Source organism: Stenotrophomonas sp. 1L-E-5-B-C3 (assembly GCF_057292075.1).
Window position 1 is genome coordinate 105,798 of the sequence record NZ_JBXAWS010000002.1, and the last position, 56,776, is coordinate 162,573.

Genomic DNA, 56,776 nt, shown 5'->3' on the forward strand with positions numbered 1-56,776 from the left:
GCGGCGAGTTCGAGTTCCATGAGATCAAGGCCTGGGGCCACTTCGCGTACAACATCGGCACCCCGGCCTTCTGCGCCAGCACCGCGGCGAAGCGGCTCAACGCTGGCGAGCGCCAGGCTGCATGCACCGAGATGTGGAAGTGGCGGTACGTCACGATCGGCGGCGCCAAGCGTGACTGCGCGCTGCCGCAGTGGAGCTCGAAGTGCGGCGGCATCATCGATCGCCGGCAGTGGGAAATGGCCACCTGCCAAGGCCGCCTGCAGTGATCACCAGGTCGGCGATCAGTGCCTGGTGGGCTGCCTGGAAGTGGGTTGCCATCCTGGCCGGCCTGCTGAGCGTGTCGCTCTGGCTCAACGTCAGGCAGTACGGCGATCGCCGTGAGGCTGCAGCTGCAGCCCGGGCCGCCGCCCTCGAAGACACGCTGGAGGTGACGGCGGGGATCGCGCGCCAGGCTCAGACCGACAGCGCCGAGCTGCTGCAGCGGCTCGAGGCGATCGCTGCACGCGGCGAGCGAACCAGAACCATCTACCGAGCAGCAGCTGCAGCGCAGCCGCTGCCAGCTAACTGCGCCCCGGGTCAGGCCCGGGTCGACGCAATCAACCAGGCCCTCGGGCCCACCAGCAGGATCGCGAAGTGACCCAGAACCCATCGATCGGGCGGATCGTCCACTACACCCTGAGCGATACCGACGCGCTCCGCATCAATGCGCGCCGGACCGACGGTCCGTCCATCCAGGAGCGGCTGCTCGACAACACCTGGCCGGTGGGTGCACAGGCGCACGTCGGCAACAGGGCCGCGGCCGGCGACGTGCTGCCTGCCCTGGTTGTGGCTGTCCAACCGAACGGCCAGGTCAACGCCCAGGTGTTCCTGGACGGCAATGACGTGCTGTGGGTCACCAGCCGCGACGAGGCCAGCGAAGAATCTGGCAGCCACCCCGGCCGCTGGCACTGGCCGCAGCGCTGACGCCATGAGGCTGCGCCAGACTCTCCCGATCGCGGCACTGATGCTGCTGGCCGGCTGCACGCAGCACCTGCAGCGTGTGCCGGCCCAATGCGACGCGATGTGCTTCCGCCCGTGCGTTGACGTCGGCGAAGACACCGGCGTGCGCGTGACGGCCGACCCCGCCGCCGCGGACGCCTGGGACAACATCGGCGGGAAGGTGGTCGGCCAGCTGGCCGACAAGCTCCGCACCTGCGACGTGCGACGGAAGGCCTGCGAGCAGTGCCTGCGCCGGCTCGACGCCAAGAACGTAATAGAGCTTTGAGCGCCATCCCGGCGCCATAGGAGAGCAACATGCAGAACCAGCAGGCCGGCACAACCCCACTGGCGGAGCCGCAGACCCCGATCGAAGCCGCCGTGAATGACCTGACGCGGGTTCAGCAGGATCTGCACATCGCTGCAGAGCAGCTGGCGAGGCGTCTTGCGCCAGTGCTGGTGGCGAGCAAACCGGACGCGGCACAGTCGACGGGCCGGCAACTCGGTGCCTCGCCGTTGCTCGAAGACCTCTTCCAGCGGCGGGACGCAGCGGCGGCCACCCTGGACATCATCAACGAACTGCACGCTCAGCTGCACCTGTGAGCCGGACGCCCGCCAGCTTCAGCCTCACGGTCGTGCGTGGCGCGACGTGGGAGGACGACTTCACCTACACCAACCCGGATGGGAGCCCTTTCGATCTGACCGGCTACCAGGCGCGGATGCAGGTGCGGACGCTGGCGGGCCAGTTCGGGCTGACCGAGGCCGACACCCTGGTCATGGAGCTCAGTACCGCGGACGGTTCGCTGGTCATCGCCGATCCGTTGGACGGGATGGTCTCGATCACCGTGCCAGCGGTGGACACCGAGGTGCTGAACCCGGCGAACGCACGCAAGGTGAAGCACTGCTACAGCCTGGAGCTGTTCAAGCCGGCAGGCGCGGATCCGGAGTACGTGATCCCGCTGGTGGCCGGCAAGGTCACTGTCCAGGGCGAGACGACACGCTGATGCCTGTAATTCGAGCAAGCGAGGGCGCGGCCCGCGTGATCGTGGTCGAGCGCCGAGGTGCCGTCGCCATCCGCGATCCCCGCACGCCGATCGTCGCGACGGCCCGGTCGACACAGGTCGAGGCAATCCAGGCAGACACGCGGACGGTCGAGGTTGCAGCGCGCGGCGCGCAGGGCCCGGCCGGTCCGGCCGGTCCGGCCGGCACCTCGCCAGAAGCGACGTATCCAGTTGGCCAGCCAATCCATGGCCACCGCGTGGTTCGCCTGGACAACGGCAAGGCCTACCACCCCGACACGGCGGTGCTGGAGCACGCGCAGGCCTGCATCGGCATCGCCCTGCAGTCGGCCAACACCGGAGAAGTCGCCGTGCGCCTGGCCGGCACGATCGAGGAAGCCAGCTGGACCTGGCGCGACGGCGGGGTGTGGTGCGGCGCCGACGGCGCACTGACCCAGGCCCCAGGCACAGCCGGGTGGTTGTTGTGCGTCGGCCGGGCGCTCAACGCCACGACCCTGATGATCGACTTCGACTCACCCATTGCGCGGATCTGAACCCATGGCAGACAAGACCCTGCAGCTCAAGAACAACATCACCACCGAGGTCGAAGGTGTCACCGCGTCAGCTGGCGCCGCCGACGCCGGCAAGATCGCGGCCCTCGGCCCGGATGGCCGCTTCGACGACTCGCTGCTGCCGGCTGGCATTGGCGCCGACACCAAGATCTACCCGGCCAGCGAGGTGCTGGCCGCCGGCGACTACGTGAACATCTGGGACGACGCCGGCACGGCCAAAGTGCGCAAGGCCGATGCCAGCGCTGCGAACGCAGGCAAGCGCGCCCATGGTTTCGTGCGCGCCGGAGTCGGCGCCATCGGCAGCGACGCGACCGTGTACTTCGAAGGGCCGAACAGCTCGCTTTCCGGTCTGTCGCCCGGGGCGACCTACGTGCTGAGCCACACCACGCCGGGTGGTGTTGTGCCGCTGGCATCGGGCACCACCGCCGCCGGCCACATCCTGCAGATCCTGGGCGTGGCCACCGACGTGGGCGAGATCAACGCCGAGATCGGCAATCCGGTGGTCCGGGCCTGACATGGCAGCGCGCCGTCCGCTTGTCCTCGATGAGAGTAACCGCACCAGGGAGCTGCCCGCCGGTGACATGTTGGTCGGTGTTCCGCTGCAAGTCGCGGTCGGGCTCCGGGCTGGCGGGGTGTTCAACATCGCGCTGACCTCGACGTACGCGATGACGATCGGCCTGCGGGCGGGCGGCGTGTTCAACGTGCAGGCGATCACCTGATGGCTGCCCGCACTCCATTGATCCTCAACCAGAGCACCGCTCGCGTCGAAGAGCTGGCCGCTGCCGATACGATCCCCGGCGCGATGATCGAAGGGCTGATCGGTCGAAATGCGCTGATCAACGGCGATTTCCGCGTGTGGCAGCGCGGTACGAATTTTCCAGCCGCGACAGGCCAGCGATACACGGCTGACAGATGGCAGGTCAACGCCATTGGGTCGACGATTTGGATTCAGCGAGTCGACATTCCTCCGGGCGGTGGGGCTGTGCCCATGCTCCAGAAGTCGAAGTACATGCTGCAAGCGATTGTAAGCAGCGTTGCAGGGGCTGGGAACTTCGCATTGTTCCAGCAGCGTATCGAGGGCGTGAGGCAGCTATCAGGCAAGACCGTAACGGTCAGTTTCAAGGCCAAAGCCAGCATCGCCAATTTCAAAGTAGGCGTTGAATTTCAGCAGTCGTTCGGCAACACCGGCTCCGCCGGAGTTGATAGTCTGAACGCCTCCGTGACGCTCGGTACTGACTGGCAGGAGTACGCAGTACAAATTGCATTGCCGTCGGTGGTAGGGAAAACGATCGTCGACAACGACTACCTTCAACTCAGCTTCTGGCTGGACGCGGGCGCGAATTTCGCAGGGCGCTCCCTCAGCGCCGGCCAAAAAAGCGGGACTGTTAGCGTTACAGAAGTGCAGGTTGAAGACAGTAATGTTGCAACTGCTTTTGAGTATAGGCCCGACGCGCACGAGCGGATGCTTTGCGATCGGTACTGCCAACTGCTCGACTTCGGCAACGGTAATGGCTTCACACTGGTCATGATCAACGGCGTCAACAGCGTGTTGGGGTTTCTTCCGCTCCAGTCACCTATGCGAGCTGTGCCAACTGCGACCAGACGCGGCGATTTCCCTACTTACACGGGTCCCGGCTCGGGTTCGGGATCCACGCTCACTGGCCTGACCATCATCCCCACTGGTGTTGCCCGGCTGGCGCTTGTCGGGACCATCAGCGTTTCTGGCACCGTGAATCAAGTCGGATACCTGGGCTCAACGAGCACCAACGGTTTCCAGATACTTCTAGATGCAGAGCTGTGACATGTACCGACTGAGCCAATTTCCCGGCTACGTTGATGAGATCGCGACCGGCACCTGTATTCCGGTTGCCAGCGACTGCTGGCAGGCCGTGGCCTATCGAGCATGGCTTCAGATGGGCAACAAGCCCAGCCCTGCGCCATCACCCTATGAGCCCAACACGCCGGCTCATCACCGTGCAATCCGCGATGCGGCGTGGGGGTGGATGACCGACGTGGTCAAGGAGCGCCAGTACGACAGCATCGAGAGCTGCGTCGGCTACTACAACAGCGGCGTGGAGCGATACCGGCTGGAGGCCCGGGCAATGGTGGCCTGGCGCGACGCGGTGAACGAGAAACTGGTTGCTTTGGTACTCGATCCGCCGCCGGGCGTCGTGACATGGGAGCAGGTTCGACCTCTGCTGCCCCAACCGTCCCAGTTCAACTGGCCGTCCAGCTTGGAGCTCCCGCTCGGAGTAGGTGACGGCCCCGCAGTTCAACTTTGATCCAATCTGAGAGGAAGCCAGCCAGTGGCCGGAAAGATTGACCCGGCGACGGGGCTGCAGGACCAGCAACGGCGGTTCGCGGACGAGTACCTGGTCGATTTCAATGGCACCGCGGCCTACATGCGCGCCGGCTACAAGGCCACCGGTGCCGCGGCCAGCGCCGCCGCGGCGAGGCTGCTGGCCAACCCCAAGGTGCAGGCCTACCTGGCCAGCAGGAAGGAAGAGCTGCTGCTGTCGCAGCGGGTCGATCAAGAAGCGGTCCTTGCCCGGCTGGCCTTCATGGCACTGGGTGACATCCGCACCCTGTTCGATCAGCACGGCAACCTGAAGCCGATGAGCGAGCTCACGGCGGAAGAGGCCAGCCTGGTCCAGGGTGTGGAGGTGTTCGAAGAGTGGGAGGGGCGGGGCGACGAACGGCGCGCCGTCGGCCTGACCAAGAAGATCAAGCTGGTCAGCCGCCTCGATGCGGTCAAGACCTTGGGGGCGCACTTCGGCATGTTCGCAAAGAAGGTCGAGCACACCGGCAAGAACGGTGGTCCGATCGAGAGCCAGACGCGGATCCTGGGCGACGTGATGGATCTCATCGACGGGTCCGACACCGGCCCCGGGCCTGCGACCTCGCGGAGCAAGTAAGCCGTGGAGGAACTGAGCGACCAGGACGCCAGCCGAATCATCGAGAAGCTGGGTGATCGGTGGTGGCGGCTGAACAACCTGTACTACATCACAGACAAGTTCGGTCGACGGGTGCAGTTCAAGCTGAATGAGGTGCAGGCCGATCTCGACGACAACCTGCACACGTTGAACCTGGCGCTGAAGTCACGCCAGCATGGCATCACGACCTGGGCCTGCATCCGGGCCCTGGACATGGCGCTGTTCAAGAAGAACACCAAGGCCGGTGTGGTCGCCCATACCGCCGGCGATGCCGCCAAGTTCTTCCGCAGCAAGGTGCTCTACGCCTACGACAACCTGCCGGACTGGCTGAAGAAGATCCGGCCGGCAGTCCGGCGCGACATGCGCGACGGCGTCCTGGAGCTGGCCAATGGCTCCAGCATCGAGGTCTCGGTTTCCCACCGCGGCGGCACGCTGACGTTCCTGCATATCTCCGAGTACGGCCCGATGTGCGCCATGTACCCGGAGCGGGCGGGGGAAGTGGCCTCCGGCGCGCTCAACGCGATCGCCTCCGGCAACATCGTGGTGATCGAGTCGACCGCCTATGGCGCCGCCGGCGACTTCTACGAGCGCTGCCAGACGGCGATCGAACTGGACAGGCAGATCCGCGCCGGCACGGCCAAGCTGACGGCGATGGACTACCGCTTCCACTTCTATCCGTGGTTCCGGGACCCGATCAACGAGCTCGACCCGGACGGCGTCACGCTCACCGCCGAGGACGAGGCCTACTTCGCCAAGGTCGAGGCGGAGATGAACTACACGCTGCGGCCCGAGCAGAAGGCCTGGTACGTCAAGAAGGCGGCCGAGCAGCGCGACAAGATGAAGCGGGAGCACCCCAGCACGCCGGAAGAGGCCTTCCAGGCGAGCACTGAAGGTGCTTACTACGGCAAGGAAATGGCCGCCGCCGACAGCAGCGGGCGGATCACGGATCTCCCGATCAACCCGCAGGTGCCCGTCCACACCTTCTGGGACATCGGGCGCAGCGATGCGACGAGCATCTGGTTCATGCAGGAGAACGGCCCCTGGCTGGACTTCGTCGACTTCTACGAGAACTCGGGCTTCGGCGTGGCGCACTACGCCAAGGTGCTGAAGGAGCGCGGCTACCTGTACGGCAAGCACTACTGGCCGCACGACGGTGCCAATGAGGACTGGTCCGCCAACGAGAACAGGGTGCAGGTGGCCGGCAAGCTGGGGGTCAAGCCGATCGTGGTGGTGCCTCGGATCAATGACATCACCGAGGGCATCGACATGGTGCGCAACATGCTGCCGCGCTGCCGGTTCGACAGGGTCCGGTGCGGCCCACCCAAGGCAGGCGAGGGCCGCGGAGGGCTGGAAGCCCTGCGGCGCTACACCAAGGTCTGGAACGAGAAGACCGAAACGTATTCCGACCTCCCATTCCACAACTGGGCCAGCAATCCTGCCGACGCGTTCCGGCAGGCGGCCCAGGGCTATGTCAGCAGTAGCGGCCGTCGCGTCGGCGAGTCGCGCGGCACGGCCAACGACAACTGGAGAACTGCATGAGCGTTTCCCCCCGCGAGCGGAACCAACCAACCACGGTCGAGCTGGTCGACCTGCTGTCGATGTTGGTGGCCGCCGCTGATGAAGGGCAACTGGTAAGCGTCGCTTTCATGTTGCGGTCGCCGGAGGGCGACACGATGGTGGACTATCGCGGCAGCCACGAGCTGAGCGAGCTCACCGCTCGCACTGTCCTGCAGCGCATTGCCCAGGACGTCGCCGGCACCCATCCGGCGATCGCCGCGCAGATCACCTCCGACCTGGCCAGGAAGGCGAACTGACGTGGAAGACCGTGACGTCGAGCAGCTGGCCATCCACCTGCAGCAGGCCCGCGCCTACGCGCGGTACCTGCGAGGGGGCGAGAACCACGGCAGCCTGGTTGAGGACCACGTCCTGTCGCCGGACCAGGCCGCCGCGGCGGTAGTGGAAGAGCTGGACGCAGCCCTGGAGCTGCTGGGAGCAGAAGCATGAGCGCCGAGGTCGAGCTCGCCCCTGAGGGCTTCGTATGGTGTGGCAAGAAGGGGGACCTCAACCTCTACCTGACCCACATCGTGCGCGATGGCGACGACGACGCGGCCCTGTATATCCGGAACGAAAACCGCCGCGTCGAGGGTGTGAACCCCGTGACCGGGATGATCGCCTATGGCAGCCCGGCCTACCTGGTGCCGTTCCGCGACTTCTGGATATTCCGCCCGGAGGACAGGGATCGGGGCCGGCACCACCACATCGGCGACATGGTCGCTCGCCTGCAGAACGCCTCGGTTGCCCTCTACGGCCTGGACGTCCCCGCCTACCGGCACCGCATCCACGACGCCATCCTCGAATTCTGCGATGACGTGAAGAACTTGCGGCCGCCGGCGGAGCAGACCCGGGAGCAGTGGCTCGCCGAGATGGCCCGGATGGGGATCCAGATCAAGATCAACGGGCAGAAGGTGAACTGATGCAGACGATCGAGAACTTGCGGAGCGAGCCGGCCTACGACCCCGGCGCCGCCGACGTGGCCACCGCAGCGCCTCCAGATGTTGAGGGCCACCCGCTGGACAGCCTGGAGAACCGGCGCCTCCACGCGAAGCTGCTGGACTACTGGTACACCGCCCTCGATGCGTTCTACGACAACCGCATCGAGCAGATGCTGGACTACGACTTCTACGACCACATCCAGTGGTCGGAAGAAGACCGCGCTGTCCTGGCTGCCCGGCACCAGGCGCCGCTGACCTACAACAAGATCAAGATGGCCATCGACTGGGTCATCGGCACGGAGCGACGCACCCGCATCGATGGCGTGGTGCACCCCCGCGCGGAGGACGATGTCGACATTGCTGCGGTGAAGTCGGAGCTGATGAAGTACCTCAGCGACACCAACCGGGTGCCGTGGGCGCGCAGCCAGGCCTTCAAGGACGCAGCGATCGCCGGATGCGGCTGGACCGAGGAATCGATCCGGACCGATCGAGCGGACGAGCCGGTGATGGTGGGCCACATTCCGTGGCGGCAGATGCGGCGGGATCCGGTCAGCCGCGCATTGGACCTGAGCGACTGCCGCTTTCTGCTGCGGGAGAAGTTCGCCGACCTGGACTATTCCGAAGCGATGTTCCCCGATCGCATCGAGCTGGTGAACCGGGCGGCTCAGGACCACTACGACGGCGACAACGGTGCCTTCGACGAAGAGCTGGACCTGCCCCAGGTCTTCCGCCGCTACGACAGCCGCGGCCATACCGTGACCGGCCGTCGCATCACCGGCCGGGCCTCCCTGGATAGCCGGTGTCGGCTTCGGGTCCGTCTGATCGAGTGCTGGTTCAAACGCCCAGTCGCGCACAAGCGGCTGTGGGGTGGCGAATTCCGGGGCGATCGCTTCGACCCGAACAACCCCGACCACCAGGCGGCGCTGGCAGCAATGAAGGGCCAGGCCTCGCCGGTCTACTCGCTCTCCGACGCCGTGGTCGAGGAAATGTGGTGCGCGATTTTCACCGAGGGCGGCCTGCTGCAGCTCAAACGCAGCCCGTTCCGGCACGGCCGGTTCCCCTACACCCCGTACTGGTGCTATCGCCGCAACCGCGATGGCATGGAGTACGGCTTGGTCCGTGGCGTACGCGACTCGCAGGAAGACCTGAACAAGCGCATGAGCAAGCTGCTCTGGGCCCTGAGTACCAATCAGCTGTTCTACGAAGAAGGCGCTATCGACGAGGACCGCGTCGACGAGGTGAAGCGGGAGATCGCCAAGCCCAACGGCGCCATTCCCCTGAAGAATGGCGGTCTGGCCAGGATCAAGGTGGAGCGCAACCTCGATGTGGCCGAGGCGCAGATCAAGCTGCTTGAGCTGGACGCGGCGCACATCCATGACGGCTCCGGTGTGAACCGTGAGCTCCTGGGCCGCGAGACCAACGCGGCCAGCGGCCGGGCGATTCTGGCCAAGCAACAGGAAGGCGCCGTGAGCACCGCGGAGCTGTTCGACAACTACCGCCTGGGCATCCAGCTCAGCGGTGAAAAGCAGTTGTCGCTCACCGAGCAGTTCATGACCGAGGAACGGCAGTTCCGCATCGTAGGCGAGCGCAAGGGCCTGGACTGGCGGGTCATCAATCAGCTGCGCCTGGACACGCTCAACAACGTCTGGGTGGTGGACAACGACATCAGTCGCAACCAGGCCGATTTCATCGTCGACCAGCAGGACTTCCGCGAGTCGATGCGCCAGGCCTTCGCCGAGCAGTTCTTCGACATGCTGGGCAAGCTGCCTCCGGAGATGTCCATCCAGCTGCTGGACCTGGCCTTCGACATGATCGATATGCCGGGCAAGGACGAGGTGGTGCAGCGCATCCGCAAGATCACCGGCCAGTCGGACAACGACCAGGACGTCGACAGTCCCGAGGCGCAGGCCCGCCAGCAGCAGGAAGCACAGGACCGAGAGGTCGCCCTGCGCGAGCGCATGGCCAAGGTCGGACTGGACGAGGCCAAGCGCGAAGAGATCATGGCCAAGGCCAAGGCTTTGCAGATCAAGACCAAGGGTGACGCGCTCAACGTTGCCGAGCTGATCGAGATCCTGCTCCCCCTCGCTCCGGCGGCCGACCGCCTCCTGAGCACCCAACAGACCCCCGAGGAAACCGCTCATGCAGCAGCCTGACAACGCGGGCCAGCAGTCGCTGGCCGCGAACGAACTGGAAATGACCGAGGGCGAGCGTGCGGCGTTGGCCAGTGCTGACGGTGCCGCCGCCGGTGATGCCCCCGCGGCAACCGCCACCAGCGATGCGCCGGCAACCGCCACCGCGACCGCCACGCCGGCGGCCGAAGGCTCAGCTGCCCCAGCAGCGGCCGCTGCAGCGGGCGGTGCGGCTCAGCCTGATGCCGCGGCCACTCCTGCTGCGGCAGTCGCTGCGGACGTGGCGACCCCTGCAGCGCCGGCGGCGCCCGAGCCGCCGCCCGCCACGCCGTTCGTGCCAACCTATGCCGCCGACGAGCGTGACTATGGCAAGGAAATCGGCGAGATCAACGGCAGGCTCCAGGCCCTGAAGGAGAAGTACAAGGCCGGGGATGTCGAGGATGAGGTGTATGAGCAGCAGTACGAGGATCTGCGCGACGAGCGCAGCCGCGTCGAGCGCGCCCAGGACATCGCCGCCCTGCAGCAGCAGCTCAGCCAGCAGAATGCCGACCAGTCCTGGGCGTACCTGCAGCGCCAGTTCCTCTCCCGACCGGAGAATGCCGCGATCGCCGCGAGCCCGATCCGCTTCGCCGCGTGGGAGCAGGCGATGCAGTCGGTGGTCAACGATGCCGCAGCTTCTGGCCGCCAGCTCACCGACTGGGACATCCTGGCCGGTGCGCGCGATCTGCTGGTGAACGAGGGCCTGCTGCAGGCTTCCGCTGCCGCAACCGCCCCGCCGGTGGCGCAGGCGCCGGCAAAGCCGGATCGCAGCGCGCCGCTGGCCGATGTGCCGGCTACGCTGAGCACCGTGCCCGCGGCGGCTGACCCGACCTCCCGATCGACCGCGGACGCTGCGGCTGGCATGGACAACATCGAGGAAATCGAGTCGTTCCTGGCCGGGAAGTCGGAGAGCGAGCGTGATCGCATCCTGCGTGATGTGCCGGGCTCCTTCGTGGCGGACAACTGAGCCCCATGCCCAAGCTGCACACCACCCTGGAGCCTGGCGACGTGGTCCTGATCCCATCGGGGTCAGGCGCGTCGATCACCTTCACCGAGAAGAGCGGTAAGCGCTCGCGCGTGATCATCGAATCCAACACCCCGGTGACCATCACCCGAGCCGGTGAGCAGCAACCTACTGGCGGCGCCCTACAGCGCGTGGCGCGCCGGCCAACGCCCACTAAGGGCTGAACATCCTCAAAACCTGCGCAGTAGTGCGGGTCAACGACAGAGGCGCAGAAGTGCCGTGATCTCCCTGGAGAAGCAACATGGCACAGACGATCGTGGGTCTGAACGACCCCAAGGCCCGGAAGCTGTGGTCTGCGGACCTCATGGTTTCGGTATCCAAACAGTCCTACTGGACGCGCAAGATGATGGGCAAGGGGTCGGAGACCTCGATGCCGGTCATGCTGCAGACCGACCTGGAACAGGAAGCGGGCGACACCATCAGCTACGACCTGTCCGTGCAGCTGTCCGGTGGCGTCATCGAAGGCGACCAGAAGGCCGAGGGCAAGGGCGAGAAGCTCGACTTCTTCACCGACAAGGTCTTCATCGACCAGGCCCGTAAGCCGGTCAGCTGCGGTGGCCGTATGAGCCGCAAGCGCACCGTCCACGACCTGCGCAAGGTCGGCCGCAACCGCCTGACCGAATTCTGGGCGCGCTTCTACGACGAGCTCTTCTTCATGTACGGCTCGGGCGCCCGCGGCATCAACGAGGACTACAACGTCCCGCTGAACTACGCCGGTCGCGCAGGCAACCCGTTCGAGACGCCGGACAGCTCGCACATCCTGTTCGGCGACGGCGCCAGCAAGGCATCGCTGACCGCGGCCGGCAAGATGAGCCGTGTCCTGATCGAGCGCGCCAACACCAAGGCCGCTTCGCAGGGCGGCGGTTCGACCCAGGTGGCGGAGATCCAGCCGATCACCATTGCCGGCGGCGAGCACTTCGTCACCGTCATGCACCCGTTCCAGGCGCATGACCTGAAGACCTCCACGGATCCGGGCAACTGGCTGGACATCCAGAAGGCGGCCGCGGCTGCTGAAGGTGCCAGCAACCCGATCTTCAAGGACAACCTGGGCATGATCGGCAACACGATCCTGCACAAGCACAAGTCCGTGGTGCGCTTCGGGGACTACGGCGCCGGTGGGAACGTTGCGGCGGCTCGCGCGCTCTACCTGGGCCGTCAGGCCCTGGTGCTGGCCTTCGGTTCGCCGGGCAACGGCCTGCGCTTCGACTGGTCCGAGGTCCCGCTCGACCACGGCAACGACATCGAGATCTGCGCCGGCGCCATCTTCGGCATCAAGAAGACGCGCTTCAACGGCAAGGACTTCGGCACGATCGCCCTGGATACCGCCGCGGCCGATCCGAACCCGCAGTAAGCCTCACACCAAGAGCCCCGGCATGCCGGGGCTCTTGCGTTCAGAACTCACATCCTTCGCAGGAGAAATCCATGTCCACGAAACTCGCAATTGGCCGCAACAGCGGCGCATCGTCGCCGGCCGCCGGCCTGCTGGTGGTCAACGACTACAGCTGGCCGGTTGAAGCCGGTGCGGATGGTGATCTCGTGTTGATCGGCGAGCTGCCGGCCAACCACAAGCTGCACAGCCAGGGCTCGGGCCTGTTCGCCAAGCTGGACGCCGGCGGCAAGCTGGCCGCGCAGAACGTCACCGTCTTCATCCCCGACGCGATCGACGGCGCCTCTGCGGCCGGCAATACCGTCATTGCGCCGACCGCAGTGGTTGCCGATACCGCGGCCTTCGTCCCGATGTCACTGCATCTGATCGCCGAGGCCCTGGGCTCCAAGCCGGTGAACCGCCCGGTCTACGTGAAGCTCAATACCGCCCCCGGTGCTCAGCAGGGCGAGCTGATCCTGCGCCTGGCTGCCTTCCCGGCCTGAGCCCCCAACCGTAGCGGGGCTGCGGCTGCAGCCCCGCCTACCAGGAGCATCCCATGCTGATTGCATGCAAGTTCAAGCGCCCGAAGGCGCCCGTTGAGCTGGACGGCAACGTGTACTTCTTCGTGCCGATCGATCCCGCCAATGCCGATTCGGAGCACGTCGCCGACGTCGAGAACTCCGACCACATCCAGCGGTTGCTGGGCATCCCGGAGGCCTACTACATCGCCCGGGCCCAGAGCCTGCAGACCGCCACCAAGCCGGTACCGCCGGTCGCCCCTGTTGCAGAGCAGGATTCGCCGCCGCCGCCGGCTGGCAGCAGCACCGGTGCCGATGCCGACGCCGGCGGATCGGACACCACGACCGGCACCGACGCCGGCAGCAACGAACCGCCGGCCGGCGCCAACGTGGCCGCCACTCTGCCGCCGGAGATCGTTGAGGCCGCGGCCCAACTGAACGGCCTGAGCTGGCAGAAGCTGAAGGCCGAGTTGGCCAAGGGCGGCATCGCCAAGGTGGTGATCAAGGCCGCCCTCGACCTGGAACTGGCCAAGCCGGAACCCGACCAGCGCGGCACCACCCTGAAGGTGCTGAGCCAGGCGCTCGAGGAAGCCTGACGTGGAGGCGCGCACCCTCAGCCAGTTGATCGAGGAATGCCGGGAAGAGCTCGACGACGACGTGGCTCCCTACCTGTGGAGTGACGCCGTGCTGACCCGGCACCTCAACGAAGCTGTGGAAGAGGCGTGCATTCGGGCGCGGCTGCTCGTGGAGAGCGGCCGCCCCGATATTTGCCACATCAACCTGGAGCCGGGCCGAGCCGATTACCCGCTTCATCCGACCGTGTACGTGGTCCGGCGCGCTGTGCTGGCCAGCAACCTGTCCGACCCGCTCTGCAGGACCACCAGCGCCGCCCTGGACGGACGGCACCACCACTGGCGCACCGAGGCAGGGCGCCCCGAGTACCTGGTGCGCGATCGACAGGCGCGCGAGGTGTCGGTGAGCCCGGTGCCTGCGGAAGTCGATGTCCTGCAGCTCACGCTCTGGCGCGTGCCGGAGGCCGCCGAGGCGATGGAAGACAGCGAGGACGAGCCGGTAATCGATGCCATCCACCACCGGAAGCTGGTGCACTGGGCCTGCTGGCGGGCCCTGAACAAGCGCGATTCGGAGCAGCGCAGCACCGCGGACGCCGACCGACACCTCGCACTGTTCGAGAGCTACTTCGGCGAGCGGCCCACCGCGCGCGCGCTGCAGCAGCTATCGATCGACCCCGCCACCGGCACCCAACCCATGTGGTTCTGACATGCCCGTTCGCGATGACGACCTCCGCCCAGCAGGCCCCTGGCCACTGGGCATCAACAACGTGGCCGGAGAAGGGGCGCTGCCGACCGATGAGAACGGGATCCCGCGCGCGCTGCGTGAGGCGGATAACGTCGACCTGGACGCCGCCGGTCGGCCGCAGCGCCGGCGCGGGCATCAGCGTTTCCGGCCCGGCGCGCTGACCCATTCGCTGTGGAGCCATGAGCACCTGCAGTACGGGCTCTTCGTCGATGGCGGTCGGCTTCATGCCCTGCATGAGGATGAACGCGTGGAAACGCTGGACATCGACGTCGGCCTGGACCCGCTGAGCTACACGCTGATCGGCGATCGCGTCTTCTTCAGCAACAGCATTTCGTGCGGTGTGCTCGACATCGACCTGCAGGTGCATTCCTGGTCGCCTGAGCACCCCGCGGGCCAGCCGGGACTGACACCGTCCGCAGCAAGTGCGCTGGCGCCTGGGCAGTACCAGGTAGCGGTGACCTTCATCGATCGACTCGGCCGTGAGTCGGGTAGCACGCTGGCCGCGATGATCGACATTGCCGAGGGCGGTGGGTTCGAGCTGAGCGACATTCCGCTGCCAGTGGCGCCGGACACGGCTTCGGTCGCGGTGTACGTCTCCGGGCCGAACGACCAGGTGCTGCGGCAGTACGTCATCCTGCCGGCCGGCACCCGCTCGGCGCCGGTGCTGTCTGCCGGCGAGGGCAGGGCGCTCACCACTCAGTTCCTCCGCCCGCTGCCGCCGGGCCACATCGTGCGTGGTGCGCACGGCCGGCAGTTCGTAGCCAGTGGCCAGGAGGTGCTGTGGTCGGAGCCGCTGCGATACGGCATGTTCCGGCCGTCGACCAACCGCATGCGCTTCAACGCACCGATCGACCTGATGGAACCCATCGGCGACGGACTGCAGGATGGCGCCGGCCTCTACGTCGCTGCCGGCGCGCGGACCTTCTGGTACGCAGGCGCCGACCCGAAGGACTTCAGCCAGGCAGTGGCGCGCGGTAGCGGCGCGGTGCCTGGCTCGGCCATGGTCGTCAATGGCGACGTGGTTGGGCTGCAGTCGGCGGCACCGGTGCTGGTCTGGCTCGCCCGCGACGGCTACTTCTGCATTGGGCTGCCGGGTGGCCAGGTGCAGGTGCTGAAGAAGGGCGAGGCAGTTGTCGACGATGCCGATCATGCAGCGCTGCTGCTGCGCCAGCAGGACGGACTGAGCCAGCTCGTGGCCGCGCTGCGGGCACCCAAGGGCCAGGCGCTGGCCGTCACCGACCGGGCAGTCGCCCACGTCATCCACCGAGACCCCTGAGCCATGGCTGTGTTGGCCAAGCCAGACGACGTGAAGCGTCGCCTGGAGATCTGCCGTGCGTGTCCGAACGTCGAACGGCTCGGACGCCGCCTTTTCCTGCGCTGCAGGCTCTGCAGCTGTCCCCTGGCAAGCAAGACCCGATTTCAAGGGGCTTCCTGCCCCGCGGGCAAATGGTAACCACCGAAGGAGCAAACCGATGAAGATCATGAAGGCCCTGCAGAACCTGGGCACGGTGGGGCGCGACGCCATTCGCGCAATCCGCCGGCACAAGTACGAGCTGTCCGAGGCGGGCATCTACATTCCCGCGGCGCGCGCGACCATCGGCGGCACGTTCCGGCATGCCCACGCCACTGCAGGCGGGGAGTTCGGTCCGTGGCAGGTGGACCCGAATCGACTGGTCAAGGAGGGCCTGAACTACATCCTCAACACCGCACTCGGGGGCACCAGCCAGCAGACAGCCTTCTACCTGGCGCCGTTCGCGGGCAACGTGACGCCGGCAGCGGACTGGAAGGGATCCACCTTCAAGGACGTGGCCACCGAGTTCACGGGGTACACCAACAACAGCCGTCTGCCCTGGACCACCGCACCCTCGACGGCTGAGGCGATTGGCAATAGCGCCGCCCTTGCCGCCGCGACGCTGGTCTACTCGGCAGGCGGGCCCTACAACCTCTACGGAATCGGCCTGCTGACGGGCTCGGCCAAGGGCGCTACGGCGAACATCCTGATCGCCGCCACCCGCTTCGCAACGCCGCGCACCAACCAGCTCGCCGGCGACAAGCTGGCGCTGGAATACGTGCTGTCGGCCAAGGACGAGGGCGACGTCACCTGATGAGCGGGCCGCGGTACAGCGGATGGACACCTATCGTGGTCGTTGGCGATCGGGTGGTTGCGGCCCAGCACGTCCCGGAAGCAAGGAAGCTGCTGGGCTTCGTGCTCGAAGAGGCCAAACGGAATGGCCTCGGGATCGCGAACCTGCGCCGGGAGCTGCAGGACGGCACGGTACTGCTGGCCGAGAAGATCGGCGAACTGCCACGCGTCACCATCATTGCCCCTGGGCCACCGCCGGTGGAGGAACCGCCAGAGCCCCGCGGCGGCTTCATCGTCTGGCCACGATGGGACGTGCCCACCGGCGACCCCGCGCAGCGCGGGTCGCAGGTGGATCCGACAGGCAATGACCCCACCGGGTGGCTGGAGTTCGCCGGCAGTCGTGTGGTCACCCGCTACTGGCGCCGATGGGACGTGGTCGACCAGATCCAGGGCGCACGCTACGAGAGCTACAACCGGCCGGATCTGTATCCCGACGGGCTGTACTTCTTCGGGAACATCGATTGGAAGGACGGCGAGGACCTGGCGCTGTCGTTCTACGGATTCTGCTCGAGGTACGTGCACGACGTTGCCCTGCTCGACATCGGCGCGCGCTGGGTGCTGCAGCAGGGCCAGGCCCTGTTCGACCGGATCTCCTACCGCGACGAGCTGCAGCAGGATCCCCCGGAATACCTGTCGTGGCGGATCAACTCCGCCTGCGTGCGCAAGACGTCGGCCGGAGCCCACGAGCTGGTGGTGGCGTTCACCAACTACACCCAAGGCCAGCCCACCACCGCGCAGTCGGCGTTTGTGGCCTTCAGGTTGCATAGGAACGAGGGGACGCCGCAGAAGGGTGACTGGGTCATCGAGCCCGGCAGCCATCGACTGCTGGGAATGACACCTGGCCAGATCAACCCCGAAGGCAGCACGTCGGGAAACACCTTCACCGATTCGGCCATGCCCTGGTTCTTCAATGGCGATGGCACCCGAGCGATTCGGACCGTCAACAGCGAGCAGACGGCCGCTGTCGCGTTGGTCAACACCATGACCCAAGAGGTGGAGATCTCCGACAGCAGCATCACCCACACCGCGGTCCAGGCTGCCTATCTGCAGGGCAACTACGCGGGGAGCGGCGGCAACTTTGCCTTGGTCGCACCCACACGTGGCCTGGTCGTGTCCGACTTCGCCGGCATGGAGCGGAAAGACGCCTACCTGGCGCTGCGGCGGAGCGAGGGGCGGTTTGCTGTGGAGGCCAACAACTACCAGGGAATGGTGCGCGTCTCCGTGGTGCTGGAGTTCGATGGCGGCGAGATCTCTCTGATCGATCGAGACTTCGCGGTGGGCAATGACCGCCAGGACTATCACCTGCTCGCGTACATGGATGTGCGCCACAACCTGTTCTCCGGGTGGCGGATCCAGGGCTTCAACGGCGCTCACACGATCCAGCCGTTTGCCTACATGGCGGGCCGGATGGTGTATGGCCAGTCCGAGCCTGTGGCATGGGATCCGAGTTCCGGCACCGGCGCGCCTTTCCCGGGCCTGGATACCCGTGCTCCGGGCGCCGTCACCGATGGCCTGGTGTTCGGCAGCTACTGGGTCGGCGCCAGCGGATCCGGATGGGGCCCACGCACACCGAATCAGACGGGTGTGATCTGGAACAAACACCCCCGCGAGGGCCTGATCGCGTTCAGCGGTTCATCGCTGCTGGTGCCGCTGATGATGGATCGACAGGGCGTGAGGGACTTCCTCGGCTTCGATTGGGCCGGGGGCTGGAACTACAACAAGGGGCGCTACTGCGTCTCGATACCCGGCGCCTACACCGGTGCACTGAACTACCTGACGGGTCATGACCTGGGGGCGTTGCTCGGCGTTACCGCCGAGGACAGGCGCTTCTACCCGCTGACCGTCCTACCCAAGCCCATCTAGGAGCCTTCATGGCCGTGAACACTTCCACGGGGTTCGAGGCGTCGATCCTTGGCCCGTCGGCATTCGAGGGGATCTTCCGCGCCGGTTGCATCGAGATCCGCACCGGGCCCCAGCCGGAAACTGCAGACATGCCGGCCACCGGTGCGTTGCTGGCGAGAATCACCGTTGACGGCGGCGTCTGGCAGCCAGGCGTTTCGGCCAATGGCCTGAGCTTCGTCCGCAACGGCCGCTACGTCTACAAGGACGCCGCCCAGCGGTGGGTACTTCGCGGGCTCGCCGCGGGAACCGCGGGCTGGTTCCGCCTGGTCGGCAACGCGCCCGACGCCGGCGCGGTCTCCTTCGAATCTCCCCGCATCGATGGCGCGATCGGTCTAGACGACGACAGCCCGGGCGACTTCCAGATGCGCCTGCCCACCCTGGCCATGGCCACCGACACCAGCATCGAGATCGGTGAATGGTGGTTTGCGATCCCCCCACTCTGACGAAGGAACAGCACCATGACGATCTCCATCCCGCTCGCGCAGGCCCTGCTTGGGCAGGTCAAGAATGCCCTCGACGGCGGCTTCCTTTACGTGTTCGCTGGGCCGGTACCCGCCTCGGCCGACGCTGCCCTGGATATGGTCGGCAGTCACACCCAGCTGGCGAAACTCTCGGTCACCGGCAGCGGCCTGACCTTCTCCGCTCCTGTCGGCAACGTCCTGCCCAAGGCGCCGGGCGAACAGTGGGAAGGCCTGATTGCTTTCGAGGGCGCCAACGCCGGCGCCCCGAGCCTTTCCCCCTCGTTCTACCGCTTCTGCTCAGCGGCAGACGATGGCCGTGGTTCCGCCACCGGCGTTCGTCTGCAGGGCACTGCGGGCGGGCCTGCCTCCAACGCGGCCGTGCTGTTCAGCAGCGACGTGATGACGGCCAACGGCAGCAACAGCACCGGCGTGAGCATCTTCAACGTGGTTGCCGACCAGGCCAGCTGACATGTTGTCCAAGCCGCCAGTCTCCAGGTACGTCCCGCCCCAGCCCGCGAAACCTGCGGTGCCGTACCGGGCTTCCTATACCGTCTGTGGCGCCTCGCCGGCCCAGGGCTACTGGCGGCAGGAGTGCAGCGAAGGCCGGATGCCGGCTCCGAGCAATGGCGCTGTGCAGCTGCCGAAGGGCGCCACCATCCTTGCCTATGAAGAGCAGAACGGCGTCACCTACGTGCGATACATGCTGTGCAGGAGTGTGTTCGTTCAGACCTCGCCGCCTGGCCCCGTCACCTGTACGACGTATCCGGAGCAGAAGGCGGAGCCTGCCGTGCCGGGCGTTCCTCCGCGCAGGGAATACCTCTCGGTCTTCGAGTGGGACGCCGGCGCCGACAGCGCGGACGAGCTCGACGGTGATGTCGCGATGCGGCTGACGATGAGTCGCTCCGTGGGTGTGGTGGTCGGGCTCGCCATCCTGGACGAGGCGGAGCTGTCTGACCCGGCCCGGGTCCGACATGGGCTGTACTTCCATCAAAGCGAGGGTGGCCGCCTGCAGGCCTGCGTGCTGGAGCGCGGCCGCCGCGTGTCGCCGATCCGGCTCTATGACCCCCAGGACCTCTGGGAGGTAAGGCGCATCGGCGGCACTGTCCACTACCTGCACAACGGACAGCGCTTCTACACGTCGCAGCAAGCCAGCCACGGGCTCGTGGTCGTGGGTTGTGCGATCTACGCGACCGGAGATTTCATCGAATGACCATCGAGTTCCTGCCGCTGCAGCATGCGGAGATCGAGGGGCGTGGCCAGGTCACGTTGTCACTGAGGGCCGTGGGGGTTGGCTCAGGGCTCGGCGCAGCCGGCAGTGCCGTGCTGCGCCTGGGCTCGTCTGGACAGGGGCAGATCTACTTCGGCGGCGGGGTAGACCCGGTCGTACCCGCCAACGGTGCCGCCGCACTGAACCTGGGCACGTCGGGGCAGGGCTACGGCCGTGACATCGGCGGCGGAGCCGCGGCGATCAGTGTGCGCGCTGCAGGCTTCCAGACGGCCCCCGGCCGTGGAGCGGGCGGCGCGCGCCTGGCGCTGTATGGCAGCGGTCGACAGGTCACCACGCCGCTTGCCTATGCAGGCCTGTCTGCCCGACCGCGCATGATCTCTGCGTTCGGCGGGCGCTGGTTTGCGTCGCCGCGTTCGTCGCTGGCCGTCGGCGAGATCCGGAGCAGCCTGCCAACGCACGTGCTTAACGAAGTGCTCTCCATCGACGAGACCCGGCGCAGCGCGCTGCTGGCCAGCTGCAGGACGGCGGACACGCTGAGCCTGGAAGATGGGGCAGCGGTGGTGTTCATGCTGCTGGTCGAAGAGGGGATTGCCTTCAGCCCGGAGATTCGCGCTGACTCGATCAGGCTGGAGCGCGTCATCGACCGCCTGCTGATGCTGGGGGTGGCCACGTCCTACGCCGATGCGCTGAACGCCCTGGTCGGTGGCCTGTGGTTCGGCGCTCTGACCGAGGCACTGCGCACGGAGACGGTCACCGATGGACTGCTGGGCTCGGACCTGGTGGCCAGCCTGCAGCGCGCCGCAGAGCGCGTGGTGGACGGCATGCTGGCTGATGCCGCGGCATTCGAAGCCGGTACCGGCGTGGTGATGGTGGATGAGCAGCTGCTCGTCGGCGCCGCCGGCGGCGCGACGGCCGAGCTGGCCCAGCTGCTGAAGGACGGGCTGGGATTCGTGACCCGCCTGGCGCTGGACACCGGCGAATACGTCGCATGGGTCATGAACACCGAAAGCCGCGCGCTGAGTCGTTACACCCAGTACCCATTCAACAGCTTCGCCAAGATCGGCGGTCGCTACTACGCCGCGGCTGCGGACGGCCTGCACCGGCTTGATGGCGATGACGACGACGGCACGCCGATTGCTGCGCGGCTGCGGCTGGGCCTTTCCGCATTGGGCACGCGCCGCCTGAAGCGGCTGCCCGAGGCGTTTGTCGGCTACACCGCCACGGGCGCGCTGCTGCTGCATGTGATCACGGTCAACGAGCAGAGCGGCCAGAAGGAAGCGGCCATCTACCGGATCCTGGAGCGACCGGCATCGAGCGAGCGAGAAACCCGCTGGAAGTTGGGAAAGGGGATCAAGGCCGTCGACTTCGACTTTGTGATCGAAAACGTGGACGGCGCCGACTTCGAGCTCGCAGCCATCGACTTCAGGCCGATCTATCTTGATCGCCGGACCAGGGGATGACCATGGCAGGACCTTGCTTCTGGCGCGAGCCATTCAACCTTGTTCAGGACTGCGGCGAAGATCCTCAGCCCAGTGACTGGATCATTACTTTCAACAACGGATTGGTGGGAGGCGAAGAAGTATCAATGCTTCCCGACTTTGTGGTTGGAACCGACTTCCTGCTCACGATCGAAGGCGACGTCGACGGGCGCACGCTCGAGATGCGCTATCGCATCGACAGCGACCGCTATGCCCCCTACTACATGGATCAACAGACCAGCTACAACGGCCCCGACGGGGCTGCTGCCGTGGCAACGCAGGGTGCAAATCGTTGGGACGTATCGATCTACGTCCTGTGGAGCTGACTGGAGAAGCATGAATGGCAACTACCTGGTGTCCTGACCTGTCGGCGGATGCCGCGATCACGCTGGTCGGAAGCGCGCATGACAAGTTCATGGAGCTCGGCTCGACCACGTACAACATGGCCGTGTCCAACCTGCAGGGCCTCAACAGCGTTCGGCTGGACCCAATCGACTTCAACGTCGACTTCCGCTTCGCCGATCCGCAGGCCACGTTCCAGCGGCCGCGCCGCCCCGACCTGGATGAAGGGGCGCTGGAATTCCGTGCTCCTGATGTACCGCTGCCCAGCGCGCCAGGCTTCGTGGCTGCTCCGATCTCGATTAGCGAAGCGCCGGAGCTCGACGCTCAACCACCGACACTAGCTTTCGGAGCAAAGCCGACCACGCCGAACGTGGTCGAGCCGACGCTTCCTGTGGATCCGGCGCCGATCGTGCTGCCGGCGGAGCCGACCTACGTCTTGCCGCAGGTGCCGACGTTCGAGGCACTGAACCTGCCCGACGTGCCGAACATTGCCTTGCCGGAGTTCGAGGCGGAGAAGCCGATCTTCATCGAGCCGCCGTTCAACGAAACATGGCAGTTCGAGGCCACCCCGTATGTCAGCACGCTGGTGGACACGCTCACCGCCACGCTGAAGCCGATGATCGTCGGTAGCCAGGCCCTGCCAAGGATCATCGAGGACGCGATCTTCCAGCGCGCGCGCAGCCGCATCGAGCTGGACACCCAGCGGAACGTCGACCAGGCGGTTTCGGAGTTCGCCGCCCGTGGCTTTGCCGAGCCCCAGGGCATGCTGGCCGGGAGGATCCTGGAGGTCCGGCAAACCGGGCAGGGTGCCGTGGCCGAGGCCTCTCGTGATACGGCGATCAAGCAGTTCGAAGAATCGCTGGCCAACCAGCGCATGGCCATTGCTCAGGGCGCTGCGCTGGAAGGGACGCTGGCGCAGCTGCACACCGACGAGCAGAAGCTGATGCTGCAGGCGGCGACGTTCCAGCGCGAAACCGTCATCGCCGTGCTGAACGCCAGGATCTCGGTCTTCAACGCTCGCCTGCAGGCCTACCAGACCGACGCCCAGGTGCTGCGCGATCGCATCCAGGCGGAGCTGGCCAAGGTCGAGGTGTTCCGGGCCCAGATCGAGGGGGAGCGGGCACGGGGTGAGATCAATGAGCAGCGGGTGCGCCTCTACGAGTCGCAGCTGCGCGGTGTAACCACCCTGGCCGACTTCTACCGCACCCGCGTCGAGGCGGTGAAGGTGCAGGCGGACATCAACCGCTTCGGCATCGACAAGTACCGCGCGCAGGTCGACGCCTATGAGGCCCGCTGGCGTGCCCACGTCGCCGAGTGGCAGGGCTACACGGCCAGTGTGGAGGGCGAGGGCAAACGGGCGGATCTGTATCGCACGCTGGTCGATGCCAATGCCAAGCGTGTCGATGCCTGGGCGGCCAGCAACAACATGCAATTCGAGGCCGAGCGCCTGCGCATGGCTCAGCACGGGGTTGACCTGGACGTGTGGCGCGCCGCCATCACTCGTTGGGACGCGACGCTGAGCGGCGAGCGCGCTCGCCTGGCTGCTGTCGGCCAGGCGTTCGACGCGAAGGCGCGGATCTACAGCGCCGACGCCGGCGTGGAGCAGGCGGCCTCGGCCGCGGCCGATCGCAGTTTCGAGCTCGGACTGGCGCGGGAACGTGCCGACGTCGACGTACAGCTGCAGCAGGCCCAGATGCGCATCCAGCAAATGCTCGGCCTGCTGGCGCAGTCGGCGGAGATCCAACGCGCAAAGGCGCAGATCTCCAGCCAGCTCGCCGCCAGCACGATGAGCGCGGTCAGCTATGGAGCACAGGTCTCCAGCGGTCGCAGCAAATCCAACTCCTGCTCGCAGAACTACAGCTTCCAGGGCGAGATCGCGGACGCCTGATCCGCCTCAACTTCAATAGGGGAATCGCATGGCCATCAACGATCGAGACGAACTGAACCCTGCCGGCGCCGCGCCGGGGCAGCCCCGCATTGCCGCCCGGCCGAGTCCCGGCACGGCCTTCGGCTCGGCGCTGCGCAGCGGTGTCGCTGGAACCGCCACGATGGCGCGGCAGGCCGCCGGCGCAGGCCTGCGTGCGGCCGGTACCGTCGCCGACGCGGTGACGGCTCCAGGACGCGAAGCGGCGGGCTTCGTGCGTGATGCAGGCCGCGCAGCGGTCGGCGCAGCGCCGTCTGCACAACAGGGCCAGCCGTTGAGGGCGCCCAGCCAGCTCAATCCGATTGGTGGCGCCGCCGGCGCGCTGAGCCGCATTGCACCGGTGAGGCTCGGCGGTGCCGCGAAGCCGAAACCGACGCTCGGCGGTGTGAGCTCGAGCGTTGACTCGACTGCAGACCTCGCTGGTTCGCGCCTGGCTGGGCGGCCGTCGATCGGGGCAGACTTCACCGGGGTCAGTTCCAGTGTCAGTTCCACGGCGCCCCTGGCGGGCGCTGCAGGTGCAGCCGCACCCCGGGCGTCCACAGCCCCCGCAGCGGCTGCGCCGAGCACCTACACGACGCAGGACGGCCGCACTGCCACGTTGCCAGCGGGCATTACCCGAACCGTGGATGCCAACGGCAATTCGGTGTTCACCGGATCCGCCGCAACCATCGCAGCCAGCGGCGGTGCTGCGGCCGCACCGGCCGGCGCCACGCTGGCACCCATGGTGTCCCCCCTTGCGGCTGCACCTGCAGCGCCGACGGTCGTGGCTCCGCGGCCAACGCCGCAGATCGTGCAGCGTGGTCGCCAGGGCGGGATCATTGAGAACCCCGCCGACACCACGGTGGACAAGCTCACCCGAGCTATGGGCAGCGCCAGCCTGAAAGGCAGCCCGAGCGGCCGCGCCGCAGTAGCACAGGCAATCCTGGGCGAGGCCGGCGCGCGCCAGGCCGAGCGCGCATCTGCGCTCCGCACCCAGGATGAGGCCGATCTTGCCGCTGGCCAGGTCAACGCGGTTGCGGCACAGGGCGACGCCAACCGCGCGCTGCAGGCCGGTCAGTTCAACGCACAGATGCAAGACAACGCCGCCAACCGGCAGGCATCGCTGGAAACCGCCCGCATTGCTCGCCGGCCGGAGATCTCGGTGGCGGCCGACGGCAGCATGGGTGTTGTAGGTGGCGACGGTAGTTGGCGGGCGGTAACAGGCGCCGACGGTAAGAACGTGCGCGCTGCCCAGGCGCCGCGTCAGACCGGGGAGCTCACCGATGCCGACCGCCTGAAGTCCTACACCGATCGATTCAACGCCATTTCCGGGAACGTCACGATGGACGAAGCCGCGAAGACGACCGCCCTGGCCCAGCTCGATGCGGATCCACTGTATGCGGGGCTGCGCCCGCAAGAGGCCCCGCCTGTGGATGGAGCGCGTAAGGCACCGGACGGGAACTGGTACGTGCAGAACAACGACGGAAGCTACTCGAAGGTGAATCTCTGATGGCAACGTTTGAAAAGGTCGACGGGAATCCCTTCGGCGCCGGAGCAGCTGCAGCGCCAGCACCAGCACCAGCCCCCACAGCCACCGACAAGGTTGCGCGCCGACCGACGCTGTCCCCCGTGCAGGGCGACCCGTTCCAGAAGGTGGCCAAGCGCCCGGAGCGCTCCTGGGGTGAGGCGATCAAGGACACCGGGCTCGGCATTGCTTCCGGTGCCGCCAACATCCTCGGTGGCGCCGTGGAGCAGCGGAACTCCATGGAGCCGACCAACATCGTGCGGCAGGGCCTGCGCGCGCTGGACAGGCTGGGGGTCAAGGGCGCATCCGAGACCGCCGCGCTGGTACCAGGCACGCCATCTGAGATCTTCGGCGGGCGCCGGGCTGGCTCCGATAGCGCGGGCTTGTCGAAGGCAACGCAGCTGGCCACCGACTACCTCGGCGAGAGCCAGTCTGATGCGCTCAAGCAGGAGAAGCAGGATCTGCAGGACACCAAGGGCTTCTTCGCCAGTGCCGGCAAGGTGCTGTCCTCGCCGCGACTGATCGGCAATTTCCTGGCCGAGCAGGTGCCAAACGTTGCCGCGATGGGCGCCGGCACGCGCCTTGCGGCTGCGCGGGCGGGCGAACGAGCCTTGGCGGGTGCGTTGGCCAAGGGTCTCGGTACCGAGGCCGCTGAAACGGCAGCCACCGCCGCTGGTCATCGCGCGGCGACTGCCGCTGCCACCGGCATGACGACGATCATGGAGACCGGATCGGCGGGCCAGCAGACCTACCAGCAGGCGATGGCGCAGCCGCAGTCGGTCTGGGATGCCAATCCGGAATACAAGCGCATGGTCGCCGCCGGCGGTGACCCGCAGACCGTCAAGGAAACCATCGCGCGCGGCGCATCGATGGAAGCGCAGGCGATCACCGCACCGATCGCGGCGATCGCCGGCCGCATTGCGGCGCCGTTTGAAGCCGATGTATTCACCCGGGGCCTGGCGCGAAAGCCAAAAGCGATGCTGGCCGGCGCCGCGCGCGAGACTGTGGAAGAAGGCATCCAGGAGGGCGGCTCGCAGCTCGCCGGCAACCTTGGCCAGCGCCAGGTCGACCCGACCCAAGCAGCGTGGGAAGGTGTCCCTGAAGCGGCTGGTACCGGTGCGGCGATCGGCGGCCTGCTCGGTGGCGGCATGGCCGCCGGCGGCGCGATCGCCAGCCGCGGCGACAACCAGGCCGCAGTGGCAGCTGATGCGGAGCGGGAACGCCTGGCACGCCGGCCGATGCCGACGCCACCTCCGCTGCCACCGCCGCCGATCCCCCAGATGCTGGCGCTTCCGCCGCCGGAAGTGATGACTGCTGCACCGGACGGCACTATCACGCCTGGCAGGGGCCGCCCGGAGGTCATGGCCGAACCTGAGATGCGCTTTCCGCAGGGCCGCGGCATGTCCGCTCCCTTCGACGGGACTCGCGTCGCCGCGCGGCCGCAGCCGACGGTACCGTTCCCTGATGCAACCCCTGACTCGATCGCCGGCATCGCCAACCTGGTGTCCCAGGCCCGGCGTCCCACTGAGCCTGCGGATACCGCAACAGCTGCGGCAGCGCAGGCAGAACCCGTCGCCCCGCAAGCTCAGGAAGGGCAGGCGCCCCTGGTAACACCGGAAGTTCCGGCCGCCGCGGTGCCTCCGGCGCCTGCGGTCGCGCCGCCGTGGGTCGATGCTCAGACCGGTGAAGCGCTCCGAGAGCCGACCACGACGGACATCAAGCAGCTGCTGCACAGCGGCCTGCAGTACCAGGTCGAGACGCATGGCGGAATCAATACGCCGACCCTGCTGCGCTCCATGCGTGACCAGTACGGCCTGCCCAGCGCCCGTGTGCGCCCGCTGCTGGACGAGGTAAAGGGCGAGCGTCGGCGCGGCCTCACTGAGCCGCCAGCCGATGCCGGCAACCTGGCAGCGAGTGAGGCCGCCGGCGCGGCATCGCCGGCGCAGCAGTCGCTGAGGGAGGCCGCACCGTCTGCAGATCTGCAGCTGAATGGTGCCGCGCCGACCAATCGATCCGCCCCGGAGCCACAGGCCAGCGAATTGCAGCGCGCGCCCGGTGATGCGGCGGCGCAGTTGGACACCGGTTCGTCTCGCGCACCGGTCGCCGAGCCGCGTGCAGCCGGCGCGACGGAGACAACCGGTGTGGCCGGGACCGCTCCGGAGCAGTCCGTGGATGAGGCGAGCGCTGGCCAGGCCAACGTGCCCGCGCAGGCCGAAGTTCCGAAGGTGGCCACCGCTGCTGCCGAGGCTGCGACGAACCCGCAGAACGATCTGCCTGCGCCCACGGATGCACAGAAGGAAGCCGGCAACTACAAGAAGGGTCACGTCCGCATCAACGGCCACGACATCAGCATCGAGAACCCTGCCGGCAGCCAGCGGGATCCACGCTGGCCTGCGCTGAAGAACCACTACGGCTACTTCAAGGGCACCGTCGGCAAGGACAAGGACCACGTCGACGTCTTCATGACCGACCGCGCTGAGGATCCGGCGCTGCCGGTGTACGTGGTCGACCAGGTCAACAAGGACGGCTCCTTCGATGAGCACAAGGTCATCATGGGAACCGCGTCGGAGCAGGAGGCCCGGGATACCTACCTGGCCAACTACTCGAAGGGCTGGACCGGCCTGGGCGGCATCAAGGAAATGTCGCAGGAGCAGTTCAAGGCGTGGGTGCGCGACCCGAAGAAGACCACCCGCCGTGTCACCAGGACCAAGCCGGCGGAGGCAGCGCCAGCGCCGCAGCCAGCTACGAGCGTCGGTGAAACGGGGCAGATCGTCAGCACCGCGGCCGAAACCGTCGGTGCGACGGCAGAAAGCGGCAGCGCGTTGGCCAAGAACGGGACGGAACCTGCAGCAGCTGCAGCACCGGCCGCGGGTGAGCCTGGCCCGGCCTATACGCCCAAGGTGCGACGCATCGGTGGTTCGCCGCAGTACGACCGCGGCGACATTGGCACTCTCGGCGCCTACTTCACGCCGGGGCGCATCGTGAATGCCTACGGCAACACCCGGGATCGAGTGATTGAGTTTCGGCCGCCGGGGAAGGATCCGCGCTGGCAGGTGAAGGTTCAGCAGGTCGATTCCGCCGGCAACCCGCTACCTGACGAGGATCCGCGCTGGCACAGCACAATCCCGTCGCCGAACGACCTGGAGCAGGTGCTCGGCAAGCCGGTCGCGAAGGCGCGCAAGGCTGCCGCTCCTGCACAAAACAGCACCGCGGCGACCGACGCTGCGCCCGCGCTGCCGCAGAAGCAGGCCGCTGGTCCGGCGGTGATCGAAGACCTGGGTGAGAAGCTGGGCGGCGCGCGCAAGGATCTGGCCAAGCCCACCGGTACGCGACCGCAGCGCCGCGCTGACGCCGACGCTGGCGCCGAGGCGGGCCCGGCTTGGTCGAAGAAGTACGTGGCGATGGAAGACGCCCGCAGCCCGGGCAGCTGGCGCCTGTTCAAGGCGAAAAAGGGCCGCCTGGGCAACCCGTTGGCCAGCCGGCAGACCTTCGTCAGCCAGGCTGAGGCCGAAGCGGCAATCCCGATGGTCGAGCTGGCCCGCAATCATCGCGCCGTGGAGCGCGAGCCCGGCAACTGGGCGATCGCGCGCGACGTCACCGACCGCAAGCGCGTCTATCTCAAGGACGGGTTCGACACCCGCGCGGCGGCGCTGCAGTACATGGCCGAGAACGCGCCAGCACTGATCGACACCAAGACCACCGTGGGGGAGGACGCACTGCCGCGGCCGGACAAGGTCATGCGCATTGGTGAGGCGCGGCGGGAAGGTGATGTCCAGGGCCAGCAGTTCATGGACACCTTCGGCTTCCGAGGTGTCGAGTTCGGCAAATGGAACAACCAGGACGAGCGCCAGGAGGTGATGAATCACGCCTTCGATGCGCTGGTCGACCTGTCCGAGCTGCTGAACCTGCCCCCGCGCGCGATGAGCCTGGACGGCCAGATCGGCCTGGCGTTCGGTGCACGTGGCCACGGCCTTAGCGGCGCCCGCGCGCACTACGAGCGGGACTATGCGGTAATCAACCTGACCAAGCTCAAGGGTGCCGGGTCGCTGGCTCACGAGTGGATGCACGCCCTTGACCACTACCTCGGCCGGCAGGACGGCCGGGGGTCGGAACAGATCACCAACAGTCGCGGCGACAAGGTCATGAAGGCGTCGGGTGTTGACGACTACCTGAGCAATGCCAGCCGATTCCGGGGGAACGTGCGTCCGGAGCTGCGTGCGGCGTTCCAGGAGCTGATGGACACCATGCGAACCCGTGCCGAGCAGTATGTCGAAGACACTGCGCGCGCTGAATCCTTCCTGGGCAAAGCCCGTGACCAGGTGCAGAAGCAACTGGGCGATCTGCGTGCCCACATTGCGAAGGAGCGGGCCTGGGGATCGCGGAAGCGGCCGGCAACACAGCAGGAGTTGGCCACGTTCGACGCCGCGGCGGATCGGCTGCTCAACGGCGAGACGTTCAGCACCGATGCGAAGCCGACCAAGGGTGGCGGGGTACGGTTCACCAACGAAGAACTGGACGCACTCGACGGCGTCTTGAAGGCGGTTACCAACCGTACCGGCTTCAACTCCGAGCGCACCGGCTCGCTGGATCGATTGCGCGATGCGATGGGCATGTATCAGCGCCGGGTGGAGCTGTGGCAGTCGGCAGACGCCGGCGAGGCGAAGACCAAGAACGTGCCGACCTCGTTCATGACCGAGGCCCGAAAGCTGGACGATGGCCGCGTGGGCAACTACTGGACCGCGCCGCACGAGCTCCTGGCACGTGCCTTCAGTTCCTACGTCGAAGACCGCCTGCAGGATGCCGGCCGGGCCAGCGCTTTCATGTCCTTCGGTTCGGACCCGCGCTTCTCGGTGCCGGTCGGTACCGAGCTCGCTCGGCCGTTCCCCGGCGGTGCCGAGCGCCAGGCCATGAATGCCGCGTTCGACCGCTTCTTCGCCGAGGTCAAGCACGAAGAGACCCCGACCGGTGGTGTCCGGCTCTTCTCCCGCCGTGGCTGGGAGGCCGACTTCCCCGATGTCGTGACGGCTCACCGTCCCGGTCGCCTGAGCGCGCACGCGGATTACGCTGCAGCCAAAGCTGGCGACGACACCGCGGCTCTGCGCGTGGCGCGCGACGTCATCACCCCGGCGTTTGTCGAGGACGTGCGTGCTGCGCTGCCGGAGGGCAGCAAGCCCCTGGTGGTGGCCGTGCAGTCCCAGGAAGCCACAGGTAACAACCGCATTCCGCGCATGGCCGCCGAGGTGCTGGCCCAGCGCCTGGGACTGCAGGTGTCCGAAGACATCGTCCAGGCCGCCAAGGTCAATCGTAGTGCCGGCGATGCCCTACACCGGCTGGCCAACCAGCCCCCGTTCGCCGGCAAGGTGGAGAAGGGCCGCGACTACGTCCTGATCGATGACACGCTGACCCAGGGAGGCACCCTGGCCCAGCTGAAGACCCACATCGAGGACAACGGCGGCAAGGTGGTGCTGGCCACGGCTTTGACCGGCAAGGACTATTCGCGGAAAATCGCCCTCAACTCCCAGAGCCTGGCCGACGTCCGTGAACGCTTCGGATCAATCGAACCCTGGTGGCGCGACCAGTTCGGCTACGGCTTCGAAGGCCTCACCGAATCCGAAGCGCGCACCATCCTCACCCTCGACAAGGGACGTCTCGATGCTGACGCCCTCCGAGATCGAGTCGCTGCAGGCCGAGTACCGGGCCTCCGGCCAGTGGGCGAAGGAGCAGCTGGCCAAGGATCCGGAGCTGAAGCACCTGGGCCCGGCGGGCGGGTAAACCGATCCGCAGCTCCGGCCGCCAGTGGCGGCCTGGACTTCGACCGCGCGCTGCAGCTCAAAACCGCCCTGACCCAACATTGGGGCGAAAACGCGCCCAGCGTGGTCGTGGTGCGCTCGGCCGAGGACTTCCCGGCCAGCGCCAAGGTAGATCCGGGCTATCGCCGCGCCGAGGGTATGTACGACGGTCGGCCCACGGTCTGGATCAACGCCGGCAACATCGCCACCGAGCAGCGCTTCGCGCAGGTGCTGGCGCACGAGGCAATCGGGCACTACGGCGTTGAGTCGGTGGTGGGGGCCAAGGACTGGACCCAGATCGTTGACGCGATCGACAAGCTGGCCGCCGACGGCACCGGTACCGCTGCGATGAAGTCGGTGCTGGCGGATGTGACCAAGCGCTACGGCACCGTCGATCGCGAGACCTTCGCCAAGGAAGCGATCGCCGTGATGGCAGAGCGGGGGATCCGCAACAGCTTCACCAAGCGCGTCGCCGCCGCGGTCCGCCGCTTCCTGCGCCGCGTCATGCCGTCGCTGAAGTGGTCCGAGACCGAGGTTCGGGACCTGTTGAGCCAAGCCGACGGCTTCCTGCGCGCCGGCATGTCGGCGCAGGCGCAGCGGGAAATGGTGCGGTCCTACTCGTTCGCACAGCCGCAGATCGACGGCCGCGGCGAGGCCTTCCTCGAGCAGAACGGTGGTCGATTTCTCCGCCGCGATGATCAGTGGTACCTCGCCGACGAGCGCGGCCGACCGGCTGACTTCCTGACCCTCGGCGCCGCGCGCGCTGAGGCCGAGCGCACCGGTGGTCAGGTGCTGGCCGATCCGGTTGAGAGTGGGCCGCGCACCTGGAGCGTGGTGCTGCCCAACGGTGCCGAGGTGACGCGGGCGGCCCGCGGCCGTCTCTTCAGCATGCCGCCGGCAGACGCGCTCGCGGACATTGATGCTATCCAGCAGGGCATCCAGGGCGACGACGTACTGGCGCGTGCCCGGCAGAAGCTGAAAGACCTCAGCCTGAGCAAGGTGAAAGACACGTTGCGGCCCACCTGGCTCGGTGCACTGGCCACCCGGCACCTGACCGAGCTGGGGCGTGACTACTTCCCGACCATCGATCGCTATTCGGACTACCTGGCCGAGATGCAGGCCGACCGGAACAAGCTGCAGGCGGAGGCCGACACGATCGCCGAGGCGGCGCGCCAGTGGGCCAGCAAGAACAAGGCGGAAAGCCGGCGTCTGTTCGACCTCATGCACCAGGCCACCATGGACGGTGTAGATCCGTCGCGCGAGTATCAGCCCCTGCAGTTCCGGATGCCCGGCGAGAAGGGCCTGCAGGTGGTCAACCGTAAGAACGTGTTGCACGCCATCAAGGTGAAACAGCAGCAGATGCGGGAGCGCAGCGGCGACACCAAGGCGAACATCATGAACGAGGTCAAGGCGCTGAAGGCCATGCTGAAGGCAGAGCCACGGCGGCAACGGCAGTACGCTCCGTTGGTTGAGCAGTGGTCACAGCTGTCACCCGAAGCGCGGAGGTTCTACAGCCAGTTCCGTGATGCCTATCGAGCCAGGTCCGACGCGGTGGAGGAGGCCTTGGTCCAACGCATTGAGGACCTTAAGGGCGGCGACATGGTGGGAGGAACGGCCCTAAGCGATAGCAGTCGCCGCATGTTGGTGCACAAGGTTCGCGAACAGTTCGAATCCGCACGCCTGCAGGGCGTCTACTTCCCCCTGCAGCGCTTCGGCAAGTTCTTCGTTGCGGCGGAGAAGGACGGGACCAACACCTTCCTGATGTTCGAATCGCAGAACGAGCTGGATCGGGCTGTAAAGGACCTGGAGCGCAGGGAATGGGCTATTACCGCCCGAGGTATGAAGACGGAGGGCAAGGCGACGGACGCACCGAGCGGTTCCTTCGTTGCCGATGTGATCGACCAACTGCGGACGTCCCATGTCTCCGACGCTGTCCAGGACCAGGTGTACCAACTGTACCTGCAGACCATGCCGGAGCTGTCGATGCGCAAGCACCAGATCCACCGCAAGTCGGTGCCTGGCTTCGACCCTGATGCCGTGCGCGCCTTCGCCTACAACATGCAGCACGGGTCGCACCAGCTGGCCCGACTGCGATACGCCCACAAGCTGCAGGGGGTGCTGACCGACCTGAAGGACGCGCAGAAGAAGATTCAGGCATCGCCCAGCGTCGACACACGAAAGATCGTGGCGGGGGACGCCCTCCTGGAAGAGCTGGGCAAGCGGCACGAATGGATCATGAATCCGACCGACTCGGCGCTGACCAACCTGATCTCGTCGTTCGGCTTTACCTACTACCTGGGCGCCACGCCGGCGGCGGCGCTGGTGAACGTGACCCAGACCGCCCTGGTCAGCTACCCCTACCTGGCCGCACGGCACGGCGGGGTCAAGGCCATGAACTACCTGCTGGCCGCCAGCCGCGACGCTGTGCGCACCGTGGGCAACATCCAGAGGACGCTGACCGACCCCGACGAGCTCCGCGCCTACCAGGCGCTTGAAGCCTCCGGTGCCATCGAGAAGACGCAGGCCCACAATCTCGCAGGCATCGCCGAAGGTGGCATGACGAGCTACAACCCAGCCTGGAGCAAGGCCATGGAGATCATCGGCTGGGGCTTCCACAAGACCGAGGTGGTCAACCGCGAGGCGACCGGCATGGCCGCCTACCGCCTGGCCCGTGCAGACGGCAAGTCATTCGACGAGGCGGTGAAGTTCGCCCGGGACGCCATCTTCGACACCCACTTCGACTACAGCAACGCCAACCGCGCCCGCTTCATGCAGAGCGGTACCGCCAAGGTGCTGCTGATGTTCCGGCAGTACAGCCTGAACATGACCTGGGCGCTCGGGCGCATGGTGTGGCAGGCCACCAAGGGGCAGGACCCCGAAGTGCGCCGCGTGGCACGTCGCAACTTGACCGGCCTGCTGGGCATGAGCGCACTGTTCTCCGGCGCCATGGGCCTGCCGATGATGGGCATGATCATGGGGGCGCTCAATGGCATCCAGGCCACCTTCGGGGATGACGACGAGCCGTGGGATGCAGAGACCGAGCTGCGGGCTTTCCTCACCGGCATGCTGGGGCAGGGCGGTGCGGATCTGCTGCTGCACGGGCCGGCCGACAAGCTGACCGGCGCCAACATTTCCGGCCGTGTCGGCCTGGACAGCCTGTGGATCCGCGACGTCGATCGCGAGCTCGACGGCCGCGGCATGTTCAACAACCTGCTCGAGCAGGCCGCAGGACCAATGGGCGGGGTCCTGAAGAACGTGCTGGTTGGCAAGCAGCAGGTCGACGAGGGCCACATCATGCGCGGCGTCGAGACCATGCTGCCCAAGGGGCTCAAGGACATGATCAAGGCCGGCCGTTACGCCACCCAGGGCGTCAATACCCTGCGCGGCGACCCGGTCGTTGAGGACCTGTCGCCCTGGGAGATCCTGCTGCAGGCGAACGGCTTCGCTCCGGAGAAGGTGTCCAGGCAGTACGAGACCACCCGCGCGCTGAAGAACTACGAGCAGCACATCCTCGACCGCCGCAAGTCGCTCGTGAACGCCTTCGCCATGGCCCTGCGCAACGGCGATGCCAGCGACCGGGCTTCGGTGCTCAGCAAGATCGGCGCATTCAACAAGGCCAACCCGGAGCTGGCGATCACCTCGAGCGGTCTGCAGCAGTCCATCAAGAACCGGGCACGCTACAGCGCCAGGGCCGAGGCCGGCATCATCCTCAACCCGAAGTTGGCCGCTCGCCTGAACAAAGCCGTCACGGAGTAGCTGCTGCAACTTTCTGACCCGATCGGATCTGCTTGGATGAAAGCAGTGTGAAGACGCCGGCGATGGTGCCGGCTCTACCGATACAGGGGTCAGTAACCGATGGACAAGAAGGACTTTCAGGCGGTGGCCATTGGAGAAGGAAAGCAGGAGAACGCCCAGCCCATGGACAGTGGTGCTGGTTTTCTTTCCCCTGCAACAGGCTTGGACGTGGGGCCCAAGGCATCCAGGGGGCGGCACTCCCGCCGCCAGATGCTGGAGAAGGGCATGGAAGATGAGCGCTATAAGGCTCAGGTAGTCTCGATGGAGGCCTTCAAGGCAGGCCGGGTAGGGCAGGTCCCCCCGGAGGTGCTGCAGATGTATGACGAGCTGACCCGCGACCAGCATGCGCTGGTGCGGACCTCGACCGTGCTTCTGGCCGCTCTGCGTAGACGATTGGGCCTGCCGGACCTGTAAGGTCCACGGGGCCGCCGCGGCGGCCCCTTTCAGCGGCCAGGGACTCTCACAGCGCGATAAGGTCGGCGTGCTGTAATCCGCCCATGTGCTATTCCGCCCAGATCACCGCCGCATACCAGAAGCTGGTCCGCATGACCGGTGCCACCGTGTCGCTGCAGGAGTTCGCGGCGCTCTACGCCCACGACCCGGGCAAGAAGCGGCCCAAGACCCCGAAGGCGATGGATGATGCGTTCCGGGCCGGCACCAGCGCGGCCGAGCGAGCGGTGTGGGCAGAGATCCAGCAGTGGAACCAGGCCGAGGCCGCAATTCTGGAGCAGGAGCTTTTCGCCAACCGGAAGCGCCTGGCCGATGCGGAGCGATCGCTGCAGGCTAAGGAGACGAAGAAGGCCCGAGAAGACGTGCGGATCGCTGGCAACAAGATCGAGCGCGCCATGGGCAAGCTGGCCGACCTCAAGCGCGCCGACGGCAAGGACCGGGACAGCCGGATCTTCCCCGGGGTCTACGCCCCGGTGATCGTCTCTGAGGGAGGCAAGCTCACGATCAAGCCGATGCGCTATCACTGCCGACTGGCCGGGAAGCCGGCCAATTACGACCAGCGTTTCCCTGGCACCTACAACGCCCGCCGCGACAGCCTGGAGAAGTTCTGGGCACCGGCCTTCGGTCATACCCATGGCCTGATGGTGGTCGACACCTTCTACGAGAATGTGGAGGGGCCGGACGGCAAGAATCAGGTGGTGCAGTTCACCCCGCGCACGCGCGAGCCGATGCTGGTGGCCTGCCTGTGGTCGCATTGGGTGGACCCGGCCGGCAAGGAACCGGATCTACTGTCGTTCGCCGCGATCACCGACGACCCGGAACCCGAGGTGGCCGCCGCCGGCCACGACCGGACGATCATCAACATCAAGCCTGAGCACGTCGACGCTTGGCTGAACCCGGATCCCGCCGACCTGGCCGAGCTCTATCGGATCTTCGACGACAAGCGGCATCCCTTCTACGAGCACCGATTGGCAGCGTAGGGCGGCTGGACGACGCGTGGCAATAAAGTGCTCACAATCGCAGGCGCTGCGACCGCCATTCGTATCCTCCCGTCCATGTCACTTCCCGAATCCTTCTACTGGACAACAAGCTCCGCCGGCAAGGCGGACGAACCCCTGACCGTGATCGCGTGCGAGGGCGTGTGGTTGGTGAGCATGTCCCAGCGTGTAGACGACAACACGTGGATTGCGTCGCTGGATCGCCATCGGCATGGGCCCGGAGGGCCTTTCCGCAGATGCAGCAGTTACGAGCAAGGTCGCGCCGGCGCCGAGATGTGGGTGGCCAGGCACGAGGCGAGGCTGCGGCAGGACGTGGCTGAGATCTCTCGCTGGAGGGAAGCCGTAAGGGCGAACCGTTTGGCCAAGGAAACCATGAAGCGGCCATTTGCCTGGATGGAGTAGGGATCTGCTCACAGTTCCTCGGCTGCTTTGGCGATTTGCTCAAACCGCCGATTTGATCAATTCCTCAAATCGTTCAGGCAGGATATGAGCATTCCATGGAAGAAGGGGGCTCCATGCCTATTGAAATCCTGATCGCGCCAGCAGCACCCGCCGCAGAGGCGGCGGGGAACTTCTGGAAGTACGGCTTGCCGGTCGTTTCGCTTATTGCAGGCATCTTGCTGAAATGGGGCTTGGACTTGGCGCTCGAGGGTCGCCGTGATGCGGCCCAGGAGGCGAAGCGGATGGTTGAGCGCAGAGACGCGCTCATGGCGAGGCAGGCTGAGTCAGAGCGATCCAATCTCCTAGCGCTCCAGCCCTTATTGACCCGGCATGTGCGTGGTCTGTTCGTTGCTATGAATGAAGCCAAAGCGGCCATGGCTGAAACTAATGTGTGGAAACTGGACCTCAAGGGGCCAGGGGGTGAACAGTCCCGGGAGGCAAGGTTCGATATGACCCCCATTCGCGCCCGCCTCCACAACCGAGAACTGGCAAAAGAGATCACCGAATTTGTTGGCCTTCACATCAAAGCCGCGATGTCCGAGCGCGAGGTGAAAGTGCTGTTGATGCAGATAGGCCAAAAGTTCGACATCCTGTCTACGAAGATCGGCGAGGAGATCCGACGATTGGAGAACGCAGAACTGCAGCTGACAGAGTCTTCTGCGCGCTGACGTCCGCAAAGGTCAACATCAAATGTTGACCAAGAAGTTGACCAAACGCTGCCAATCGATGCCCATTTCTGCCCATCCGGCAGGCATGAACGAAAAAGCCCATCAAGCTAAAGCATTGATGGGCTTCGATATTCTGGTGTTTGCGAAACCGGCGCCGATGGCGTCACGGGGACAATGCACCCCCGGTTTCTTCAAGTCTTGCAAGGCTTTCAGGTTCCAGGTTGACCTAAAGTCGCCCAGGAGCCTGCCTAACGCTGCGAATGGTACGGCAATCTTCCTGAACAGTCACGCGCGGGGTGGTCTCGTGCCCCTGCCGCTTGGCACGTTGCCATCCCCGGGGAGGCATGCTCGAATTTCCTGACGTCACTCCACGGGCCTCCCATGGTCGTTTCCGTCAGCTCCGGCAAGATGCGACTGGGATGGGCGCGGGCGCTTGCCGCGGCCGTTCTGGCAATGCAGGCATGGCCCGTCGTAGCGGTCGAATCGCCGCAGGCGACGGTGGAGGTGGCTTACAGTCCATCGCTGGACCTGTTCAACCTGCTCGACAACCTGCCTGATTGGCTGCCGGGATACACCGCTTCGGTCTACCAGCAGGAGTGGCAGCGGCGCTTCGGCCTGGACGAGCAGGACCGCGCGTTGTTGGCTGCCTATGCAGCATTCCGCCAGCGCACGTCACCACTGGCGCGGGATCACGAGGTAATGGCCGCGGCAGCCGAGCGGGTGTTCGCAGGTGCAGACACCCGCGACGGCGATCCGTTCGCCAACCATTTCCTGGCGGCAGAATCGTTCGACGTAGCCGTCAAGGCTGCAATTGCCGGCCAGGACCACCATGACCAGGCCTTGCTGCGGCGGTATTACGCGCGCTTCGCCCCGCATGCACGCCAGCTGCTGGCAGGGCAGGCGCCATTCAACGCGCAGAAGCGCGAACTCGCACGGCAGCTGGCATCCGACCCGGTCGGCGGGCTTGCAGCGCAGATGCAGGCGTTCTTCAGGGTGGATGCGCCAGCCACCTTCCAGGTGCGTTTCCTCTGGTGGCCGGATGCGACGCAGACCCAGGCCAAGCTGCGGGACGGATACATTTTTCTGTTCTCGATGTTCGATGCCGAGGAAGACTGGGCACCGATCGTGATGCACGAGTACAGCCACTTTCTTTCAGCCGGGCAGCCGCCGGCGCAACGAAAGGCGTTGGCCGAAGCCTTTACGGCGTTGTGTCCCGCCGCGCTGACGCTGCGCAACCCATTGAATGCACTGGAGGAACCGCTGGCGATCTACTGGGGCCAGTACCGGTTCGAGCAGGAGGTGCGCGGTGACACGCTGTCGCCGGAGTCGTCCTGGTACATCCAGCCCCATGCAGACCAGGCAGCGAAGGCGCTCGCGGCAGCGTTCCCGGCAACAGGTCCTGCGCCACGCCTGGAGGCCGGCCCGCTGTTGGATGCAGCGGCATCTGTCTGTGCTGACGCCAAGGTGAAATAGCGTTGGGCGCTGCGCCGGGTGCACGCAGGGTTGATAGGATCAGGATCCCGGATATGCAGCTTATGGACGGATCCGATGTCGCTTGAAATCGCTGTAACGGATGAACCCAGCAACGAGGCGCTGGACCTGATTGGCAGTGGCCTGGACCAGTTCAATCTGGAGGCTGCAGGGTATGCCGATCGACGCGCGCTGGCGGTACTGGTTACCGATCCAGCCAGCGGCAAGGTGGTAGGGGGCCTCACAGGGCGAACGTCGCTGGGCCTGTGGTTTGTCGATCTGTTCCATCTGCCACCGGCATACCGCGGCAGCGGGCTGGGCTCGCGTGTGCTGAAGGCTGCGGAAGATGAGGCGCGGCGGCGGGGTTGCCGCTCCGGTGTGCTGTACACGATCAGCTTCCAGGCGCCGGACTTCTATGTGAAGCATGGCTGGACTGTATTCGGTGAAGTGCCGTGCGATCCGCCGGGTACGTGCAGGGTGTTCCTCAGCAAGGATCTGTCAGCGGGGTGAGCGCGGCCTCCACCCACGCGTATTGTCAATCCGCAACTTGTTGTAGAGCACCTGTCATAGCGGATTGCTAACTTCGTGGGCACGAATTTGCGACACACTGGCAACGACCATCCAAGCCAGGACAGACACGGAGACTGTGGGTGACCGATGCAAGCCAACAACGCAGCCTGCGACAGCTGATCGGGCCGGTCGGCGCCGATTACCAGCGGCGCGCTGTGCCGCCGGGCTGGGTCTGGGCGGTGCTGGCGGTGCTGCTGGCGGCCACCTGGCTGACCGAGCTGCCGGCTACCGCCGCCGCCGCGTTGGTGGCCAGTGCGGTGGTGGTGCATTGGTCGCAGCGGGGCCGGTTCCATTGGCTGGGCTGGCGCTTGCCGGCGCTGGCGGTGCTGGCCGCCCTGCTGTGGGGGCCGGAGGTGCTGTCGCAGTGGTTCGAACACGGGCTGGCCGTGGTCCTGATGTCGCTGGCCAGCCTCAGCATCGGTGTGCATGTGTGGCAGTCGCGGCAGATGGCCCGGCAGCTGCAGGGTGCGGCTGATTCGCTGGATGACGCCCAGTTGCTGGCGCTGTTGCCGGCTGATGCGGCTGAACTGGCGCGCAAATGGCGGGCGGGTGATGACCGCTACGCGCCGGAACTGGCCGTGGTGATGCACCTGGCGGTGATGCATGCGGCGCTGGCGCCGCGGATGCGCAGGCAGGGCGTGCTGGCGGGGTGACCCGCCTTTTGTAGAGTCGAGCGATGCTCGACTGCTTTTCTTGCCGAAGCCGAGCATGGCTCGGCTCTACAGAAAGCCAACGCAGTCGAGCATGGCTCGACTCTACATGGTCATGTGCAACGGCCTTACGCGTCGCGGTTACCGCGACGCATCACACGCTGCTTCTCGATCGCCCAGTCACGATCCTTGGCGGCATCGCGCTTGTCGTGGGTCTGCTTGCCCTTGGCCAGCGCCACTTCCAGCTTGATCTTGTTCTTGCTCCAGTACATCGCCGTCGGCACGATCGTATAGCCATCGCGCTCGACCTTGCCCACCAGCTTGTCGATCTCGCTCCGGTGCAGCAGCAGCTTGCGCTCGCGCCGATCGTTGGCCACCACATGGGTCGAGGCCTGGATCAACGGGGTGATCTGCGCGCCGATCAGGAAGATCTCGCCCTGCTTCACATAGGCGTAGGCGTCGATGATGTTGCCGCGGCCGGCGCGGATCGACTTCACCTCCCAGCCCTGCAGGGCCAGGCCGGCTTCGAAGCGCTCCTCGATGTGGTACTCGTGGCGGGCACGCTTGTTCAACGCGATGGTTTTGTTGGCCGTCGCGTTCTTTGCTTTATCCTTGCCGCTGTTCTTGCTCATATCCGTATTGTCTCCGATTCGGGCCCGCCCGGTCGATTGCCGAAACGTCCTGTATTCATGCCAACTATCCGCCGCAGCGCCCTGGTCGAACATTCGGCCGCACGCATGTTCGACCTGGTCAACGATGTCCAGGCTTATCCGCGCCGCTTCCGCTGGTGCTCGGCTGCCCAGATCCTGGAGCAGGGCGAGGACCGTCTTGTCGCGCGCCTGGACCTGGGCCTGGGCTCGTTCAGTACCTGGTTCCAGACCGAAAACACCCTGCAGCGACCGCACAGCATCGACATGCAGCTGCGCGACGGTCCGTTCAAGCAACTGCACGGCCGCTGGGAATTCCATGTGCTGGCCGAGGATGCCTGCAAGGTGACCCTGACCCTGGAGTTCGAGCCCAGCTCGCGGCTGCTTGGCCCGGCATTGGCGATCGGCTTCCAGGGGCTGGCCGATCGCATGGTCAACGACTTCGTCCGCGTCGCCGACGAGGCCTGAACGATGATCGAGGTCGAGGTGGTGCTAGCCTGGCCGCAACAGGTGCTGTCGCGCCGGCTGCAGCTGGAAGAGGGCGCCACCGTGGCCGAGGCCATTGCCGCTGCCGCGCTGGAAGGCAGTGCTGGATGCCCGGCCGTGGCCGTGCACGGCGTACTGGCGCGCCCGCAGCAGGTGCTGCTGGATGGCGACCGCATCGAGCTGCTACGCCCGCTGCTGGCCGACCCCAAGGACAACCGCCGGCGTCGCGCGCTCGGCGGTTGATTCCCGCAACCCGTCCGCGTGGACGGGCAGGGGGCCTCAGCGGCCCTTCTTCTTCTTGTCCTTCGGCAGGTTGCGGCCGAACTGGCGGACGGTCTGCTGGGCCAGGGCCTTGTCGTTGCCCGGGAAATACTCGCCTTCCCAACGGGTCACGTTGTCGTTCTCGAAGAACACGGTGAAGTTCTTCACCTCGGTACGGCCCAGGCGGTTCACGCGCTGGCTGGCGGTGTAGTCCCAGCGCTGCGCATGGAACGGGTCGGGAATGGACGGGGTGCCCAGCAGCGCGGTGACCTGCTGCTTGCTTTGCCCGACCTGCAGCTTGGCCACGGCATCTTCCCGGATCAGGTTGCCCTGATAGATGGGTTGCTTGTAGATGATGCCGCACCCGGTGGTGGACAGGGCGACGGCGGCGACCAACAGGAGATTGCGCATCGGGACTGGCGGTTGGGGAAATCAAACCGATGATACACTCCCGGCGTGCCACCGCGACCCAATCCGAGGCAGCTGGCGCTAAATCGCCAATGAACGGAGACCTATGGAAACCCACGACCTGCGTAAAGTCGGCCTGAAGGTGACCCATCCGCGGATGCGGATCCTGGCGCTGCTCGAGCAGCGCAACGCCCAGCACCACATGACCGCCGAAGATATCTACCGCCAGCTCCTCGAGCACGGCGACGAGATCGGCCTTGCCACGGTGTACCGGGTGCTGACCCAGTTCGAGGCCGCCGGCCTCGTGCTCAAGCACAATTTCGAAGGCGGCCAGGCCGTCTACGAGCTGGACCGTGGTGGCCACCATGACCACATGGTCGACGTGGACAGCGGCAAGATCATCGAGTTCGAAAGCCACGAGATCGAGGAGCTGCAGCGCAAGATCGCAGCCGACCACGGCTACGAGCTGGAAGAGCACTCGCTGGTGCTGTACGTGCGCAAGAAGCGCAAGTAAGCCGTTCCGGCCAGCTGGATGCGACAAGACCCCGGGCTTGCCCGGGGTTTTTCGTTGATGGGGTCAGCGCCCTTTCCCTGCGGGAAGGAGATCCGACCCCGGCCGGCCCCTTGGGGTCAGATCCCTTTTCCACCAGGAAAGGGCTCTGACCCCGGGCTGCCCAGCAAGGCGTCCAGATCCACCGCCTCGGCCATCGCCTTGTTGCCTGCATCGCCCGGATGCAGGTGGTCGCCGGAGTCATAGGCGGCAGCCATCCGTGACGGATCCGCCGGGTCGCGCAGGGCGGCATCCAGATCGATCAGCGCATCGAACGGGCTGTCGCTGCGCAGCCAGGCATTGAGCTGCTGGCGCAGCGCTTCTTTTTCCGGCTGGTAGTAGTCGTCCAGCGGCGTGCCGGGCAGGGCGCCGGCGAACGGCGCCAGGGTGGCACCCAGAATGCGCAGGCCCCGGCCACGGGCCTGGTCGGCCAAGGCGCGATAGCCGGCCTGCAGTTCGGCCAGCGTTGGCCGCACCTGGTTGCGGGCGAACGCGGTGCCGGGCCAGCTGATGTCGTTGATGCCGATCAGCACGATCACGCTGGCCACGCCGGCTTGGTCCAGCGCGTCACGCTGGAAGCGACTGAGGGCGGCGTCCCCCATCCCGTCGCGCAGCAACCGGCCACCGGAGATGCCGCCGTTGACCACGGCCACGCCTTGCGGTGCCAGGCGCGCCGCCAGATGGTCGGTCCACCGCTGGTCCTGGTCGAGGCTGGCGCTAGCGCCGTCGGTGATTGAATCGCCGATCACCACCACGCTGCGCGCGCTGGCCGCCGCCTCGACCTCGATGCCTGTCAGGAACAGGCGGGCAGTGGTGCTGCTGGCCCGGCTCAGTGCCTGGGCTTGGCTCTGGTCGCCGGGCGCAATCCAACTGGTCTGGCGGCCTTCCCAATGGAACGTCTGCAGCGGCGTCGGCCCCGGCACGAAGACGCTGACCTGCAGCGCCTGGCGGTCATCCGTGGCCAGTGGTAGTGGATCGCTCAGCCGTTCCTGGCCGGGATCGATCAGCACGCTGGGCTGGCCGTCGAAACGGAGTGGCTGCGGCGTTGCGCCTGCCTGTGCCGCCACGCTTGCCGCCTCGATCCGCAGCGGCTGGCTGCCATAGGCATTGCTCAGCCGAACCCGCAGCCGAGGGCCGCCCAGGCTGATACGCGCGGTCTGGCGGAAGGTCTGGTCATGCAGTTCGGCTGGAATCAGGGTGGGGAACAGGAAGCCCGCGTCCCACACCCGTTGCGGGCTGGCCTGCCAGCTGGCGACCCAGAGTGGGGGCGGGGCGGCGCTGGCAGCGCCGGACAGGACGATCAATGCGGCGGCGGTGAGCTGGCTGAAGCGATTCATTGGGCGGCCCAGAGTGGAGGGACCGCCATGGTGATTCCGCGCTCATCTGTGAACTAGACTGCGCATGGACAATCATCTGTGAACTGAATTCATAGTCATGGCACGACCCGACATCAACCGATCCGGCGAACTGGAAGTGTTCGTGCGGGTGATCGAGACCGGTGGCTTTTCCGCCGCCGCGCGTACGCTGGATATGACGCCGTCGGCAGTCAGCAAGCTGGTGGCACGGCTGGAGCAACGGCTGGGCACGCGCCTGCTGCAGCGTTCCACCCGCCAGCTGCAGCTGACCCCGGAGGGCTGCGCGTTCTACGAGCGTGGCCTGCGCGTGCTGGCCGACCTGGAGGAGGCCGAGCGTTGCGCCAGCGCGCATGCCGAGCCGCGCGGACGGCTGCGGGTCAATTCCAACGTGCCGTTCGGCCAGCATTTCCTGTTGCCGCTGCTGCCGGCGTTCCTCGAGCGCAACCCGCAGGTGGGCGTCGATCTGACCTTGAACGACGAGGTGATCGATCTGCTCGAGCAGAGAACCGACGTGGCGGTGCGCGCCGGCCCGCTGAAGAGTTCCAGCCTGGTGGCACGACGGCTGGGCGCAACGCGGATGATGATCGTGGCCGCACCGGCCTATGCGCAGCGGCACGGCCTGCCGCGCACCCCCGAGGAGCTGCAGTCGCACAACCGTCTGGACATCGGTCATGCGCGTGCGATGCAGGGCTGGCCGCTGCTGCAGGATGGTCGTGAGCGGATGTTGCTGCCCAGCGGCAATGCACGCGCCAGCAACGGCAACGCACTGCGTCAGCTGGTGCTGGGGGGCCTGGGCCTGGCGCGGCTGGCGACCTATCAGGTGCAGGAGGACATCGCTGCCGGACGCCTGTTGCCGGTGCTGGAAGAGGCCAATCCCGGTGACCTCGAAGAGGTGCACGCAGTGTTCCTGGGGCAGGGCGGTTACCTGCCGCTACGCGTACGCGCGTTCCTCGATTTCCTGGTGGAAACGGTGGATCTGGCGCGGCCGTTGGGGTGAGCCTGGTAGTGCCGGCCGTTGGCCGGCAACCTCACGATCTTCGCCCAACCGCGTCGGGGTGCCGGCCAGCGGCCGGCACTACCGTGCGGAAGTCGAGCATGGCCCGACGCTACAAAAGCGGGGCTCAGACCTGCAGCAGCTTGCGCGCGGCGGCGCGCGCTTCCTTGCTCACTTCCACGCCGCCCAGCATGCGCGCCAGTTCTTCTTCGCGTGCCTTGCTGTCCAGCTTCTCCACTGCGCTCTGGGTCATGCCTTCCACCGGCGCCTTGCTGACCCGGTAGTGCGCATGGCCCTTCGAGGCGACTTGCGGCAGGTGGGTCACGCACAGCACCTGGCGCTTCTCGCCCAGCGCGCGCAGCTTCTGCCCGACGATGTCGGCCACTGCACCGCCGATGCCCGAGTCGACTTCGTCGAACACCATGGTCGGCACCGCATCCAGGTCCAGCGCGGCCACTTCGATGGCCAGCGAGATGCGCGACAGTTCACCGCCGGAGGCCACCTTGCGCAGCGCGCGCGGCGGTTGGCCGGCGTTGGCCGCGACCAGGAATTCCACGCGTTCGGCACCCTGCGGATCGGGCTTGCCGGCGTCCTGCGGCTCCAGCTCGATCAGGAACTGGCCGCCGCCCATGCCCAGCTCGGCAATGATGCCGGTGGTGGTGGCCGACAGTTCGGCAGCAGCGCTGCGGCGGCTGGCGGACAGCACGTCGGCCTGTACGCGCCAGGCGGCGACGGCCTTGTCGATCTCGCCGGCCAGGCGCTGCAGGCGCTCGTCGGCGCCGCGCAGCTGTTCCACTTCGGCATGCATGCGCTCGCGCTGCGCGCCGAGCTCGTCCATCGGCACGCGGTGCTTGCGGGCCAGGTCGTGCAGTCGGCCGAGGCGACGCTCGTTCTCCTCGAACTGTTCGGGGTCGGCGTCGAGGTCGTCGTGCACCCGGTCCAGCAGCGACAGGGCTTCGTGCAGCTGGATCGAGGCGTTCTCGATCAGGCCGTCCACCTCGCCCAGGCGCGGGTCGTGCTCGATCAGCCGCGACAGCTCGTGGCGGACCTGTTGCAGCAGGTCCAGCGCGGAACTGCCGTCGTCGCCGTTGAGCTGGTTGCTGGCGGCCTGGCAGGCACTCAGCAACGCGCTGGCATGGGCCTGGCGGCGGTGGCTGGCGCCGAGTGCGGCGATCGATTCCGGCTCAAGGTCCTCGCGGTCGAGCTCGCGCAGCTGGTGTTCAAGGAAGCCGATACGGTCACTGACGTCGCCCTGTTGCGACAGGGCAAGTGATTCGTCGACCAGCGTCTGCCAGGCGGCAGCGGCACGGCGCACCTGGCGGCGCTCGTCCTCGTTGCCGGCATAGGCGTCGAGCAGGGCCAGCTGCGACGGACGCGTCAGCAGGGCCTGCTGCTCATGCTGGCCATGGATTTCGACCAGCAATCCGGCCAGGTCTGCCAGCTGTGCCAGCGTCACCGGGCGGCCGTTGATCCACGAACGTGAACCGCCATCGGCGCGGATCACCCGCCGCAGCTGGCACTGTTCCTCATCGTCCAGCTCGTTGTCGGCCAGCCATTGGCGCGCGGCCTGCAGCTGGTCCAGCGCGAATTCGGCGGAAAGCTCGGCGCGCGCGGCACCGTGGCGGACCACGCCACTGTCGGCGCGCAGGCCGGACAGGAAGCCCAGGGCGTCGACCATCAGCGACTTGCCGGCGCCGGTCTCGCCTGAAACGACCGTCATGCCGGGCCCGAACTCCAGTTCGGTGGCGCGGACGACGGCAAAATCCTTGATCGAAAGATGTCTGAGCATGGGTAAGGGGTATCAGCAGCCGCGCAACGCTAGCACGTGGGCGAGGGAGGTCCAATGACTTGCCAAGGTGATGCGCCGCCATTATCTAGTGTCCGTGTCTCACAGGTTGATTCCATGCACGGTTCTCCCGACCAGCTTGCCCCGCGTGCGCGCCATCTGCTGCGCTCGCTGATCGCGCGTTACATCCAGGACGGCGAGCCGGTCGGCTCGCAGACGCTGGCGCGTGTGGCCGGCCTCGAGGTCAGCCCGGCCACCATCCGCAACATCCTCGGCGACCTTGAAGACCTGGGGCTGCTGGCGTCGCCGCATACCTCGGCCGGGCGCATCCCGACCGCGCATGGCTACCGGGTGTTCGTCGACAGCCTGCTGCAGATGCAGCCGCCGGGCGAGGGCGAGCTGGCCCGCCTGCGTCAGGAGCTGGCGGGCGGCGGCAGCACCCAGGCCCTGCTTGGCAGCGCCTCGGAACTGCTGTCGGCGATGAGCCACTTCGTTGGCGTGGTCAGCGCGCCACGACGCGAGCAGTTTGCCTTCCGACAGATCGATTTCGTGGCGCTGGACGGACGCCGGGTGCTGGCGATCCTGGTGTTCGCCGACAACGAGGTGCAGAACCGGGTCATCGAGACCCGTCAGGACTTCGCGCCAGGCCAGCTGGAGCAGGTCGCCAACTACCTCAATGCCCACTTCGCCGGCCTCCCGATGGCCGAGATCCGCACTCGGCTGCTGCTGGAGCTGCGCGACGCGCGCTCGGAGCTGGAGCAGCTGCTGGCGCACAGCATCGAGCTGGCCGAGCAGGCCCTGCAGCCGCCGGCCGACGACATGCTGGTGGCCGGCCAGACCCGGCTGATGGGAGTACAGGACCTGTCCGACCTGGAACGCCTGCGCGAGCTGTTCGAGCTGTTTTCCAGCAAACGCGAGATCCTGCAGCTGCTGGAGCGCACCATCCAGGCCCCGGGCGTGCGTATCTTCATCGGCGAGGAGACCGGGATGATGCCGCTGCAGGGTGTCTCGCTGGTCACCGCCCCGTACACCGCCAATGGCCAGGTGCTGGGCGTACTGGGCGTGATCGGGCCGAAGCGGATGGCCTACGACCGCATGATTCCGCTGGTCCAGGCCACCGCCGATGTGCTCGGCGCGGCCTTTTCACCGGCCGGGCGCACTCCCGGAACATCCGACGCTTGAAACGCAGCATCCCGCCCACACTAGGGTGGGTGGAGGCGGAGATTGACCGCCAGGGACCCAGACATGAACCACGAACATCCAGATATCGAATCCCAGCAGAGTGCCGCCGATGCGGCCGCCGCCGCCGGCGTGAACGACGAAGTGGAGCGCCTGCGCGCTGAGCTTGATCAGGTCAAGGCCGATGTACTGCGCGAACGCGCCGACCTCGAGAACCAGCGCAAGCGCGTCGCCCGCGACATCGAGCAGGCCCGCAAGTTCGCCAACGAGAAGCTGCTGGGCGAGCTGCTGCCGGTGTTCGACAGCCTGGATGCCGGCCTGAAGGCCGCCGGTGACGATGCCCATCCGCTGCGTGAAGGCCTGGAGCTGACCTACCGGCAGCTGCTGAAGGTCGCCGGCGACAACGGCCTGGTCCTGCTGGACCCGACCGGCCAGCCGTTCAATCCGGAGCATCACCAGGCCATCAGCCAGGTGCCGACTCCGGGCGCCGCCCCCGGCAGCGTGGTGACCGTGTTCCAGAAGGGCTACCTGCTCAACGAGCGCCTGCTGCGGCCGGCGCTGGTGGTGGTGGCGGCCGACTGACCCCGCGGGGCCGGGAGGCGGGCAGGATCCGCGCCCGACCCGACGCTGAACGCGCCGGGCAACCGGAAACACAGCGTTCGGGGGATGGCTTGAATGTTCCACGAGCCTCCCCCACATCCCATTCATCCACCGGCCGAACGGCCGGACTGACAAAAACAACATCCTTCAAGGAGTCTCCCCCATGGGCAAGATCATTGGTATCGACCTCGGCACCACCAACTCGTGCGTGGCGATCATGGACGGCGGCAAGGCCCGCGTCATCGAAAATTCGGAAGGCGATCGCACCACCCCGTCGATCGTCGCCTACACCAAGGACGGCGAAGTCCTGGTCGGTGCCTCGGCCAAGCGCCAGGCCGTGACCAACCCGAAGAACACCTTCTACGCGGTGAAGCGCCTGATCGGCCGCAAGTTCACCGACGCCGAAGTGCAGAAGGACATCGCGCACGTCCCGTACAGCATCCTGGCCCATGACAATGGCGATGCCTGGGTGGCCACCAGCGATGCCAGGAAGATGGCGCCGCAGGAAATCTCGGCCAAGGTGCTGGAAAAGATGAAGAAGACCGCCGAGGACTTCCTCGGTGAGAAGGTCACCGAAGCGGTCATCACCGTGCCGGCCTACTTCAACGACAGCCAGCGCCAGGCAACCAAGGACGCAGGTCGCATCGCCGGCCTGGACGTCAAGCGCATCATCAACGAGCCGACTGCGGCCGCGCTGGCCTATGGCCTGGACAAGGGCGACAACAAGGATCGCAAGATCGTGGTGTACGACCTGGGCGGCGGCACCTTCGACGTTTCGGTGATCGAGATCGCCAACGTCGATGGTGAAAAGCAGTTCGAAGTGCTGGCCACCAACGGTGACACCTTCCTGGGCGGCGAAGATTTCGACAACCGCGTCATCGAGTACCTGGTTGAAGAGTTCAACAAGGACCAGGGCATCGACCTGCGCAAGGATCCGCTGGCCCTGCAGCGCCTGAAGGATGCTGCCGAGCGCGCCAAGATCGAACTGTCCAGCGCCCAGCAGACCGAAGTGAACCTGCCGTACGTCACCGCTGACGCGTCGGGCCCGAAGCACCTGAACATCAAGCTGACCCGCGCCAAGCTGGAGTCGCTGGTGGAAGAACTGATCAAGAAGTCGATCGAGCCGTGCCGCGTCGCCCTGAACGATGCCGGCCTGCGTTCGAGCGACATCAGCGAAGTGATCCTGGTCGGCGGCCAGACCCGCATGCCGAAGGTGCAGCAGGCGGTGACCGAGTTCTTCGGCAAGGAACCGCGCAAGGACGTCAACCCGGACGAAGCCGTGGCACTGGGTGCTGCGATCCAGGGCGGCGTGCTGGGCGGCGACGTCAAGGACGTGCTGCTGCTGGACGTGACCCCGCTGTCGCTGGGTATCGAAACCATGGGTGGTGTGTTCACCAAGATCATCGAGAAGAACACCACCATCCCGACCAAGGCCTCGCAGGTGTTCTCCACCGCCGAGGACAACCAGTCGGCCGTGACCGTGCACGTGCTGCAGGGTGAGCGCGAGCAGGCCCGCTTCAACAAGTCGCTGGCCAAGTTCGACCTGTCCGGCATCGAGCCGGCCCCGCGCGGCCTGCCGCAGGTGGAAGTGTCCTTCGACATCGACGCCAACGGCATCCTGCACGTGTCGGCCAAGGACAAGAAGACCAACAAGGAACAGAAGGTCGAGATCAAGGCCGGTTCGGGCCTGTCCGAGGAAGAGATCGCGCGCATGGTCGCCGACGCGGAAGCCAACCGCGAAGAAGACAAGAAGTTCCAGGAACTGGTGCAGGCCCGCAACCAGGCCGACGCCCTGATCCACGGCACCCGCAGCGCCATCACCGAGCACGGCAGCAAGGTTGGCGGCGATGTCATCGGCAAGGTGGAAGCGGCCCTGGCCGACCTGGAAACCGCGATGAAGGGTGACGACAAGGCGCAGATCGAAGCCAAGTCGAAGGTGCTGGAGGAAGCTGGCCAGTCGCTGTTCGCCGCCGCTTCGGCCGAGCAGGGCGGTGCCGCCCCGGGCGCCGACGCCGGCAATGCGGGCAAGGCGCAGGATGACGTGGTGGATGCCGAGTTCACCGAAGTCAAGGACGACAAGAAGTCCTGATCCGGACCGACGCGGGACGCTGCCTGCCAGCGTCCCGTTGTCGTATCAGGGTCCTGGCCGCCCTCTGGCGTGTCGGGGCGCCCGACGCAAGAGCGGACCTGGTTCCGCTCTTCCGCTTTGACGAATCCCGACTTTCCGGAATGCGATCCACGATATGAGCAAGCGCGATTACTACGAAGTGCTGGGCGTTGCCCGCACTGCCAACGACGAAGAGCTGAAGAAGGCCTACCGCCGTTGCGCGATGAAGTTCCACCCGGACCGCAACCCGGGTGATGCGGCGGCCGAAGCCTCCTTCAAGGAGTGCAAGGAAGCCTACGAAGTGCTGTCCGACGGCAACAAGCGCCGCATGTACGACAGCCACGGCCACGCCGCGTTCGAACACGGCATGGGCGGTGGCGGCGGTCCGGGCGGCCCGGACATGAACGATATTTTCGGCGACATCTTCGGCAACATCTTTGGTGGTGCAGGCGGCGGTGGTCCGCGCCAGGCCCGCCGTGGTGCCGATATCGGTTACGTGATGGAGCTGGACCTGGAAGAAGCGGTGCGTGGCGTCGAGCGCCGCATCGAGATTCCGACCCTGGCCGAATGCGGTGACTGCGATGGCAGCGGCTCGGAAGACGGCAAGGTCGAGACCTGCAACGTCTGCCATGGTCGCGGCCAGGTGCGCATCCAGCGCGGTATCTTCGCCATGCAGCAGGCCTGCCACAACTGCGGCGGCCGCGGTCAGATCATCGCCAAGCCCTGCAAGACCTGCCATGGCAACGGCCGTGTCGAGGAAGACAAGGTGCTGTCGGTGAAGGTGCCGGCGGGCGTGGATACCGGCGACCGCATCCGTTTGTCGGGCGAAGGCGAGGCCGGTCCGGCCGGTACACCGCCAGGCGATCTGTACGTGGAAGTGCGGGTACGCGAGCACGCGATCTTCCAGCGCGATGGCGACGACCTGCACTGCGAAGTGCCGATCCGCATCTCGCAGGCCGCGTTGGGCGACACCGTGCGCGTGGCAACCCTCGGCGGTGAAGCGGAAATCCGCATCCCGGCCGAGACCCAGACCGGCAAGCTGTTCCGCCTGCGCGGCAAGGGCGTGCGTTCGGTGCGCAGCCGCAGCGAAGGCGACCTGTACTGCCGCGTGGTGGTGGAGACCCCGGTCAACCTCACCAACGACCAGCGCAAGCTGCTGGAGCAGTTCGAAGCAACCTTCAACGGTGAAGATGCGCGCAAGCACTCGCCGAAGTCGGCGACCTTCATCGATGGCGTGAAGGGCTTCTGGGACCGGATGACGTCCTGAGTCCTCAACGGAAACGTTGAGCGGTAGCGCCGGGCCATGCCCGGCGTTTTCGTTTGTGGTGCCGCACTGCCGCCGTCGGGCATGGCCCGGCGCTACCGGAAAAACGCCGCCGGGGTCTGCCCGAGCTGGCGCTTGAACATGCTGGTGAATGCACTCGGGCTGTCGTAGCCCATCGCCAGTGCGACATCGATGACCTTGTCGCCGAGCGCCAGCCGTTCCATCGCTGCCAGCAGCCGCGCCTGCTGCCGCCACTGGCCGAAGGTCATGCCCAGTTCGCTGGCGAAATGGCGCTGGATGGTTTTCACGTCCACCGCCAGTGCCTGCGCCCAGTCCTGCAGGGTTGCGTCGTCCGCAGGATGCTTCTGGATATGCAGGCAGATCTTCAGCAGGCGGGGATCGGACGGTTCCGGCAGGTGCAGCGGCAGCGCATCCATCCGTCGCAGTTCGTCCAGCAGCAGGCGCACCACACGGCCATCGCGGCTGTCGTCCTCGTGTGGACCCTCGATCAGGCTGGCAGCCAGCAGCAGTTCGCGCAGCAGGGGGGCCACCTGTATCGCGAAGGCTTCGGCAGGCAGGTGTGGCGCGAACTCCGGCTCCACATACAGGCTGCGCATGTGCACCTCGGCAATGCAGTCCACCGCATGGGCAATGCCTGCAGGTACCCAGATCGCACGGGTGGAAGGCACTACCCAGCGGCCGACCTCCGAGCGCACCACCATCAACCCGGACTGTGCATAGACCAACTGGTGACGGCGGTGCTTGTGCGGCGAGATATGGGTGCCGGCCTGGTAATGGCGGGCACGGCAGGTCACCGGCCGTTGTATCGGCACCTCCCGCCAGGGAGCGGTTTCGCGGACCGGGCAGGGGATGTCCTTTTTGCGATAGGCCATGACCAGGACGCGGCAGAAGGGAGGGAGGTGCAACCGTAGCATGCGTGGCTCGCCCCCAACCTGACTGTGTCCATGTCGACCCTGGCTTCCCCCGCAACGACCTCACGCCCGGTGGCTCCCGGCGTGTTGGCCGCCATCTCCACCTCGCATGTCGTCAACGACATGATGCAGTCGCTGATCCTGGCCATCTATCCGGTGATCAAGGGCGGCTTCAATCTCAGCTTCACCCAGATCGGCCTGATCACGCTGACCTACCAGCTCACCGCCTCGATCTTCCAGCCGCTGATCGGCATCGCCACCGATCGCCGCCCGGCGCCGTACTCGCTGCCGATCGGCATGGCCTCGACCCTGTGCGGCATGCTGCTGCTCGGCTTCGCGCCGAACTACACGATGGTGCTGCTGGCCGCCGCGATGGTCGGCATTGGTTCGGCGATCTTCCATCCCGAGGCCTCGCGTATCGCACGCCTGGCATCGGGTGGCCGACATGGCTTCGCACAGTCGGTGTTCCAGGTTGGCGGCAACTTCGGCACCGCGCTGGGCCCGCTGATTGCCGCCGCGGTGATCGTGCCGTATGGCCAGCACGCCGCATCGTGGTTTGCTGGCGCTGCCCTGATCGGCATCGCATTGCTGACCTATGTCGGTCGCTGGTACGCGCTGCACCTGGGTACACCGCGTCCGGCCAGCACCACATCGATGGCCCCGCGCCATCCGCCACGCACCGTGGCCAGGGTGCTGGCGATCCTGCTCGTGCTGATCTTCAGCAAGTACTTCTACATGGCCAGCATCGGCAGTTACTTCACCTTCTACCTGATCCACCACTTCGGCATTCCGGTGGCGCAGGCGCAGCTGCACCTGCTCGCCTTCCTGGTGGCCTCCGCCGCCGGCGGATTCCTTGGTGGCCCGCTGGGCGACCGCATCGGCCGCAAGCCGATCATCTGGACCTCGATCCTGGGCGTGGCACCGTTCGCGTTGATGCTGCCGCATGCCGACCTGCTGTGGACCACGGTGCTGGCGGTGCTGATCGGCTTTGTGCTGTCCTCGGCGTTCTCGGCCATCGTGGTGTATGCGCAGGAGATGATGCCGCACCGCATCGGCATGGTGTCGGGGTTGTTCTTCGGCTTCGCGTTCGGCATGGGCGGGCTGGGTGCTGCAGTACTCGGCCTGCTGGCGGACAAGACCAGCATTGAGTACGTCTACCAGCTGACGGCGTTCCTGCCGCTGCTCGGTATCGTGGCGGCATGGCTGCCGCCGTCGCGGCCTGCTGCTCACTGAGGGAGTGTAGGTTTGCAGGGCTTGCAGCCCTGCACCTGCCGAATCAACGTCAACGTCAAAAGCCTGCATTCCGCGGGTTGGCGGGGTGGGTCCGGTTGAGGGGGGCGCTGCAAGTACGTCCATGTAAGCTCGGTCGCCGCTTGCTCGTGTGCGCTGTCCTGCGCACACGGCAAGACCGGGGTTGGGCCTCCTGCCCAACCCGCCCGAGGCATGCCTCGGGCCCATGCGGCTCACGCCCCCTCAACCGGACCCACCCCGCCTTCGACAGTTGGCCGCGATCTGTCGGAACGGCGTCCGGCTCTGGTAGGTGTCGACCTTGGTCGACACGGATGAATTCGTTCGATATCTGACAGATGTGTCGACCAAGGTCGACACCTACCAACAGCCGCGCGGAACAACAGCCGCAGTTACCAACAGCCGCGTGAACCTGTCGAAGGTGGGGCGGTGTCGGATTGCGGGGTGTCAGCGGCATGGATGCCGCTGCCAAGCCTACAAGGACGTACTTGCGGCGTCCCCGCACTCCGACACCGCCCCGCCACCCCACGGAATGCCGCTTTGGCTTCGGCCGTTGCCGTTGCATTGAGCAGGTGCAGGGCTGCAAGCCCTGCCGAAAACCCCCTTGGGCGTAGAATGCGGGCATGAGCGAATCCCTTGATAACCACCTGGTCCACGGCCGCCGCCAGCGGCCGGACGGGCCCTCGCCGATCGATGTCATCTCGGTCCAGTCGCAACTGGTCTACGGCCACGCCGGCAACAGCGCCGCCGTGCCGCCAATGCGTGCACTTGGCGTGCGCGTGGCGGAGATCCCGACCGTGCTGCTCAGCAATGCGCCGTTCTACGACACCACCCGCGGCCGTGTGCTGCCCGCCGACTGGTTCGCCGATCTGCTGCTCGGCACCCGCGAACGCGGCCTGCCGCAGCGGGCGAAGATGCTGGTCTCCGGCTACTTCGGCAGCACCGCCAATGGCGCCGCGTTCGCCGATTGGCTGGATGAAATCCTGCCGGCCTGCCCGCAGCTGCGCTACTGCCTGGACCCGGTGATCGGCGATACCCATACCGGCCCCTACGTAGAACCGGGCCTGGAGGCGATCTTCGCCGAACGCCTGCTGCCGCACGCTTGGCTGGTGACGCCGAACGCCTTCGAACTGAACCGCCTGACCGGCATGCCGGCACTGGCCGAGGCCGATGCCATCGCTGCCGCACGCACGCTGCTGGACCGCGGTCCGCACTGGGTGATCGCGCACAGCGTCGGCGGCAACCCGGGTGAGCTGGTGACGTTGGCCGTCGGCCGCGAGGAAACCTGGCGCTGGACCTCGCCGCTGCTGCCGGTGGACGTGGCCGGCACCGGCGACGTGCTGATGTCGCTGGTGGTGTCGTTCCTGCTGCGCGGTGAGTCGATGCAGCAGGCGATCTCGCGCGCCATCGCCGGTACTCACGCGGCATTGGAAGCGACCCTGGACAACGGCTTCGAGGAATTCGACGTAATCGCCGCGGCACCTGCCGCGCTGGCCGAAGGCACGCGCTTCCGCGCCGAACGCGTGGCATGAGCGGCCTGCAGGAACGCGCGCCGCGCACGGTCGGCATCATCGGTAGCGCCGGCGCCTATGGGCGCTGGTTGACCCGCTTCTTCCAGCAGCACATGCAGTTGCAGGTGATCGGCCACGACCCGGCCGATGCCACCTCGCATACGCCGGAGCAGCTGTTGGCGCAGGCCGATGTGCTGGTGTTCTCGGCACCGATCCGGCACACGCCGGAGCTGATCGCCGAATACGTGCGGCAATCGGCCGGTCGCGAGCGGGACCGCCTGTGGCTGGATGTGACTTCGGTAAAGGAGGCACCGGTACAGGCGATGCTGGCCTCGCAGGCCGAAGTGGTCGGGCTGCACCCGATGACCGCTCCGCCCAAGGCGCCGACACTGAAGGGCCGGGTGATGGTGGTCTGCGAAGCACGGCTGCAGCACTGGCAGCCGTGGGTCGACGCGTTGTGCGCGGCGCTGCAGGCCGAGTGCGTGCGCGCCACGCCGCAGCACCACGACCAGATGATGGCGCTGGTGCAGGCGATGGTGCATGCCACCCATCTGGCCCAGGCCGGCGTGCTGCGCCAGTACCAGCCGCAGTTGGGTGACCTTGCCGCGATGATGCCGTACCGCTCCGCGTCATTCGAGCTGGATACGGCGATCATCTCGCGGATCCTGTCGCTGAACCCGGCGATCTACGAGGACATCCAGTTCGGCAACCCGTACGTGGCGCCGATGCTGGAACGCCTGGTAGGCCAGTTGCAGGCCCTGCAGGTACAGGTCGGGCAGGGCGACGACACTGCGCGTGCTGCGTTCCGCGAGCAGTCGCTGTCGGCCAACCACAATGCCTTCGGTGAGCAGGCGCTGGCCGCTGGCAACTACACCTTTGAACGGGTGGGGTACCTGCTGGCCGACCTGACCGAGCGCAACGCGTTGTCGGTACACCTGCCGGAAGATCGTCCAGGTTCGTTGCGTGAGCTGCTGAACGTGTTCGAGCAGCATCGCATCAGCCTGGCCTCGATCCATTCCTCGCGCACTCCAAGCGGCGAAGTGCACTTCCGTATCGGTTTCGTGGCGGGAAGTGATCCGGCCGCCATCGCACTGGCGGCGGCCGAGGTGGACGCCAGCGGCATCGGACGGGTGCTGGGCTGAGCATATTCATCCACAGGCGGTGTGGATGGTTTCTGAGCAAAGGTGTGGATAACCGCCTGCAGCCCTTGCCAGGAAAGGCTGTCAAGATGGTTGGTCAAAAAATGGCCACGCTTTTTTATGGCGTCGGGCC

Annotated in this window: 56 protein-coding genes (1 of these 56 running past the window's edge); 51 read left to right on the plus strand and 5 right to left on the minus strand. The window is 66.5% G+C overall.

Features of this window, described 5'->3' with window-relative positions:
- The 40 genes from AC0Z6F_RS03255 to AC0Z6F_RS03450 form a co-directional block, all read left to right on the plus strand.
- Window positions 1-266: the 3' portion of a lysozyme gene (locus AC0Z6F_RS03255; RefSeq protein WP_430345393.1), read on the plus strand. Its footprint begins 277 nt before the window's first position; the window shows 266 of its 543 coding nt (coding positions 278-543); its start codon lies beyond the left edge, outside the window; it ends in the stop codon at window positions 264-266.
- Entirely contained in the window at window positions 263-637 is a 375-nt protein-coding gene (locus AC0Z6F_RS03260) for a hypothetical protein (protein WP_485616746.1), read from the plus strand. Before AC0Z6F_RS03255 ends, AC0Z6F_RS03260 begins: the two co-directional genes overlap by 4 nt.
- Window positions 634-963, plus strand: coding sequence for a hypothetical protein (locus AC0Z6F_RS03265; protein WP_106705156.1), 330 nt, complete (start codon window positions 634-636; stop codon window positions 961-963). The genes AC0Z6F_RS03260 and AC0Z6F_RS03265 overlap by 4 nt, the downstream gene beginning before the upstream one ends.
- Before the next feature lie 4 nt (window positions 964-967).
- Complete coding sequence (locus AC0Z6F_RS03270; protein ID WP_485616744.1) at window positions 968-1,264, plus strand: hypothetical protein; 297 nt, start codon at window positions 968-970, stop codon at window positions 1,262-1,264.
- A 29-nt stretch (window positions 1,265-1,293) separates the two neighbouring features.
- A complete protein-coding gene (locus tag AC0Z6F_RS03275) occupies window positions 1,294-1,578 on the plus strand; it encodes a hypothetical protein (RefSeq protein WP_313415532.1) in 285 nt (94 codons plus the stop codon).
- Window positions 1,575-1,979: a hypothetical protein gene (locus AC0Z6F_RS03280; RefSeq protein ID WP_313415533.1), complete on the plus strand. Its 405-nt coding sequence runs from the start codon at window positions 1,575-1,577 to the stop codon at window positions 1,977-1,979. The genes AC0Z6F_RS03275 and AC0Z6F_RS03280 overlap by 4 nt, the downstream gene beginning before the upstream one ends.
- A 35-nt stretch (window positions 1,980-2,014) precedes the next feature.
- Window positions 2,015-2,527: a hypothetical protein gene (locus AC0Z6F_RS03285; RefSeq protein ID WP_485616742.1), complete on the plus strand. Its 513-nt coding sequence runs from the start codon at window positions 2,015-2,017 to the stop codon at window positions 2,525-2,527.
- 4 nt (window positions 2,528-2,531) lie between these two features.
- On the plus strand, window positions 2,532-3,059 hold the full coding sequence (locus AC0Z6F_RS03290; protein WP_313415535.1) for a hypothetical protein: 528 nt from the start codon (window positions 2,532-2,534) through the stop codon (window positions 3,057-3,059).
- Window position 3,060: 1 nt separating this feature from the next.
- Window positions 3,061-3,264: a hypothetical protein gene (locus AC0Z6F_RS03295; protein ID WP_313415536.1), complete on the plus strand. Its 204-nt coding sequence runs from the start codon at window positions 3,061-3,063 to the stop codon at window positions 3,262-3,264.
- A complete protein-coding gene (locus AC0Z6F_RS03300) occupies window positions 3,264-4,346 on the plus strand; it encodes a hypothetical protein (RefSeq protein WP_313415537.1) in 1,083 nt (360 codons plus the stop codon). Before AC0Z6F_RS03295 ends, AC0Z6F_RS03300 begins: the two co-directional genes overlap by 1 nt.
- Window position 4,347: 1 nt before the next feature.
- A complete protein-coding gene (locus tag AC0Z6F_RS03305; protein ID WP_313415539.1) occupies window positions 4,348-4,827 on the plus strand; it encodes a hypothetical protein in 480 nt (159 codons plus the stop codon).
- A 24-nt stretch (window positions 4,828-4,851) separates the two neighbouring features.
- A complete protein-coding gene (locus tag AC0Z6F_RS03310) occupies window positions 4,852-5,460 on the plus strand; it encodes a terminase small subunit (protein WP_485616739.1) in 609 nt (202 codons plus the stop codon).
- A 3-nt stretch (window positions 5,461-5,463) separates the two neighbouring features.
- Window positions 5,464-7,017: a DNA packaging protein gene (locus AC0Z6F_RS03315; protein WP_485616737.1), complete on the plus strand. Its 1,554-nt coding sequence runs from the start codon at window positions 5,464-5,466 to the stop codon at window positions 7,015-7,017.
- Entirely contained in the window at window positions 7,014-7,292 is a 279-nt protein-coding gene (locus tag AC0Z6F_RS03320) for a hypothetical protein (protein WP_065195891.1), read from the plus strand. Before AC0Z6F_RS03315 ends, AC0Z6F_RS03320 begins: the two co-directional genes overlap by 4 nt.
- Window position 7,293: 1 nt before the next feature.
- On the plus strand, window positions 7,294-7,482 hold the full coding sequence (locus tag AC0Z6F_RS03325) for a hypothetical protein (RefSeq protein ID WP_485616735.1): 189 nt from the start codon (window positions 7,294-7,296) through the stop codon (window positions 7,480-7,482).
- Window positions 7,479-7,952 (plus strand): hypothetical protein, encoded by a 474-nt coding sequence (locus AC0Z6F_RS03330; protein ID WP_485616734.1) that lies wholly within the window; start codon window positions 7,479-7,481, stop codon window positions 7,950-7,952. Before AC0Z6F_RS03325 ends, AC0Z6F_RS03330 begins: the two co-directional genes overlap by 4 nt.
- A complete protein-coding gene (locus tag AC0Z6F_RS03335) occupies window positions 7,952-10,123 on the plus strand; it encodes a portal protein (RefSeq protein WP_485616732.1) in 2,172 nt (723 codons plus the stop codon). The genes AC0Z6F_RS03330 and AC0Z6F_RS03335 overlap by 1 nt, the downstream gene beginning before the upstream one ends.
- Complete coding sequence (locus AC0Z6F_RS03340; RefSeq protein WP_485616730.1) at window positions 10,110-11,105, plus strand: hypothetical protein; 996 nt, start codon at window positions 10,110-10,112, stop codon at window positions 11,103-11,105. Before AC0Z6F_RS03335 ends, AC0Z6F_RS03340 begins: the two co-directional genes overlap by 14 nt.
- 5 nt (window positions 11,106-11,110) lie before the next feature.
- The gene (locus tag AC0Z6F_RS03345; RefSeq protein WP_485616729.1) at window positions 11,111-11,326 is read left to right on the plus strand and encodes a hypothetical protein; all 216 of its coding nucleotides are present in this window, start codon (window positions 11,111-11,113) and stop codon (window positions 11,324-11,326) included.
- A gap of 77 nt (window positions 11,327-11,403) precedes the next feature.
- Window positions 11,404-12,513: a N4-gp56 family major capsid protein gene (locus AC0Z6F_RS03350; RefSeq protein ID WP_046430114.1), complete on the plus strand. Its 1,110-nt coding sequence runs from the start codon at window positions 11,404-11,406 to the stop codon at window positions 12,511-12,513.
- A 71-nt stretch (window positions 12,514-12,584) separates the two neighbouring features.
- The gene (locus AC0Z6F_RS03355; protein ID WP_049419540.1) at window positions 12,585-13,031 is read left to right on the plus strand and encodes a hypothetical protein; all 447 of its coding nucleotides are present in this window, start codon (window positions 12,585-12,587) and stop codon (window positions 13,029-13,031) included.
- A 53-nt stretch (window positions 13,032-13,084) separates the two neighbouring features.
- Window positions 13,085-13,642 carry a hypothetical protein gene (locus tag AC0Z6F_RS03360; protein ID WP_049419541.1) on the plus strand — a complete coding sequence of 186 codons (558 nt, stop codon included), beginning with the start codon at window positions 13,085-13,087 and terminating at the stop codon, window positions 13,640-13,642.
- Window position 13,643: 1 nt separating this feature from the next.
- Window positions 13,644-14,324, plus strand: coding sequence for a phage adaptor protein (locus AC0Z6F_RS03365; RefSeq protein ID WP_100449861.1), 681 nt, complete (start codon window positions 13,644-13,646; stop codon window positions 14,322-14,324).
- Window position 14,325: 1 nt separating this feature from the next.
- Window positions 14,326-15,639 carry a hypothetical protein gene (locus AC0Z6F_RS03370; RefSeq protein WP_485616725.1) on the plus strand — a complete coding sequence of 438 codons (1,314 nt, stop codon included), beginning with the start codon at window positions 14,326-14,328 and terminating at the stop codon, window positions 15,637-15,639.
- 196 nt (window positions 15,640-15,835) lie between these two features.
- Entirely contained in the window at window positions 15,836-16,468 is a 633-nt protein-coding gene (locus AC0Z6F_RS03375; RefSeq protein ID WP_478448272.1) for a hypothetical protein, read from the plus strand.
- Window positions 16,469-16,503: 35 nt separating this feature from the next.
- On the plus strand, window positions 16,504-18,369 hold the full coding sequence (locus AC0Z6F_RS03380; RefSeq protein ID WP_485616724.1) for a hypothetical protein: 1,866 nt from the start codon (window positions 16,504-16,506) through the stop codon (window positions 18,367-18,369).
- An 8-nt stretch (window positions 18,370-18,377) separates the two neighbouring features.
- The gene (locus tag AC0Z6F_RS03385; protein WP_088475838.1) at window positions 18,378-18,851 is read left to right on the plus strand and encodes a hypothetical protein; all 474 of its coding nucleotides are present in this window, start codon (window positions 18,378-18,380) and stop codon (window positions 18,849-18,851) included.
- A 15-nt stretch (window positions 18,852-18,866) separates the two neighbouring features.
- The gene (locus AC0Z6F_RS03390; RefSeq protein ID WP_485616722.1) at window positions 18,867-19,337 is read left to right on the plus strand and encodes a hypothetical protein; all 471 of its coding nucleotides are present in this window, start codon (window positions 18,867-18,869) and stop codon (window positions 19,335-19,337) included.
- 163 nt (window positions 19,338-19,500) lie between these two features.
- The gene (locus tag AC0Z6F_RS03395) at window positions 19,501-20,079 is read left to right on the plus strand and encodes a hypothetical protein (RefSeq protein WP_485616720.1); all 579 of its coding nucleotides are present in this window, start codon (window positions 19,501-19,503) and stop codon (window positions 20,077-20,079) included.
- A complete protein-coding gene (locus tag AC0Z6F_RS03400; RefSeq protein ID WP_485616718.1) occupies window positions 20,076-21,557 on the plus strand; it encodes a hypothetical protein in 1,482 nt (493 codons plus the stop codon). The genes AC0Z6F_RS03395 and AC0Z6F_RS03400 overlap by 4 nt, the downstream gene beginning before the upstream one ends.
- A complete protein-coding gene (locus tag AC0Z6F_RS03405; RefSeq protein WP_485616716.1) occupies window positions 21,554-21,901 on the plus strand; it encodes a hypothetical protein in 348 nt (115 codons plus the stop codon). Before AC0Z6F_RS03400 ends, AC0Z6F_RS03405 begins: the two co-directional genes overlap by 4 nt.
- A 14-nt stretch (window positions 21,902-21,915) precedes the next feature.
- Window positions 21,916-23,805: a hypothetical protein gene (locus AC0Z6F_RS03410; RefSeq protein ID WP_485616714.1), complete on the plus strand. Its 1,890-nt coding sequence runs from the start codon at window positions 21,916-21,918 to the stop codon at window positions 23,803-23,805.
- A 28-nt stretch (window positions 23,806-23,833) separates the two neighbouring features.
- Complete coding sequence (locus AC0Z6F_RS03415; protein WP_485616712.1) at window positions 23,834-25,330, plus strand: hypothetical protein; 1,497 nt, start codon at window positions 23,834-23,836, stop codon at window positions 25,328-25,330.
- On the plus strand, window positions 25,330-34,890 hold the full coding sequence (locus AC0Z6F_RS03420; RefSeq protein ID WP_485616710.1) for a PLxRFG domain-containing protein: 9,561 nt from the start codon (window positions 25,330-25,332) through the stop codon (window positions 34,888-34,890). Before AC0Z6F_RS03415 ends, AC0Z6F_RS03420 begins: the two co-directional genes overlap by 1 nt.
- A 99-nt stretch (window positions 34,891-34,989) precedes the next feature.
- Window positions 34,990-35,343: a hypothetical protein gene (locus tag AC0Z6F_RS03425; RefSeq protein ID WP_100552266.1), complete on the plus strand. Its 354-nt coding sequence runs from the start codon at window positions 34,990-34,992 to the stop codon at window positions 35,341-35,343.
- 83 nt (window positions 35,344-35,426) lie between these two features.
- Complete coding sequence (locus AC0Z6F_RS03430) at window positions 35,427-36,359, plus strand: SOS response-associated peptidase family protein (RefSeq protein ID WP_485616708.1); 933 nt, start codon at window positions 35,427-35,429, stop codon at window positions 36,357-36,359.
- Window positions 36,360-36,892: 533 nt separating this feature from the next.
- A complete protein-coding gene (locus AC0Z6F_RS03435) occupies window positions 36,893-37,486 on the plus strand; it encodes a hypothetical protein (protein WP_485616707.1) in 594 nt (197 codons plus the stop codon).
- Between the two features lie 381 nt (window positions 37,487-37,867).
- Window positions 37,868-38,959, plus strand: coding sequence for a hypothetical protein (locus AC0Z6F_RS03440; RefSeq protein ID WP_041864504.1), 1,092 nt, complete (start codon window positions 37,868-37,870; stop codon window positions 38,957-38,959).
- 75 nt (window positions 38,960-39,034) lie between these two features.
- Window positions 39,035-39,466, plus strand: coding sequence for a GNAT family N-acetyltransferase (locus tag AC0Z6F_RS03445; protein ID WP_012510747.1), 432 nt, complete (start codon window positions 39,035-39,037; stop codon window positions 39,464-39,466).
- Between the two features lie 140 nt (window positions 39,467-39,606).
- Window positions 39,607-40,179, plus strand: coding sequence for a hypothetical protein (locus AC0Z6F_RS03450; protein WP_448122815.1), 573 nt, complete (start codon window positions 39,607-39,609; stop codon window positions 40,177-40,179).
- Between the two features lie 125 nt (window positions 40,180-40,304).
- Here the strand turns inward: AC0Z6F_RS03450 and smpB are convergent, their stop codons facing one another.
- Window positions 40,305-40,808 carry an SsrA-binding protein SmpB gene (gene smpB / locus AC0Z6F_RS03455; protein WP_065722998.1) on the minus strand — a complete coding sequence of 168 codons (504 nt, stop codon included), beginning with the start codon at window positions 40,806-40,808 and terminating at the stop codon, window positions 40,305-40,307.
- 57 nt (window positions 40,809-40,865) lie between these two features.
- Between smpB and AC0Z6F_RS03460 the strand changes: the two genes are divergently transcribed.
- Both AC0Z6F_RS03460 and AC0Z6F_RS03465 read left to right on the plus strand, forming a co-directional pair.
- On the plus strand, window positions 40,866-41,291 hold the full coding sequence (locus tag AC0Z6F_RS03460; protein ID WP_012510750.1) for a type II toxin-antitoxin system RatA family toxin: 426 nt from the start codon (window positions 40,866-40,868) through the stop codon (window positions 41,289-41,291).
- A 3-nt stretch (window positions 41,292-41,294) separates the two neighbouring features.
- Window positions 41,295-41,552, plus strand: a complete 258-nt coding sequence (locus AC0Z6F_RS03465) for an RnfH family protein (protein WP_485616706.1) — start codon at window positions 41,295-41,297, stop codon at window positions 41,550-41,552.
- 36 nt (window positions 41,553-41,588) lie between these two features.
- Here the strand turns inward: AC0Z6F_RS03465 and AC0Z6F_RS03470 are convergent, their stop codons facing one another.
- On the minus strand, window positions 41,589-41,981 hold the full coding sequence (locus AC0Z6F_RS03470) for an outer membrane protein assembly factor BamE (protein ID WP_012510752.1): 393 nt from the start codon (window positions 41,979-41,981) through the stop codon (window positions 41,589-41,591).
- A 103-nt stretch (window positions 41,982-42,084) separates the two neighbouring features.
- Here AC0Z6F_RS03470 and fur point away from each other — a divergent pair, with 103 nt between their 5' ends.
- The gene (gene fur / locus AC0Z6F_RS03475; RefSeq protein WP_005409235.1) at window positions 42,085-42,492 is read left to right on the plus strand and encodes a ferric iron uptake transcriptional regulator; all 408 of its coding nucleotides are present in this window, start codon (window positions 42,085-42,087) and stop codon (window positions 42,490-42,492) included.
- A gap of 116 nt (window positions 42,493-42,608) precedes the next feature.
- On the opposite strand, the gene AC0Z6F_RS03480 is transcribed toward fur, so the two are convergent.
- Window positions 42,609-43,865, minus strand: coding sequence for an SGNH/GDSL hydrolase family protein (locus AC0Z6F_RS03480; RefSeq protein WP_485616703.1), 1,257 nt, complete (start codon window positions 43,863-43,865; stop codon window positions 42,609-42,611).
- Between the two features lie 97 nt (window positions 43,866-43,962).
- Here AC0Z6F_RS03480 and AC0Z6F_RS03485 point away from each other — a divergent pair, with 97 nt between their 5' ends.
- A complete protein-coding gene (locus AC0Z6F_RS03485) occupies window positions 43,963-44,880 on the plus strand; it encodes a LysR family transcriptional regulator (protein ID WP_012510754.1) in 918 nt (305 codons plus the stop codon).
- Between the two features lie 124 nt (window positions 44,881-45,004).
- Here the strand turns inward: AC0Z6F_RS03485 and recN are convergent, their stop codons facing one another.
- Entirely contained in the window at window positions 45,005-46,666 is a 1,662-nt protein-coding gene (gene recN / locus AC0Z6F_RS03490; protein ID WP_012510755.1) for a DNA repair protein RecN, read from the minus strand.
- A gap of 114 nt (window positions 46,667-46,780) precedes the next feature.
- Here recN and hrcA point away from each other — a divergent pair, with 114 nt between their 5' ends.
- The 4 genes from hrcA (at window position 46,781) to dnaJ (ending at window position 51,816) form a co-directional block, all read left to right on the plus strand.
- The gene (hrcA, locus tag AC0Z6F_RS03495; protein ID WP_012510756.1) at window positions 46,781-47,845 is read left to right on the plus strand and encodes a heat-inducible transcriptional repressor HrcA; all 1,065 of its coding nucleotides are present in this window, start codon (window positions 46,781-46,783) and stop codon (window positions 47,843-47,845) included.
- Window positions 47,846-47,908: 63 nt separating this feature from the next.
- Window positions 47,909-48,424, plus strand: coding sequence for a nucleotide exchange factor GrpE (gene grpE, locus AC0Z6F_RS03500; protein ID WP_004153267.1), 516 nt, complete (start codon window positions 47,909-47,911; stop codon window positions 48,422-48,424).
- A gap of 181 nt (window positions 48,425-48,605) precedes the next feature.
- Window positions 48,606-50,531, plus strand: a complete 1,926-nt coding sequence (gene dnaK / locus AC0Z6F_RS03505) for a molecular chaperone DnaK (protein WP_004153269.1) — start codon at window positions 48,606-48,608, stop codon at window positions 50,529-50,531.
- Between the two features lie 154 nt (window positions 50,532-50,685).
- Window positions 50,686-51,816, plus strand: a complete 1,131-nt coding sequence (gene dnaJ / locus AC0Z6F_RS03510; RefSeq protein ID WP_004153270.1) for a molecular chaperone DnaJ — start codon at window positions 50,686-50,688, stop codon at window positions 51,814-51,816.
- Between the two features lie 92 nt (window positions 51,817-51,908).
- Here the strand turns inward: dnaJ and AC0Z6F_RS03515 are convergent, their stop codons facing one another.
- Window positions 51,909-52,706 carry an AraC family transcriptional regulator gene (locus AC0Z6F_RS03515; RefSeq protein WP_065723004.1) on the minus strand — a complete coding sequence of 266 codons (798 nt, stop codon included), beginning with the start codon at window positions 52,704-52,706 and terminating at the stop codon, window positions 51,909-51,911.
- Window positions 52,707-52,778: 72 nt separating this feature from the next.
- On the opposite strand from AC0Z6F_RS03515, the gene AC0Z6F_RS03520 reads away from it, so the two are divergent.
- From AC0Z6F_RS03520 to AC0Z6F_RS03530, 3 genes are all read left to right on the plus strand, one after another.
- Entirely contained in the window at window positions 52,779-53,978 is a 1,200-nt protein-coding gene (locus AC0Z6F_RS03520) for an MFS transporter (protein ID WP_485616702.1), read from the plus strand.
- A gap of 638 nt (window positions 53,979-54,616) precedes the next feature.
- Window positions 54,617-55,525 carry a pyridoxal kinase gene (gene pdxY, locus AC0Z6F_RS03525; RefSeq protein WP_004153277.1) on the plus strand — a complete coding sequence of 303 codons (909 nt, stop codon included), beginning with the start codon at window positions 54,617-54,619 and terminating at the stop codon, window positions 55,523-55,525.
- Window positions 55,522-56,646, plus strand: coding sequence for a prephenate dehydrogenase (locus AC0Z6F_RS03530; RefSeq protein ID WP_485616701.1), 1,125 nt, complete (start codon window positions 55,522-55,524; stop codon window positions 56,644-56,646). Before pdxY ends, AC0Z6F_RS03530 begins: the two co-directional genes overlap by 4 nt.
- Window positions 56,647-56,776 lie beyond the last annotated feature (130 nt).

Bases quoted from the DNA above. Each gene is read 5' to 3' on its own strand.
- AC0Z6F_RS03270 (WP_485616744.1), top strand. From the start codon at position 968: ATGAGGCTGCGCCAGACTCTCCCGATCGCGGCACTGATGCTGCTGGCC.
- AC0Z6F_RS03275 (WP_313415532.1), top strand. From the start codon at position 1,294: ATGCAGAACCAGCAGGCCGGCACAACCCCACTGGCGGAGCCGCAGACC.
- AC0Z6F_RS03290 (WP_313415535.1), top strand. From the start codon at position 2,532: ATGGCAGACAAGACCCTGCAGCTCAAGAACAACATCACCACCGAGGTC.
- AC0Z6F_RS03295 (WP_313415536.1), top strand. From the start codon at position 3,061: ATGGCAGCGCGCCGTCCGCTTGTCCTCGATGAGAGTAACCGCACCAGG.
- AC0Z6F_RS03300 (WP_313415537.1), top strand. From the start codon at position 3,264: ATGGCTGCCCGCACTCCATTGATCCTCAACCAGAGCACCGCTCGCGTC.
- AC0Z6F_RS03305 (WP_313415539.1), top strand. From the start codon at position 4,348: ATGTACCGACTGAGCCAATTTCCCGGCTACGTTGATGAGATCGCGACC.
- AC0Z6F_RS03320 (WP_065195891.1), top strand. From the start codon at position 7,014: ATGAGCGTTTCCCCCCGCGAGCGGAACCAACCAACCACGGTCGAGCTG.
- AC0Z6F_RS03330 (WP_485616734.1), top strand. From the start codon at position 7,479: ATGAGCGCCGAGGTCGAGCTCGCCCCTGAGGGCTTCGTATGGTGTGGC.
- AC0Z6F_RS03335 (WP_485616732.1), top strand. From the start codon at position 7,952: ATGCAGACGATCGAGAACTTGCGGAGCGAGCCGGCCTACGACCCCGGC.
- AC0Z6F_RS03340 (WP_485616730.1), top strand. From the start codon at position 10,110: ATGCAGCAGCCTGACAACGCGGGCCAGCAGTCGCTGGCCGCGAACGAA.
- AC0Z6F_RS03345 (WP_485616729.1), top strand. From the start codon at position 11,111: ATGCCCAAGCTGCACACCACCCTGGAGCCTGGCGACGTGGTCCTGATC.
- AC0Z6F_RS03350 (WP_046430114.1), top strand. From the start codon at position 11,404: ATGGCACAGACGATCGTGGGTCTGAACGACCCCAAGGCCCGGAAGCTG.
- AC0Z6F_RS03355 (WP_049419540.1), top strand. From the start codon at position 12,585: ATGTCCACGAAACTCGCAATTGGCCGCAACAGCGGCGCATCGTCGCCG.
- AC0Z6F_RS03360 (WP_049419541.1), top strand. From the start codon at position 13,085: ATGCTGATTGCATGCAAGTTCAAGCGCCCGAAGGCGCCCGTTGAGCTG.
- AC0Z6F_RS03370 (WP_485616725.1), top strand. From the start codon at position 14,326: ATGCCCGTTCGCGATGACGACCTCCGCCCAGCAGGCCCCTGGCCACTG.
- AC0Z6F_RS03375 (WP_478448272.1), top strand. From the start codon at position 15,836: ATGAAGATCATGAAGGCCCTGCAGAACCTGGGCACGGTGGGGCGCGAC.
- AC0Z6F_RS03385 (WP_088475838.1), top strand. From the start codon at position 18,378: ATGGCCGTGAACACTTCCACGGGGTTCGAGGCGTCGATCCTTGGCCCG.
- AC0Z6F_RS03390 (WP_485616722.1), top strand. From the start codon at position 18,867: ATGACGATCTCCATCCCGCTCGCGCAGGCCCTGCTTGGGCAGGTCAAG.
- AC0Z6F_RS03400 (WP_485616718.1), top strand. From the start codon at position 20,076: ATGACCATCGAGTTCCTGCCGCTGCAGCATGCGGAGATCGAGGGGCGT.
- AC0Z6F_RS03405 (WP_485616716.1), top strand. From the start codon at position 21,554: ATGACCATGGCAGGACCTTGCTTCTGGCGCGAGCCATTCAACCTTGTT.
- AC0Z6F_RS03410 (WP_485616714.1), top strand. From the start codon at position 21,916: ATGGCAACTACCTGGTGTCCTGACCTGTCGGCGGATGCCGCGATCACG.
- AC0Z6F_RS03415 (WP_485616712.1), top strand. From the start codon at position 23,834: ATGGCCATCAACGATCGAGACGAACTGAACCCTGCCGGCGCCGCGCCG.
- AC0Z6F_RS03420 (WP_485616710.1), top strand. From the start codon at position 25,330: ATGGCAACGTTTGAAAAGGTCGACGGGAATCCCTTCGGCGCCGGAGCA.
- AC0Z6F_RS03425 (WP_100552266.1), top strand. From the start codon at position 34,990: ATGGACAAGAAGGACTTTCAGGCGGTGGCCATTGGAGAAGGAAAGCAG.
- AC0Z6F_RS03430 (WP_485616708.1), top strand. From the start codon at position 35,427: ATGTGCTATTCCGCCCAGATCACCGCCGCATACCAGAAGCTGGTCCGC.
- AC0Z6F_RS03435 (WP_485616707.1), top strand. From the start codon at position 36,893: ATGCCTATTGAAATCCTGATCGCGCCAGCAGCACCCGCCGCAGAGGCG.
- AC0Z6F_RS03440 (WP_041864504.1), top strand. From the start codon at position 37,868: ATGGTCGTTTCCGTCAGCTCCGGCAAGATGCGACTGGGATGGGCGCGG.
- AC0Z6F_RS03445 (WP_012510747.1), top strand. From the start codon at position 39,035: ATGTCGCTTGAAATCGCTGTAACGGATGAACCCAGCAACGAGGCGCTG.
- smpB (WP_065722998.1), bottom strand. From the start codon at position 40,808: ATGAGCAAGAACAGCGGCAAGGATAAAGCAAAGAACGCGACGGCCAAC.
- AC0Z6F_RS03460 (WP_012510750.1), top strand. From the start codon at position 40,866: ATGCCAACTATCCGCCGCAGCGCCCTGGTCGAACATTCGGCCGCACGC.
- AC0Z6F_RS03465 (WP_485616706.1), top strand. From the start codon at position 41,295: ATGATCGAGGTCGAGGTGGTGCTAGCCTGGCCGCAACAGGTGCTGTCG.
- AC0Z6F_RS03470 (WP_012510752.1), bottom strand. From the start codon at position 41,981: ATGCGCAATCTCCTGTTGGTCGCCGCCGTCGCCCTGTCCACCACCGGG.
- fur (WP_005409235.1), top strand. From the start codon at position 42,085: ATGGAAACCCACGACCTGCGTAAAGTCGGCCTGAAGGTGACCCATCCG.
- AC0Z6F_RS03480 (WP_485616703.1), bottom strand. From the start codon at position 43,865: ATGAATCGCTTCAGCCAGCTCACCGCCGCCGCATTGATCGTCCTGTCC.
- AC0Z6F_RS03485 (WP_012510754.1), top strand. From the start codon at position 43,963: ATGGCACGACCCGACATCAACCGATCCGGCGAACTGGAAGTGTTCGTG.
- recN (WP_012510755.1), bottom strand. From the start codon at position 46,666: ATGCTCAGACATCTTTCGATCAAGGATTTTGCCGTCGTCCGCGCCACC.
- hrcA (WP_012510756.1), top strand. From the start codon at position 46,781: ATGCACGGTTCTCCCGACCAGCTTGCCCCGCGTGCGCGCCATCTGCTG.
- grpE (WP_004153267.1), top strand. From the start codon at position 47,909: ATGAACCACGAACATCCAGATATCGAATCCCAGCAGAGTGCCGCCGAT.
- dnaK (WP_004153269.1), top strand. From the start codon at position 48,606: ATGGGCAAGATCATTGGTATCGACCTCGGCACCACCAACTCGTGCGTG.
- dnaJ (WP_004153270.1), top strand. From the start codon at position 50,686: ATGAGCAAGCGCGATTACTACGAAGTGCTGGGCGTTGCCCGCACTGCC.
- AC0Z6F_RS03515 (WP_065723004.1), bottom strand. From the start codon at position 52,706: ATGGCCTATCGCAAAAAGGACATCCCCTGCCCGGTCCGCGAAACCGCT.
- AC0Z6F_RS03520 (WP_485616702.1), top strand. From the start codon at position 52,779: ATGTCGACCCTGGCTTCCCCCGCAACGACCTCACGCCCGGTGGCTCCC.
- pdxY (WP_004153277.1), top strand. From the start codon at position 54,617: ATGAGCGAATCCCTTGATAACCACCTGGTCCACGGCCGCCGCCAGCGG.
- AC0Z6F_RS03530 (WP_485616701.1), top strand. From the start codon at position 55,522: ATGAGCGGCCTGCAGGAACGCGCGCCGCGCACGGTCGGCATCATCGGT.